Source organism: Sphingomonas sp. 28-62-11, assembly GCF_002278865.1.
Taxonomy (GTDB): Bacteria; Pseudomonadota; Alphaproteobacteria; order Sphingomonadales; family Sphingomonadaceae; genus Sphingomonas.
The window spans coordinates 1-56,418 of record NZ_NCGB01000009.1; the positions used below are offsets into that span (position 1 = coordinate 1).

Sequence of the window (56,418 nt, forward strand, 5' to 3'; positions counted from 1 at the left end):
CGTTTGCAACGCAGCAATTGAACAATCTTGGTGATCCCAAGATCGAAGGCCGCTTCACCGCAAACTATGAGTCAGCCGGTGGGTTTGGGTTGCGTTATCAGCTGCAGTATATCGGGCAGCAGTCGAACGCGGCGTTTGAAGCACAGAATAGCTTCCAGGGCCGGAACCCAACAAATGCTGACATTTTCCCGAACGCGAACAAGAACTTCTCAGAAGTAACGTATCACAACGTTCGCTTGTCGCAGAAGGTTGATACGAAGTTCGAACTGTACCTTGGCGTTGACAACCTGTTCGGCAAGCTTCCGCCGTTCGGTCTGCTCGGCAACGGTGCAGGCGACGCGATCTTCCCGAACGCTGGTCGCTTCCTCTATGCTGGTTTCCGCGTCACGCTGTGATCCGGTAGCTACCGTAAAATTGGGGCCGCTCCTTCGGGAGCGGCCCTTTTTTTGTGCCTGATCGGCAGCTCTCAGCCGACAGCGATCGGCGGGTCGGACCGCAGCGCTGCCCCGCAAAGAAGCGTAAGACTTACGATGCCGCAGGAGTGCTGCAACAACAGGTTCACTATGAAACTGGGAATACGGGCCAATCGTTGTTGGCCCGTGCTGCGTCTATCCGGCGTTCGGTGACCACAATCGATCAAGCCGAGCACCAAGCCCGGTCAGCAGCTCATATTGCGACATTCCCGAAACCGTTGCTGCGATCGGCAGTGCATAATCGAGTGAGACCCAGTCCCCTTCCGCCAGAAACGGCGCATCATTTACGGCAATCGCAACAAGATCCATCGAGACTCGGCCGAGTACGGGTAGCGCGACCTTGTCGAACCGCGCACACCCCACGCCCGAAAAACCCCGAAAATAGCCATCGGCATAGCCAATATTGATGATCGCTACCTCGGTATCCACCTGTGCCGTGTATGTAGCGTTATACCCAATCGTCGCCCCCGCGCGCACGCGACGGCGCTGCAACACCTGCGCTTCGGGCGTCACGACCTGACGCAAATCAGCCAGTTCGGGACGCGGCACGCCGCCGTATAGCGCCAGACCAGGTCGCGTGAGATCGAACGCATAATCGGCACCCAACGCAATGCCCGCCGAGTTTGCGAGGCTGAAACGACGCGCAGCAACTCGCCCCGTCAACACTCCAAAAGCCTCGAGCTGTGCCGCATTCATCGGCACATCCTCATCGGCGCAGGCCAAATGGCTCATCACCGTGTCGATCTCGATCCCGTCAAGCGCGCCGGACAGCGCCTCCTCTGCAGACAGGCCAAGCCGGTTCATCCCGGTATCGATCATCACGTCACATCGCCCGCCGCCCATTGCCCGCCAGCGCGCAACCTGCACCAGCGTGTTGAGGACGGGCCGACCGATCCCTGCCTGCGCCACGGCCATATCCTCGGCACGCAATCCGTGGAGCACCGACACGGGCAGACCGAGCGGGGCCAGCGCCTCTGCCTCTGCCCAGGTTGCAACAAAGAAATCGCGGCACCCCGCGGCAGCAAGCCTGCTGGCCACGGCCCCTGCGCCCAGCCCATAGCCATCGGCCTTCACCGCCGCGCCGCACGCGGCACGGCCGCTCATCGCAGCAAGCATTCGCCAGTTATCGGTCAGGGCAGTGCCATCAAGGCGCAAACGGAGCGGGGCTACAGTCATGCCATGCGGCGTTACTAGTGGCGGGGCTCCAGTGCCAGCCCTGTTGATCAGGTCAGCTGGCCGTCGATTTGGCGAGATCGACCTTCTCATCCCGCAACCAGACCAGCGTTACGATCAGCGCCATCGCAACCACCGCCAAGGTGTACCACAGGCCGCCATAGGGATTGCCCGATCGGGCAACGATATACTGGCTGATAAACGGCAAAAATCCGCCAAAATAGCCCGTGCCGATATGATAGGGGATCGACATGGAACTGTACCGGATCCGCGGCGGAAACATTTCCGCCAGCAGCGCCGCTACCGGGCCGTAGGTAACGCCCGATAGCGCACTCAGCAGGATGATCGCGGCGAGAATGATCGCGATATTGCCCGGTGTGGGAACCACCTTGCCCAGATTATACCCGTTGGCGATCAGCGCTGCATCGATCGTTTCAGGACGATCATTGGCGACCGTGACGCCGCCCACCGTCACCACCGTTACCGGCGCGACGACCGTGGTATATTCGACGCCCTTTTTTGACAGATGATCGAGCACACGAGCGCATTCATCGGCCTGTTCCTTATCGAATGGGCTGTACCGGCACTGCGGACCTGACACGACAACCGGCGCACGGCGCGCCGCTTCGGCAAGACCGGGGTTGGCGGCACTGCCCATCACCCAGAAGATCGGGAACAGCATCACCAACGTCAGCGCATAACCAATCACGATCGGCAACTTCCGCCCGATCCGATCAGACAGCCAGCCGAACAGGATGAACCAGAACAGCCCGGCGGCCGCCCCTGCCCCAACAATAAGCTGCGCAGTTGTTTCCTCCACGCGCATCGTCGTCTGCAGAAACGATAATACGGTAAACATCGCCGTGTACCAGATGACCGTCAGGCCGGCTGCGATGCCGAACAACGCGACGAACAGCCGACGCAGATTGCCGGGATAGGTGAAGCTTTCAATAAATGGATTGGCTGCGGTCTCGCCCGCGGCTTTCATCTGCTTGAAGACCGGGCTTTCGGAGAGTTTCAGGCGCATCCACAGCGACACCGCGAGCAGCAACAGCGAAAACAGGAATGGCAACCGCCAGGCCCAGGCCTCCCAGGCTTCGGCCGTCACCGCTGCCTTGGCGGCAAGCACCACGGCGATCGACAGAATGAATCCACCCGCGACGCTGGCCTGAATGAAGCTGGTATAATAGCCGCTGCGGCCAGCCGGGGCGTGTTCCGCAACATAGATCGCCGCACCGCCATATTCGCCGCCGAGTGCCAGTCCCTGCAGAATCCGCAGGAAGATGATGATCGCGGGCGCTGCCAGCCCGATCGCCTCGGTCGACGGCACCAGCCCGACCCCGGCAGTTGCGACCCCCATCAGCGTGATGGTCACCAGGAAGGTATATTTCCGCCCCAGCCGATCCCCCAAAAAGCCGAACAGCACCGCACCAAGCGGGCGAAAACCGAACCCGACCGCGAAGCCAGCCCAGGCCAGCAGCGTCTGGACGGTTTCGTTGCCTGCGGGAAAGAAGGTGCGGCCAATGATGCCGCTGGCGGCGAGCGTGCCGTAGATGAAGAAATCATACCATTCGAAGATCGTACCGAGCGACGATGCGGTGATGACGAGCTGGATGTCCTTGCGGCTCGGCGCGGGTGCCTCTGCTCCCGTCTCGGCCTGTGTTGCTCCAATCGTCGCCATACCGTGCTTCCCCCCCGAAATCGAAGCGCTACTGCGCATTTTGCTGCGTTCGTAATGCCAAACTTGATATCTTGCACGTCCCCCGCTTCGGACATAGCATCATCAATTGGTAATATACCAAATGGGGGGCAAAATGGGGGTTCGGATAAGGAAATTGGCAGCCATTGCCAGCATGGCCGCGTTTGCGTTTACCGCAACGGCTGCATCGGCGGAAAAAGTCAAAAAATCCGGCGTGTTGAAAGGTGAAATAGTTTTTTACAAGCTCGTCGACTATGATGGTCAGAGTTATGCCATCAATCAGGAAACGCCGATTGTATCGTTGCAGTGGAATATCGGCAGCATCGGGATTCATGAAGGCGATAAATGGGAAATCTGCGCGAGATCACGTTTTCGCGATCCTTGCATGATCCTGACCGAAAGCGTGCCTAAGGCCGAAGATATCGGCATCATGGGCGGCATTGGCTCTGCGCGACAAATCAAATAGCTGCAGGCGGGCGCAACGTCTGGCTTAGCGCTTATCCTGCGCCGCCAGCATCCGGATGATGCCGGAAAAATCCAGGCCGCCCTGGCCCTGATCGGCGAAGCGCTGATAAAGTTCAGCAGCGCGCTCGCCCATTGGGGTTGACGCGTCGGCGCCCTGCGCGGCCTGGCGGGCCAGCTTCAGGTCCTTCAGCATCAGCGCGACGGCAAAGCCGCCTTGATAGTCATGATCGGCCGGGGTTTGCGGGCCGACACCCGGTACCGGGCAATAGCTCGTCATCGACCAGTTCTGGCCCGACGACACGCTGGAAATATCGAAGAATTTCTGGGCGCTCAGTCCCAGTTTTTCGGCGAGTAGAAATGCCTCGCATGTGGCAATCATCGATGCGCCGAGCAGCATGTTGTTGCAGATCTTGGCGGCCTGCCCCGCGCCGTTGCCACCTGCATGGATCACCGCCTTGCCCATGGCTGACAGGATCACCTCAGCGCGTTCGAACCCGATCTCGCTGCCGCCGACCATGAAGGTCAGACTGCCTGCATTGGCCGCCGCGATCCCGCCCGAAACCGGCGCATCGACCGCGACCAGACCCTTGGCATGCGCAGCCTCTGCTACGCGTTTGGCGGTCGCGACATCGATCGTCGAACAATCGATCAACAGCGTGTTGGGCGCGGCGGCCGGAAACACCTCATCAGTGCAGACCATTTCGACATGACTGCCAGCGGGCAGCATCGTCACGACCACTTCGGCGCCATCGACGGCTGCGGCAGCGCTTGCCACGGGCAGGCAACCCGCCGCCTTGGCGCGATCAAGCGCATCGGGTGACAGATCGAACGCGCGAACATCATGGCCGGCCTTCGCCAGGTTCGCGGCCATGCCGCCGCCCATATTGCCCAGGCCGATAAATGCAATGCTCGTCATGCTACTTCCCCGTCCAGACACCGGCGCGCTTTTCAACAAAGGCTGCCATGCCTTCCTTTTGGTCTTCCGTCCCGAACAGTCCATGAAACAGCCGGCGTTCGAAAAGGATGCCCTGCGTCAGCCCGGTCTCGAACGCAGTGTTGACCATTTCCTTGTTCGCCTTGACGGCAAGCGGGGCCATTGCCGCAATCGTCGTGGCGGTTTTCATAGCTTCGTCGATCAGCTCGGCAGCAGGGACGACCCGGCTCACCAGCCCGGCGCGCTCGGCCTCTGCGGCATCCATCATCCGGCCAGTCAGGCACATCTCCATCGCCTTGGCCTTGCCAACCGCGCGGGCAAGCCGCTGCGAACCGCCCATGCCCGGAGAGACGGCTAGCTTGATCTCCGGCTGGCCGAACTTGGCGGTATCGGCGGCCAGGATGAAGTCGCACATCATCGCGACCTCGCACCCGCCGCCGAGCGCATAGCCCGCAACGGCAGCGATGATCGGCTTGCGCGTGGCGGTGACGCGGTCATAGCCAGCGAAATGATTGGTGCCGAACATCTCGGCAAACCCCATTGCCTGCATTTCCTTGATGTCCGCACCCGCAGCAAAGGCTTTTTCGGATCCAGTCAGGACCGCGCACCCCTGCGACGGATCGACATCGAACGCCTCCAGCGCGGCGATCAGCTCGGCCAACACCTGGCTGTTGAGGGCGTTCAACGCCTGTGGGCGGTTGAGCGTGATGAGCGTAACGGCGCCGCGCAGTTCGACAAGGAGTGTTTCGTAGGTGGTCATGTCTTTCTCTCTTTCGTCACCCCGGGCTTGACCCGGGGTCCCGCTTCTTCCTGCCGCCCAAGGCAGCGGGACCCCGGCTCAGGGCCGGGGTGACGCGGGATGTTGGTTAGTGGGGCATCCACGCCTCATCTTCAGGCAGCGGCGCAAAAATCTGGTCGATAACGTGGTCGGTCACCCCTTCCGGCGTATCGGGATTCCAGCGCGGCGCATTATCCTTGTCGATGATCACCGCACGCACGCCTTCGAGAAAATCATGGCGCTGCACCACACGGCAGCCGACCGCATATTCCTGCCGCATTTCATCGGCGAAATCATGCATCAGCGCGCCTTCGTGGAGCAGGCGGAGCGAGACCTTCATCGTCTGCGGGGATTTGGTGCGCAGCAGCTTCAACTGCGCTTGAGCCCAATCGCCCCGATCGGCTTCAAGCGCCGCGAACACGTCTTCGAGAACATCCGACGCGAACAGGCGATCGATCTCCCCCTGATGCGCGATGATCTTTGCGTCGGGCGGGGTCACAGCGAGATCCCCGAGAATAGCATCGATCGATCGGGGATCGGCAATAATCCGCGCCTTCGCCTCGTCGAGCGACGCGCTCGGCAAATAATGTGTTGCCAATCCAAGCGCGAAACACTCCGCCCCGTCGAGCCGGTGCCCGGTGAGCGCCAGAAACTGCCCCATCCGCCCCGGCAGCCGTGAGAGATACCAGCCACCGCCAACATCGGGAAACAGCCCGATGCCGGTCTCGGGCATCGCCAGCCGGGTATTCTCGGTGGCGATGCGGTAGCGGCAGGGCAGCGATATGCCCACGCCGCCACCCATCGTGATCCCGTCCATAAACACCACCACCGGCTTCACATAGGTGAACAGCTTGTGGTTCATCCGGTATTCGGTGTGGAAGAACGCACGCGCTTCCACCCCGTCCTTCGCGCCGCTTTCCGCGAGCATGCGGATATCGCCGCCCGCGCAAAAGCCTCGGCCTTCGGCGTGATCGATAAGCACCGCCTCGACGCCGATATCGACCCGCCACGCCTCAAGCGACTCTAGCATCGCCGCACACATCGCGGTGTTAAGCGCATGGATCGCGCCGGGCCGGTTCAAGCGGATGCGGGCGATGTTGCCTTCGCGCTGGGTGAGGACGTCAGTGCTCATGTGCCTCCTTGTACCCCCGCGAAGGTGGGGGTCCAGACCGGGCTCCCGCCTTCGCGGGAACCCAAATTGCCTATTGCCGGGTCAGTTCCCGCCCCACGATCATCCGCATCACCTGATTGGTGCCCTCCAGGATCGAATGCACGCGCAAATCGCGCCAGAAGCGTTCGATCGGATAGTCCATCAGATAGCCATAGCCGCCATGCAGCTGCAACGCGCGATCGACCACTGCTGAGCCCGTATCGGTCGCGAGCCGCTTCGCCATCGCCGCGAACTTGGTCTTGTCGGGGGCATTCGCCGTTACCTTCGCGGCGGCCATGTAGAGCAGCGCACGTGCCGCCTCCAGATCGGTCGCCATGTCGGCGAGCATGAACTGGGTGTTCTGAAAATCGCTGATCGCGGTGCCGAACTGCTTGCGATCGCGGGTATAGCCAATCGCCTCGTCAAGGCAGCGCTGCGCCCCGCCAAGCGAGCAGGCACCGATGTTCAGCCGCCCGCCGTCGAGCCCCATCATCGCGATGCGGAACCCCTCCCCTTCACCGCCCACGCGGTTGGCGACGGGCACGCGGACTTCCTCCAGGATCACTTGTCGCGTCGGCTGCGAATGCCAGCCGAGCTTGCGCTCATTCGCGCCGAACGACACGCCGGGCATGTCCTTTTCGATGACAAGGCAGGAAATGCCCTTCGGCCCGTCCTCGCCGGTGCGGACCATCGTGACGTAGACGTCGTTCTCGCCAGCGCCCGAGATGAACTGCTTTGTGCCGGTGACGACATAATGATCACCATCCCGCACCGCGCGGGTCCTCAGCGCGGCTGCGTCGGAGCCGCTGCCGGGCTCGGTCAGGCAATAGCTGGCGATCGTTTCCATCGACACCAGATCGGGCAGATACTTGGCCTTAACCTCGGCCGATCCGAACCGGTCGATCATCCACGCGGCCATATTATGGATGCTGATGAACGCGCTGGTCGATGGGCAGCCATAGGCCATCGCCTCCATAATCAGCGCCGCTTCCAGCCGCCCCAGATTGATGCCGCCCGATTCCTCGCTGACATAGATCGCCGCAAAGCCGAGCTCGGCCGCTTCCTTGATCGTGTCGCGCGGGAAGATATGTTTTTCGTCCCATTCGCCGGCAAAGGGCGTGATGCGATCGGCGGTGAATTTGCGCGCCAGATCCTGAATCTCGCGCTGATCGTCGGTTAGGTCGAATTGCGGGGCAAGGTCGAATTGGGTCATGCGACGCCCTTAGGCGAATTCGTACACGCTTTGAAGCCGCCGTTTCGGTAAATGCAGCGTCAGCAGCGCGTATATTGCACCCGAGCAGGTGGCGACACATCAGTGCGCAGCAAACGGGTGCCCGCGACTTCCAGCGTATAGGTGGTGCGCACCATCGATGCCTGCCCGAAACCCGTCAATCGCAGATCAAGCGTGATGCTGGTCGGCGTTTTCGCAACGATCCGTTCGATCGGCCCACCCGCGGCATAGTAATCGACCCGCCCCTTTTCGATCTTCAGCGTGCCGCGCCGGTCATCATTGCTCAGATCGCAATCGGCAGGGGTGCGGCCCCAGCTTCCTTCGAAGGGGAGCATGGCCATCGCAGCCGCGCTCGGCGCTGGAGTAGCCTTGCTTGGCGGTACCGATTTGCCGTTGGGCGCCAGTTGCACGCTGTTCGGATCGAAATCGGGCTTCTGGTCCCCACAGCCGCCCAGCATCACGCACAAACCGATAACCACCAACAACGAACGATCCATTTCAGCACTCCACATCGCCAGCCCGCAACGCGCAGGCGGCTTCCATCGGTGCTTCAACGCACGGCCACGTGATCCGGGTGCCAAGCTAGTGCCAAAGCGGCGATGGACGCTGGGCGGATCGGATTGCATAAGCCCGATCATGACCCGCCTGCTCCTCCTCGACAGCGCGATGCGCCTGCTGACGATCGGGCAGCTGTTGCTGATTGCCGTCGTCATTGGCCGCGGCCATGCGCCACGCCCGATCCGGGCCGCGACTGTCGCGCTGCTGGCGTGCATCTGCGCCTATCTGATCCTCGCGACACCGGTACGGCTGCCAGAGCGGGGGCCGGTATGGGCGCTGATCCAGCTCGCCGCGCAGGCAACGCCGATGATGCTGTGGGTGTTTGCGCATCTGCTTTTCGAACGCCCGCTCAACCGGCTGGCGGTGATCGCGGGTCTGGTCACGCTGATCGGGTGCTGGATCGGTTTCGGTATTGCCGGTCCGGTGGACAATACGCTTGGCCTTGGGCTCGGTATCGTGCAGCGCGGCACATCACTGGCAATGGCGGCACATGCGATCGTGATCGCGGTCAGCGAGCGCGGTGATGACCTGATCGAGAAACGGCGGCGGCTCCGCGTTGGCTTCGTCATTGTCGTGGGCACGCTGGCCCTGATGGTGCTGGTGATCGAGATGATCTTCGGGTTCCGCCATACCGGCGTTGTCGTTACTCTGCCTCAGGCTTTCGCCATTCTCGTTGCAACGACGGCGATGGGCGCCGCGCTGTTGCAAAGCGATGCCGATATTCTGTTCGAACCTCAGGCTGCGGACGATCATCCGCCCGCCCCTGCACTGACGCCGTCAGAAAGCGTGCTGAAGCAAAAGCTCGACGCGGCGATGGCCCAAGGCATCTACCGCGAATCGGGCATGAGCATCGGGGTGCTCGCCGATCGGCTCGGCACGCCCGAACACCGGCTGCGCGCGCTGATCAACCAGCGGCTCGGCTATCGCAACTTCTCCGCCTTCCTTAACCACCACCGGATTGCCGAGGCAAAGCGCGTGCTCGCTGATCCGGCACGCGTCGATCTGCCCATCCTGACGATCGCGATGGACCTTGGTTATGGCAGCCTTGCCCCGTTCAACCGGGCGTTCCGGGACGCAGAGGGGCAACCGCCCAGCGATTTCCGACGAACGATGTTTACTGAAAAAAGCTGATCGATTCCGAAATCGATTGCAGATTTTCGAGTTCGCAGCGACCAACGACACGGCTGCGCACCATAGCGAACCGATCGTTATCCGAGGAGGCACCCGTGGATCAGTTCCTGTCGACCGAGTTTCTGCTAGTCATCGTCAATGACATTCGCTGGGCCGTGCAGATCGAGTTTACCCGTTATCTGATCGCGGCGGCCGGGGCGACAATCGTCTATGCCTTGTTGAGCCGATGGATCGAGCACCGCCGCATCCAGCGCAACAGGGCCACGCTCGCCGATCGCTGGCGTGAGTTTCGCCGGTCTTTCGAAACGATTCTCGTCTTCTCCCTTGTCAACCTGCTGTCCTTTGCGATGTTTCATGCCGGCTGGCTGCCGGTCGCGAGAGGCACGCCAGTGCTGAGCATCATGATCGTCCAGGTGATCGTCATGGTGATCATGCACGATGCCTGGTTCTACTGGATGCACCGCGCGTTGCACCTGAAGGCACTGTTCCGCCGCGCGCATGCCACCCACCATGTCAGCCGCACGCCGACCAGCTGGGCAGCCTATAGCTTCGCGCCGATCGAGGCGGTGTTCGAGAGCATCTATGTGCCGATCATGTTTCTCATCGTCGCCAATATCGTGCCGATGCAGCCCTGGGCGATCTTCATCTTTCTGGGCCACCAGATCGCGCGCAACGTGATCGGCCATTCGGGCTATGAGCTCGCTTGGAGCGGGTTCACCCGGTCGCCCTGGACCGGCTGGCTCACCACGACGACACATCACGATTTACACCATACCGAGGGTCGCTATAATTTCGGGCTGTACTTCACCTTCTGGGACCGAGTGATGGGCACCGAGAACCCGAAATATCATGAGCGCTTCGAGGCGGTGGTCGGGCGGCGGGCGGCTGTGCCGGAAGCGGTGGCGGCGGTTTAAAATCAACACGTCGTTCAACCGATAGCGTCAAGACACTTGAACCGGTACAGGCGGGGCCATGCTCCGCCTGACCGAAGTTTCCCTACCGCTCCACCACCCCGATGAGGCCATCCCCGCCGCGATCTGCAAGCGGCTTAGGATCACCCCACGCGAGCTGATCAAATACGTTATCGCGCGCCGCGCGCATGATGCGCGGAACAAAGCCGATATCCAGCTCGTCTATTCGATCGACGTGAATGTGAAGGGCGAGAATACCGTGCTCGCCCGCTGCCGCAAGGACAAGCGCGTCCAGCGGACCCCCGATACGCGCTACCACATGGTTTCGACCGCGCCTGCCGGTGCCCCGCGCCCGATCGTGATCGGCACGGGCCCGTGCGGCTTGTTCGCCGCACTGATCCTGGCGCAGATGGGCTATCGCCCGATCATCCTCGATCGCGGCAAGGTGGTGCGCGAACGCACCAAGGATACCTGGGGGCTTTGGCGACGCGGCGTGCTGAACCCTGAGTCGAATGCGCAATTCGGTGAGGGCGGCGCGGGCACATTTTCGGACGGCAAGCTTTACAGCCGCATCAAGGACACCCGCCACCTCGACCGCAAGGTACTGACCGAGTTTGTGAAGGCCGGCGCTCCGGCCGAAATCCTGACCGAAGCCCACCCGCATATCGGCACTTTCCGGCTGGTGACGATGGTGGAGAGCATTCGCGAGACGATCGAGGGTCTGGGCGGCGAATATCGCTTCGGCACCCGGGTCGACGGCATCGACATCGCGACCGATTCAACTGGCGAGCGTCATGTGCGCGGGCTGCACCTGCAAGACGGCAGCTATCTGGCCGCCGAGCGCGTGGTGCTCGCGATCGGGCACAGCGCGCGGGATACCTTCGCGATGCTGCATGCGGCGGGCGTGTTCGTGGAGGCAAAACCCTTTTCGATCGGGGTACGGATCGAGCACCCGCAAAGCTGGATCGACAAGTCGCGTTTCGGCATTCACGCCGGGCATCCGGTGCTCGGCGCCGCAGAATATCACATCTCGCACCACTGTTCGAATGGGCGGACCGTCTACAGCTTTTGTATGTGCCCGGGCGGCACGGTGGTCGCCGCGACGTCCGAAGAAGGCCGCGTCGCGACGAACGGCATGAGCCAGTATTCGCGCAACGAACGCAACGCCAATTCGGGTTTCGTCGTCGCGATCGATCCTGAGCGCGACTACCCTGGCGATCCGCTCGCGGGGCTAGATTTCCAGCGCCACTGGGAATCGCGCGCCTATGTTGCTGGCGGATCAAGCTACAAGGCGCCCGCGCAGTTGCTCGGCGATTTCCTGGCGGGCAAGCCATCCGAGAAACTCGCCTCGGTAACCCCTTCCTACCGCCCCGGCGTACACATGACCGATCTGGCCGAATGCTTACCCGATTTCGCCATCACCGCGATGCGCGAGGCGATCCCCGTGTTTGGGCGGCAAATCCCCGGTTACGATCACCCCGATGTCGTGCTGACGGGAGTCGAGACGCGGACGTCATCCCCAGTGCGATTTACCCGGGGCGATGATTTCCAGAGCCTCAACACCAGGGGCCTGTTCCCGGCGGGTGAAGGCGCTGGCTATGCGGGCGGCATCCTGTCGGCGGCAGTCGACGGCATCAAGGTGGCGGAGGCAGTGGCGATCAGCCTGGGGCACGCAGGATGACCGGCACATCGCCCGGCACCCAAGGCTTTGTGCGCAGCATCGCCTGATCGAACAACGCCGATATTGTGTGGCTGGTGAGCCACGTCTGCAGGCGCGGCAAAGGTTGCGCGGCAAACCAAGCCGGGTCCACCGCCGCGAATTGACGCACGAATGGCATGATCGCGATGTCCGCCAGCGTCCGTGCGTCGCCGCACAGGTTCGCGTGCGTTACTAATCGCGCCTCCAGATCAAGCAGGATCGCAATCCCGGCATCGCGATGCTCGATTGTATCGGTGTCGTGGCGATCGGGATATTTGTAGCGATCGAGGTGATGCTTGAACGCGCCGTCATTGGTGGCGATCAGCGCCGCATCATCCCCCACCAGCCAATTCTCAGGGTCGTTCTGCGCCAGTGCCCACCGCATAATGTCGATGCTTTCGTCGATCACCCCACCTGTCGGCAGGACCAGCACCGGCACGGCCGCCTTGGGCGATGCGGCGATCATCTCGGCGGGCTTGCTGCTCAGTGCCACCTCGCGCAGCTCGACCGCTACGCCGCTCACCAGCAAGGCCATCCGCGCGCGCATTGCATAGGGACAGCGCCGAAAACTGTAGAGGACGGGCAGCGCACTCACCGATCATGCAACCGGGCCAGCGCGATCCCCGCAAGGTTCTGCGTACGCTTGATCAATCGGACTCGGACTGACGTTCCGGCCGGGATGCTCGCCATAAACCGCGCATGATGGGCAATCGCATCGCCCCGGCACTTCACCCTGCCGCTCGCCTGCCCGACCACCGTCGCTGAATCGCCGAGCAGTGCAACGTCCTTCACACCTAGCAGCCCGGCCACTTCCACCGCGTAGATCAGCGCCAGCCACTCGGCATCGAAGCTGCTGCCCTGCCCGATATCCTGCCGGACATAGGCCCGCCCCTGCGCCACCGCCGCGATTTCCATCGCGCCCGGATTGGGCCTGCACCCGCCATCGAAAAATATCTTCACCCTTCGGCCAACGCGCTCAGCATACTAGGGGTGAGCACCTGCGGCAGGATTTCCGGCTCGCTCGCGCCGGGCTTGTAGTAAAGGTACAGCGGCACGCCCGCGCGGTTATGCTGTTCGATGAAGCGACCAAGCTTTGCGTCGCCATCGGTCCAGTCGCCCACCATCACCGCCACGTCATGCTTCGCAAACGCGGCCTTTACCTGATCGGTGTCGATCGCGAGACGTTCATTTACCTTACACGTCAGGCACCAATCGGCAGTGAAATAGGCGAACACCGGCTGCCCCTTGGCACGCGCCTCGGCGAGTTTCTCTTCCGAAAAGGCCAGCTTGTTTTCGGCAACCAGCGCGGCGGTGGCGGCTGCGCCTTTGGGCACGGCGCGCACGACATAGCCCGTTCCCGCCGTTACGCCGATAAGCGCCACAAGGCTGAGCCAATGCGCTGACAGCCCCGCATGCTGGCGCTTGCCGACCACGAACAGCACGATCGCCACGCCCAGCGCGCCGATTAGCCCGAGCGCGATCCCGTCATTGCCCGCCTCGCCGCCCAGCACCCAGGCGAGCCAGATTGCCGTCAGCCCCATTGGGACGGCGAGGACCTGGCGGAAGGTTTCCATCCATGCCCCGGGGCGCGGCAGTGCCTTGCGCAGTGCCGGAATGAACCCAATCGCCAGAAACGGCAGCGCCAGCCCGATCCCGAGCCCGGCAAACACCGCCATTGCAGCAGGCGCGGGCAGCACCAGCGCCGCGCCGAGCGCTGCGCCCATGAACGGGCCGGTGCACGGCGTCGCGATGATCGCGGCGAGCGCGCCAGTGGCGAATGCGCCGCCCGCACCGCTGGAGGAATTAACGAAGCTCGGCGTCGGGATTTCGAACAGCCCGGCGAGGTTCAGCGTCAGCGCGACGACGAGCAACAGCAACACGACGATCGTCGCCGGGTTCTGCAGCTGGAATGCCCAGCCGACCGCCGCGCCGCCCGCACGCAACGCCAGGATCGTCGCGCCTAGCCCCATGATCACGGCGAGTACGCCAGCGGTATAGGCCAGCGCCTCACGCCGGGCAGCGCCCTCATCGACCGAACCCTTGGCCAGGCTGAGCGCCTTCAAGCTAAGGATCGGAAAGACGCAGGGCATGATGTTGAGGATCAGCCCACCGAGCATCGCGCCGCCAAGCGCGATCAGAGTCGCCACCAGCACGCCCGACGATGCGGGATCGACCGTCGTCGCGCCGCCAGCCGCCGCCGCGACCGTCCCCGCCGTCGCGCTGACCAACAGCCCGCGCGCCTCGCCGATCCGCAACACACCGTTGATGGGCTCGCTGCCGGGCTTAGTATTGGCGGTTTCGATCACCAACCGATCACCGTCGCGCATCACCTTTTGCGGGGCTGCATAATCGATCACGCCGGCCGACACCGGGAAGAAATAGGCTCTGTCGAGTGGCCCATCGGCCGGATAGGGCACCCCGATCCGCACCGTCTTGCCGACGATCTGGTACTGTGCATCCATGCCGATCGATTTCGGGATCGCCTTGCGAAATTCATCGAACTGCGCTCGGGCCGCTGGGGTGATTGTGCCGTCGCCGACCACCAGATCGACTGCCAGATCTGCTGCTTCGGGCACGCAAATCTCTTCGGTGCAGACCAGGTAATTGCTGCGCACCCTGATCGGCAGGGCCGTTCCGGGGGCGAGCCCCGCAGGAATCTGCAGCGTCACCAGCAACGTGTAATGCTGCTCGAACACATAGTTCATCAGCCCGGCGATGATCAGCGTCGTCGGCACCGGATACAGCGGCGTTCCCGCGCGGACGCCAGCGGGCAACGTCCAGTCGAACTTGGCCGGAAAGCCCGCATCGCCAGGGTTCTGCCAATAGCCGTGCCAGCCGGGCTGCGGCGTGACATCCACCGCCAGCGTAACGGTGCTGCCCGCCGAGGGGTTCGTGCTTTCAGCGATCAGGCGCGTCGCGAGGTGCGGGCCCTTCGAATAGGGGTCGGGTGCTTGCGCCATCGCCGTGCCCGCTCCTGCGAGCCACAGCAGCAATGTCACGATAAAGAAACCCAACGCGCGCATTCGGCAATCCTTGTTTTCAGGCCCGGTCCCGGCGCATAGCCGAAAAGCCGGATGCAATGCACCCGATCGGGGAGAGACGTGATGAAAAGAGTTGCCACTGTATTCGCTGGCGCGCTCGCTTTGGTTACAGCCAATGCCGCAGCGCAGGACAGCACGGCACCCACCAGCGCACCCACCGCATCGGCAACGCTGCCTGCCCCAAAGACACCACCCAAGCTGATCATCGCGATCGCGGTCGATCAGTTCTCGGCCGATCTGTTCGCCGAATATCGCAGCCACTTTGCCGGCGGGTTCAAGCGGCTGCTGAAAGGCGCGGTGTTTCCGTCGGGCTATCAAAGCCATGCCGCCACGGAAACCTGCCCTGGCCACGCCACGATCCTGACCGGCGTGCGCGCCGGCCGGGCGGGCATCATCGCCAATAACTGGGTCGATCTGAAGACCGGGCGCGCCGACAAGAGTGTGTACTGCGCCGAGGATGAAAGCGTGCCCGGCAGCACCTCTGCCGCCTATACCGTGTCCGACAAGCATCTGCTGGTGCCGACGCTGGGTGAGCGGATGAAGGCAGCGAACCCCGCGACGCGGGTGGTGTCAGTCGCGGGCAAGGATCGCGCGGCCGTGATGATGGGCGGGCACCAGGTCGATGAACTCTGGTGGTGGGATGGCAAGAAATTCGCCAGCTATGCCAATCGCCCCACCCCTGCGGTCGTCCAGCAGACCAACGATGCGATCAATGCAAGGATCGCTGAGGCGCAACCGCCGCTCGATCTTTCGCCCTTCTGCGAAACGCGCAATCGCGCCGTCGGCATCGGTGGCGGCAAGAGCGTGGGCACTGGCCGGTTCGATCGCAAAGCAGGCGACACTCGTGCCTTCCGCGCCTCGCCCGAATCGGATGAAGCCCTGTTCGCGATGGCCGCAGGGCTGATCCGTGACATGAAGCTGGGCGGTGGTGCGGCGACCGACCTGATTGCGATCGGCGCGTCGGCGACCGATTATGTCGGCCATAGCTATGGCACCGAAGGCAGCGAGATGTGCCTGCAGCTGACCAGGCTCGACGAAACGATGGGCACATTTTTCGCGGTGCTCGATTCGATGGCGATCGATTATGAGGTCGTACTGACCGCAGATCACGGCGGGCATGACCTGCCCGAGCGCAATGCCGAAAACGCCGTGCCCGGTGCGGCGCGGATCGACCCGGCACTGAACCCCAAGGCGATCGGCGATGCCGTGGCGGCCAAGCTCAAGCTGACCGGACAGCTACTCTACGGCGATCCGGTCGGCGATGTCTGGATCGATCCCAAGCTGCCCAAGGCTACATTCGATGCCGTGCAGGCCGAGGCGCTGAAACTGTACCGCGCGCACCCACAGGTTGCCGCCGCGTTCAGCCGGGCAGAGATCATCACCGCTGCCCCCGCCACCGGCCCCGCGGAGACATGGTCACTGGTGCAGCGCGCCAAGGCGAGCTTCCACCCGGCACGGTCAGGCGACATCGTCGTTGCGCTCAAACCCCGGATCACCCCGATCGCGAACCCGCTCGGCGGCTATGTCGCTACGCACGGCTCGTTATGGGATTATGACCGCCGGGTGCCCATCCTGTTCTGGCGCAAGGGCATGACCAGCTTCGAACAGCCACTGGCGGTGGAAACGGTCGATATCGCGCCGACGCTGGCGGCGACGATCGGGCTGAAACTCGGCACTCCGGAGGTGGACGGCCGCTGCCTCGATTTGGATGCGGGTGTTGGGGATAGCTGCCGGTAGAGCGGGATAACATCAACTTAGGCCAATCCTTACTCCGTTCGCCCTGAGCGAAGTCGAAGCCTGTCCTGAGCGCCTGCCTTGGCAGGCAGTTGAAGGGGGCAAGCGCAACGCGTGGGCTTCGACTTCGCTCAGCCCGAACGGGGGTGAGGCTCAATGAACAAAGAGTAATCCCGTCAAAGGCATCAACGCCGCTCGAAAGCCCGCACGCCTGCTCCCAGCGTATTCGCGCCCAGGGCAAGCTGCTCATGGCTGATATCGGCAACGAACGCGGGGCTCTTGGTTTGTCCTGGGGCGAGGCTCGCAGTGTTGCCTTCCACGCGTAGCCCGGCGGAGCGATACTTCCGTGCCTCGGCCGCGATCACGATGAAGCCGGTCCAGTTCTCCTTTTGCGGGCCTTGGACAAAGGTATTGCCCGCGATCAGCCCAGTGCCACCTTCCGGCAGTTCGATCATGTAATTGGTCTTGGTACCCCGGCTATCGTCGAAGCTGTTATCGGTAATCGACACGCGCGGTACGCGTAGCTTGACGTAATGCCCGCCCCGCCCGCGCTCGAAGCGTGACCGGGTGATCGTCACCACGCCCGTCGTCGCCAGATAGATGCTGTGCGCACAATCGGGCGTCTCGTCGCACTGGCCAAGCCCGGCAAAGGTCGATCGGTCGATGCCGATCGCTCGCGGTGCCTCCTGGGCACCAAGGATGCCTTCCTGGCTGTCGAGGAACATCGAATTGCGCACCGTCAGGTCACCCAGTTCGATACGGATGCCAGCGCCATTGCCATCGGGCACGCGGATGTTGCGAAACACGATGCCGTCGACCACCGACCCTTCACCGCGGAGCACCAATACCGCCTTGCCCTCGCACGCGACGCCATCGAAAATCACGCTGCCCGGCTGCACCGCCTTGAAGGTGATCCGCCCCGCCTGCTGAATCGCACATTGGCGATAGGTGCCCGGCGCGATCAGGATCGTCGCATCCTGCCCACGAATCGACATCAACGCATCGTCAAGCTGTGCGAACCCCTGCCCCGTCTCCTGCACCACAAACGGTGTGCTGGATTGCTGCGCGGCGGCTGGCGCGGCCAGCGCCAAAGCGATTAACGGCAGGGCAAAACGCATTGGCGACACTCCACGACAGGCGATAGGAATGCCGCTCTTCGTCGCTGCCGTGAAGGGTAATTGAGGGTTAACCGATCAATCGAGGTTCGGCCGCAGCCACCGCTCCGCTATCGCCAACTCCACCCCCCGCCGCGCCGCGTAATCCTCCAGCTGATCGCGACCCACCCGGGCGACACCGAAATACTCCGCCTGCGGGTGCCCGAAATAGAAGCCGCTGACCGCCGCCGTCGGCAGCATCGCGAAGCTTTCGGTCAGCGACACGCCAGTCGCGTGATGCGCGTCGAGCAGCTTGAACAGGGTCGGCTTCAGGCTGTGATCCGGACAGGCCGGATAGCCGGGCGCAGGGCGAATCCCGCGATATTGCTCGCGGATCAGCGCTTCGTTGGTCAGCTGTTCGTCGGGCGCATAGCCCCAAAGGTTCATCCGGACATGCTGGTGCAACGCTTCCGCAAAGGCCTCTGCCAACCGATCGGCCAATGCCTTTAGCAGGATGTCCGAATAGTCATCGATCGCTGCCTTGAAGCGCGCGAGATGCGGCTCGATGCCGTGAATGCTGACCGCAAAGCCGCCGATCCAGTCACCATCATGGCTGACGAAATCGGCGAGGCACATGTTCGCGCGCCCCTCCCGCTTGGAGATTTGCTGGCGCAGAAACGGCAGCCGGACGTGATCCTCATTATCGAGGTGCAAGATCACATCGTCGCCCTCGCGGCGGCACGGCCACAGCCCAGCGACACCGCGCGCGACCAGCCACTTCTCGGCAATGATCTTGTCGAGCATCGCATTGGCATCGGCGAACAGACTGGTCGCGCTTTCGCCGACGACCTCATCGGTCAGGATCGCCGGGTAGTTGCCGGCGAGTTCCCAGGCCCGGAAAAAGGGCGTCCAGTCGATCAGGTCGCGGAGCTGCGCCAGATCCCAGTCGCGGAATACATGCACGCCGGGCTTTTTGGGGTGCGGTGGTTTCAGCGCCATGTCTGCTTCGAACGCATTGTCGCGCGCGGTCTGCAGCGACACGAGCTCGCTTTGCCCCTTGTTGGCGCGGGCGAAGCGGACGGCTTCGTACTCGGCTGCGGTCTTTTCGACGAACTCGTCGCGGATCGTGTCGCTGACGAGCGTCGACGCAACGCCCACCGCACGGCTGGCATCGAGCACATGGATGACCGGCCCGTCATAGGCGGGCGCGATGCGAAGCGCAGTGTGAACCTTTGAGGTGGTCGCGCCACCGATCAGCAGCGGCATCGTCATGCCCGCCCGCTTCATCTCCTCGGCGACCGTCACCATTTCGTCGAGCGACGGGGTGATCAGCCCCGACAGGCCGATCATGTCGGCGTCGTTCTCGTTCGCCGCTTTCAGGATATCGGACCAGGGCACCATCACGCCCATGTCGACCACGTCGAAGCCGTTGCACTGGAGCACCACGCCGACGATGTTCTTGCCGATATCATGCACATCGCCCTTCACGGTCGCCATGATGATCTTGCCTTTGCCGCGCGCGCCGGGCTCCTTCGCCGCCTCGATGAAGGGCAGCAGATGCGCGACGGCCTTTTTCATCACGCGGGCGCTCTTTACCACCTGCGGCAGGAACATCTTGCCCGAGCCGAACAGGTCGCCGACGACGTTCATCCCGTCCATCAACGGCCCCTCGATCACTTCGATCGGGCGGGCGAACCCCTGCCGCGCTTCCTCGGTATCCTCGACGACATAGAGATCGATGCCCTTGACCAAGGCATGCTCCAGCCGCTTGTTGACCGGCCAGCCGCGCCATTCCTCGGCCGCTTTTTCCGCCACCGCATCAGTGCCGCGAAAGCTTTCGGCGAGCGTGATGAGGTTGTCGGTAGCGTCATCCCGCCGATCCCAGATGACATCCTCGCATGCTTCACGCAGTGCGGGGTTGATGTCGTCATAGATATCGAGCTGGCCGGCATTGACGATCGCCATGTCGAGCCCGGCGGGGATGGCGTGGTAAAGGAACACCGAGTGCATCGCCCGGCGGACCGGCTCGTTGCCCCGGAAGCTGAACGACAGGTTCGACAGCCCGCCCGAGATATGGACGTGCGGGCAACGCGCCTTGATCTCGCGGCAGGCCTCAATGAAGTCGATCGCATAGCGGCGATGCTCGTCGATGCCCGTTGCGACCGCAAAGATATTGGGATCGAAGATGATGTCCTCGGGCGGGAAGCCGATGCCGGTCAGCAGCTTATAGGCACGCTCACAAATCTCGACCTTGCGTTCCTTCGTGTCGGCCTGCCCGACCTCGTCGAACGCCATGACGACGACGGCAGCGCCATAGGCCATTACCTTGCGCGCCTGCTCCAGGAACTGGGCCTCGCCTTCCTTCATACTGATCGAATTGACGATCGGCTTGCCGGAAACACATTTCAGCCCCGCCTCGATCACCGACCATTTCGACGAATCGATCATGAAGGGAATGCGCGCGATATCGGGCTCGGCGGCGATTAGCTTCAGGAAGGTCGTCATGGCGTGGTGGGCGTCGAGCAACCCCTCGTCCATGTTGACGTCGAGCACCTGCGCACCGTTCTCGACCTGCTGGCGCGCGACCTCGACGGCGCGCGGATAATCGCCCGCCATGATCAGCTTCTTGAACGCCGCAGAGCCAGTGACGTTGGTGCGTTCGCCGATATTGACGAAATTGGTGGAGGCGGGAGTGGTCATATTAGCTTTCCTAAGATCCTCCCCGGCACGGGGAGGGGGACCGCTCGGCTTCTTTAGCCGAGGGGTGGAGGGGGCTCGCCAGTAACGCAACCGCTGTGTTGCCGGCCCGCCCCCTCCGTCGCGCTTCGCGCGCCACCTCCCCGTGTCGGGGAGGATTAATTCAAGCCGCCATCGTCATCGGCTCCAGCCCGGCGAGCCGGGTCACCACCGGCGGCACCGGCACGGCGCGGGCTGGCAGGCCCGCCACGGCCTTCGCCATCGCCGCGATATGGGCAGGTGTCGATCCGCAGCAGCCGCCCAGGATGTTGACCTGCCCGGCCTCTGCCCATTCCTTCACCAGCGCGGCGGTTTCCTCGGGCAGTTCGTCATATTCGCCCAGTTCATTGGGCAGCCCGGCATTGGGATAGATCATGATCAGCGTATCGGCGATGCCGCTCAGCGTCTTCACATGCGGACGAAGCTGTTGCGCGCCGAACGAACAGTTCAGCCCGATCGTCAACGGCTTTGCATGCCGTACCGCGTGCCAGAACGCCTCGACGGTGTGACCGGAAAGGTTGCGCCCCGAAAGGTCAGTGAGCGTCATCGACAGCATGATTGGGATGTCGCGGCCAAGCACCTCGCCCGCTTCGATCACCGCCATGATCCCGGCCTTGGCGTTCAGCGTATCGAAGACCGTTTCGATCAGGATGAAGTCCACGCCGCCTTCTACCAGCGCGAGCACCTGTTCAAGATAGACGTCCTTCAGATAATCGAAGTCGATCTCCCGAAATCCAGGGTCGTTGACGTCGGGACTGAGCGACAGCGTCTTGTTGGTCGGCCCGATCGCGCCTGCCACGAACCGCGGGCGGCCATCCTTCGCGGCATATTCGTCCGCACAGCGCCGGGCGATCTGGGCCGAAGCGACGTTGATGTCACGCACCAGATGTTCCGCCGCATAATCGGCCTGGCTGATCAGGTTCGCGCTGAAGGTGTTGGTGGAAACGATATCGGATCCGGCCTCCAGATATTCGCGCGTGATCTTTTCCGGCACCTCGGGCTTGGTGAGCGCGAGGATGTCGTTATTGCCCTTCTGGTCCTTAGTCAGCTTCAGGTCGCCCGCATAATCGGCTTCGACGAGCTTCCAGTTCTGGATTTCGGTGCCGAACGCGCCATCAGTCAGCAGGATGCGCTGCGCGGCCTGGGACAGGAGTGATTCACGTGGCGTCATCATCATCTTCCTTCGTCACCCCGGACTTGTTCCGGGGGCCAACGAGCCTTTGAAGCCACCGGGCGCGGCTCTTGTCGCCCGGTGGACCCCGGAACAAGTCCGGGGTGACGGGATGTTATGCCGCGGCGTTAACCGCCACCAGCGGCGCTGCTTTCGCCCGCAACCCAAGCAAGTGGCAGATCGCAAAGCTTAGTTCGGCCCGATTGAGTGTGTAAAAATGCAGATCACGCACCCCGCCTGCATAGAGCTTGCGGCAAAGCTCCGCCGCGAGCGTCGCGGCGATGAGCTGGCGGCTGGTAGGGTGATCGTCGAGCCCCTCGAACAACCGTCCGAGCCAGGCCGGCACATCGGTGCCGCACATCGCCGACATCTTCAGGATGCTGGCGAAATTGGTAACGGGCATGATGCCAGGCACCATTTCGGCATCGATCCCTGCCACTGAAACGCGGTCGCGAAAGCGGAAAAACGTCTCGGGTTCGAAGAAGAACTGGGTGATCCCGCGCGTCGCGCCCGCATCGAGTTTGCGCTTCAAATTGTCGAGGTCGTCGGCCTCGTCGCGCGAATCGGGATGGCATTCGGGGTACGCCGCCACCGAAATTTCGAACGGGTGCAGCCGTTTCAACCCCGCCACCAGATCGGCCGCATTGGTATACCCTTCCGGATGGGGCACAAAGCCGCTGGACCCCGGCGCATCGCCGCGCAGCGCCACGATATGCCGCACGCCGGCCTGCCAATAGGCATCGGCTATTGCGTCGATCTCGTCACGGCTTGCCTCGACACAAGTCAGATGCGCGGCGGCAGGCATCGGCGTTTCGCGCTGGATACGCGCGACGGTAGCGTGCGTGCGTTCCCGCGTCGTACCGCCCGCACCATAAGTGACGGAAACGAAACGCGGGCCGAACGGCGCAAGCGTCTTCACCGTTTCCCAAAGCGCCTCTTCCATCTTCTCCGTCTTGGGCGGGAAGAATTCGAACGACACATTCGCATCGCCAGCCAAGTCGGCGAACAATGGCGCATCGAGCGCGCGCCGCGCCTCTTCGAGTTGATTGATCGTGATCGTCATGCTGCCTTCACCTGCCTGATCGCATCACCCGTTTTGCGGGCAAGCCATAGTTTCACCGTCAGTTCGCCGCCCTCCAGCGTCTCGATCCGCGCGGGTGCCAACCCGGCTCCCTCCAACCAGCCGGTCACTTGATCGTCCGAAAAGCCTAGGCGCGTGTGGGCATCGCGGGCGCGCAATTCCTCGCGGTCGTGCGGCGCGAAATCGGCGATCAGCAAGCGGCCGCCGCCTTTCAGCACGCGGGCGGCCTCAGCGATTGCCGCCCCCGGCTGTTGCGCGAAATGCAGCACATGGTGCAGGATCGCCGCATCGGCCTGGCCATCGCCCATTGGCAGCGCATAAAGATCGGCTTGGCGCAGTTCCGCCCGGTCCAGCCCGCGCTCGGCAAGCTTGGCGCGTGCCAGCCGCAACATTTCCGAGCTGCGATCGATACCGAGGGCGTGATCGGCTTGCGGGCCAAACAGCTCAAGCATTCGCCCTGTGCCGGTGCCGATATCGATCAACTGGCCGATCCGCGCATCGCCAAGCACATGCTTCATCGCTGCTTCGACATCGCTTTCGGCGATATGGAGCGATCGAATTGCATCCCACTGCCCGGCATTGGCCTCAAACCAGGCATTGGCAGCGGCAGCCCGGTCTGCCCGAACCGCGGCGAGCCGTGCAGCATCGGCTACCGCCCAATGATCAGATTCGCGCGCGCCCCAGGCATTCAGCGCGGCCAATACCGGCTTTACCAGCGCGGCATCGCCCAATGCCAGAAACACCCAGCTTCCTTCCTTGCGTCGCTCGGCCAGCCCGGCATCACACAGGATCTTCACATGGCGCGATACGCGCGGCTGGCTTTGCCCGAGCACCTGCGCCAGTTCACCAACCGACAATTCCATCGACTGCAGCAGCGCCATGATGCGTAGCCGGCTGGCATCAGCAAGGGCACGAAAGATATCGAGGGCAAGTGTCATTGCGATAATCATATAAAGATATCTTTATATGTCGTCAATGATACTGTTACTGTTAGCGCGATCATTGCACCGCCACGGACCCTCGTTTAGCGTTTGTGCATTGGCGCATCCCATCCCCAAAATCTGAGAAGGACCGGACATGAAAACCCTGACCACGATCGCCCTGATGGCCGCCGCAACAATCGGCCTAGCCGCTTGCTCTCCCACTGCGCAGAATGAAACCGCCGAGGCTGCCGAGGCGATCACCGCCGATGCAAACGCCACAATGGGCGAAGCGATCAACGATACGGAAGCCGCTGCTGATCAGGCTTTTGGCGCTGCCGAAAACGCGATTGATCGGGCCGGACAGAAAATCGGCAATGTGGCCGACGCGGCCGGCAACGAGATCGAGGAATAGTCCGATGAAGCACGCGGTGCTGCTGCTTGCATTGATGCTTGCCGCGTGCGGCACCCCCGCCACTGATGCCAGCGGTGCTTCACCCAGTGAAGCGCAGGCTTTAAACGAGGCCGCGGCAATGCTCGACAATGATAGTGTCTCGGCCAATGCATTGGTCGATAACACCAGCGATCAGGAAGCCGAATGACCAACCATCGCCGCCTTGGCGCCACCGATGTTTCCATCGCGCCGCTGGTACTGGGCGGCAATGTGTTCGGCTGGACGGCAGACAAGGCGACCAGCTTTGCCGTCCTCGACGCATTCGTTGCTGGTGGCGGCACGATGATCGACACCGCCGATGTCTATTCGGCCTGGGCACCGGGGCACAAAGGCGGTGAGTCCGAAACCGTGATCGGCGAATGGCTGAAGGTCAGCGGTAAAGGCGGAGCGGTGCAAATCGCCACCAAGGTAGGCATGCTGCCCGGTGAAGGCGGCGCAAAACTGGCCCCTGCGCGGATCGCGGCTGCCTGTGATGCTTCGCTCCAACGGCTCGGCATCGACACGATCGACCTCTATTTCGCGCATCAGGATGACGAAGATGTGCCGCAAGAGGCGGCGCTTGAAGCATTCGGCAAGCTCGTCAATGCCGGCAAGGTTCGCGTTGTAGGTGCTTCGAACTTTTCAGCCGCACGGTTGAAATCAGCGCTTGATTTGGCAACGGCGCACCACCTGCCACATTATCACGCGCTCCAGCCCGAATATAACCTGGTCAGCCGCCACAAATTCGAGGGCGAACTCCAGGATTTGTGCGTCACCCACAATATCGGCGTGGTGCCTTACTATGGTCTGGCATCGGGTTTCCTGACCGGCAAATACCGCAGCGCAGATGATCTGGGCAAAAGCGTTCGTGGTGGTCGGATGCAAGCACTGATCGATACCAAGATGGGCGTGCTCGCGGCGATGGATGCCATCGCCGCGGAAACCGGGGCCACGCTGGCGCAGATCGCGCTGGCATGGCTTGCTGCGCAGCCCGGCATCACCGCGCCGATCGCCAGTGCGACCAGCGTCGCGCAGATGGAAGAATTGACGGGCGCGATGACCCTATCGCTAACGCCTGATCAGCTTGATCGGCTGACCCTGGCGGGCGCCTGAACGGCAACCCGCCAGTCAATCGATTTAGCCGACAAAGGCGCGTTCGAGCACGAAAGTGCCGGGGCCTGACATCGCCCCCTCGGTAAAGCCAAGGCCTTCGAGGATCGACGCTGTTTCCTTAATCATCGCCATCGATCCGCACAGCATCACCCGATCGGTTTCCGGATCGAGCTTGTAGCTGCCGTCGCGGATGCGATCAGTAATCCGGCGGCTATCGTGATCCGGCCCTGCGGGTTCGCGCGTTGCCGCCCAATCGTAATGGAACTTGGTGGCCGCTTCTTCGGCCACCAGCGGATCATCGGCCAGCTTGCTCGACAGCATTTCGAAATAGGCCAGATCGTTCTTGTTGCGCACGGTGTGCTGCACGGTGACGCGATCAAACCGATCATACACATCAGGGTCACGCGCGAGCGCCAGCCATGGGGCAAGCCCCGTACCGGTGCCAATCATGTGCAGATTCTTGCCCGGCAGGAGCGCATCGAGCACCAGGCTGCCGACGGACTTCGCCGCCAGCACGATATCGTCACCTTCCTTGATGTGCTGCAACCGCGATGTCAGCGGACCATCCTGCACGATAATGCTCAGAAACTCGAGCTCTTCGGCATAATAAGGCGATGCCATCGAGTATGCGCGCAACAGCGGCTTACCATCGACCATCAGGCCGAGCATCACGAACTGACCACTCAGAAACCGAAAACTGGCGGGTCGCGTGATAGCGAACGAGAACAAGCTCTCATTCCACTGCCGCACCCACAAAACCTTTTCCACGCTATGATTCATGCCGTCCTCAGTCCGGAGCTTAGGTTGGCGGGCCTTACAGCTATCCGGGAACGCAAAGTCCAGCATTTGTTACTATGCGGCGCAAAAGCTCCGCCATCGCTGGCTACGGTCAATCGCCTGCAAAGCTGATCGGCGACAGGCGACGCTCATTCTCGTTGACGATCAAGGTCCGCCCCGCAGGCGGCGATGATCGTTGCGGGCAATCGGGCCGGAAACAGGCGCGGCAACCCAAACCGATCGGTGTTGCGTCGCCTGCCAGATCGACGCCGCGTGCAATGGCCAGCGAGCCTGCCAGCGCCGCTTCCACGCCCAATCCGACCGCGAATTCAGCGCCGATCGTGCCATAGCGATGCCCCTGCGGCGTGACAGTGCGCGCCATTGTCAACCAGCGGTCACCGCTTTGCAGCTCGACCAGCTGGACCGTCAGTGATCCGGGACGTTCAAAGGCGTGGTGCAACCGCCAGAGCGGGCAGCGCCCCTCGGCCTCAGCAAGCGCTGCATTGCTCGCCCCCGAAAATCGCTTCGATGCTTGTCCCGCCCGGTCGATCCGTACCATGAAGAACGGCAGCCCCCGCGCGCCCACGCGCTGCAATGTCGTCAGCCGGTGCGCGACTTGCTCAAACCCCGCGCCGAACCGGCGTTGCAACAGTTCGATATCATAGCCCGTAGCCTCACACGCACGCAGAAAGCGGGCATAGGGCATCATCACCGCGGCCGCGAAATAGCTGGCAAGGTGGCGGCGATGGAGCCGTTCGGCCGCGCGATCGGTAAACCCAGCCCCTGCCACAAGCGCGTCGATTTCCGCGCGCGCTTCGATCTGCGCCAGCTGAAACGTTGCCGCAAAAGCGCGCGATGCCGGATCGAGCAATTCGGACAGCTGAAGCTGCCGCGCGTGGAGATCGAGCCGCCGCAGCATGTCCGGCATCACCTCAACCGGCAGGACGCGAATGGAAAGCTGATGCTTTACCCGGAGCCGATCCGCCACGGCCCCGTACAGATCCCCTGCCCCCAGCCGCATCTCATCCGCCAATTGCTCGGCCGCGGCATCGAGATCGGGAAAATGGTTGCGCCAGCGTTCGATCTCACGACGCACTTGCGCAACGGGATCACCACCATCGGCAGAAACTTCTCCGTCCGAACCGAGCCGATCGAAGACGCGGGCAAAGGCTTCGGCACCGCCTGGCGCACCTGCCAGCCATTCCTCCAGCTCACTGCGGTCGATATCGAGGTCAGCGAACATCGGGTCGGCCAGCCGCCGCCGCATCGCCGCTTCGCCGCCGCCGGGCTCGGCAGCGGCGAGTGTGCGCGGATCAAAATCGAACCGGTCGAGCAGCTTGACGAGGAGCGCCGCAGACAAGGGCCGCTGGTTGCGCTCGACCAAGTTCAGATAGCTTGGCGAAATGGCAAGATCCTGCGCCATTGCCGATTGGGTAAGCGCTGCCTGTCGCCGGAGGCGGCGGACGGCGTGACCGGCGAAAATCTTGCGCTCGGCCATGCCAGCTGTCCCCCATAAACGCTGCCAAAATGAGAAGTCAGCGTGTCAAGGATTTACAACGACAGCGTGCCGGTCGCAACCCTGCGGCTTACCCGGCAGGAACCAGTTCGATCACATCGATAATCGATTCAAATTGGGGGTAAGGCAGCACGATGCGCCAGCGCTTGTCTCCAACACGGTCAACAAAACCGGCAAGATCGCGGCCACCATCGCGCCCATACTCCATCGGTCGCGATTCATCACCAAGCTGCAACGTGCCCAGAAAAATGCCGCGGCTCGTTGAGTCGTCGTAGATCGTGCCCATCGCCCGCTGCGCGCCGCTATTCTTGTAAAAACGCGACACGCCTGCCTGGCGATCAACCTGGCAATCGAAATCGCCATAACGCGTGAAATCCGCCATCGCCACGCCTTTCGCGCCCAGCTTGAACACCCGGCATCGGTATGTACCCGGCGGCGGGAGGGCGCCGGGTAAGGCGCGATCAGCGTCAAACAAAGCACCTTGCGCTGCCAATTGCGCCGCGTTCTGGCGTCGTGCCTGATCGACGCCCGTCGTCCACGCGTCGCGCCAGTTGCGCAGCCGTTCGCGATCGACCTTGGTTGCCACCATCCGCCAGTTCAGCACCTCTGATACAGCTGATGGCGTGTTTGGCGCCGTCACAGCATCGCGCCCACCGCATCCCGCCAGCGGCAAAGCGAGGCCAATGACCAGCGCTGCCCTGCGCAAAGCCTTGTGCCTGCCTGGCGTTGCTGCGGCATGGCTCATGCCGCTGTCCAGCCGCCATCGATTGACAGATTGGCCCCGGTAATCCCCTTGGCCTCGTCACGGCACAGATACAGCGCCAAAGCCGCGACCTGCTCGGATGTGACGAATTCCTTGGTGGGCTGCGCATTGAGCAGCACATCATTGATCACCTGTTCGCGGGTCAGCCCGCGCGTCGCCATCGTGTCGGGTATCTGTTTTTCGACCAGCGGCGTCCAGACATAGCCGGGGCTGATCGCGTTGACGGTAATACCATGCGTCGCAACTTCCAGCGCGATCGTCTTGGTCAGCCCTGCAATGCCGTGCTTGGCCATCACATAGGCCGATTTGTTCGGGCTCGCGACGAGCGAATGCGCTGATGCAGTTGAGATGATCCGGCCCCAGCCAGCCGCCTTCATGTGCGGCACGGCCGCGCGGATCAGATACCAAGCCGAAGTCAAATTGATCTTGATGATGGCTTCGAACTTGTCGGCCGGAAAATCCTCAATCGGGCTGACATGCTGGATGCCGGCATTGTTGACGATGATATCCGGCCCGCCGAGCTCGGCGTGGCACCGCGCGACCATTTCGGCAATCGCATCGGGATCAGTCATGTCCGCGTCGTCATACAGCGCGGTCGCACCACTGGTTGCAGCCAGCGCTGCGCGTTCCTTTTCAATCTCTCCCGCGTCGCCAAAGCCGTTGATCATCACGCTGGCGCCCTCGGCGGCAAAAGCCTTGGCATAGGCCAGCCCGATGCCAGAGGTGGAACCCGTCACAATCGCGCTTTTGCCCTTCAGGAACATCAATTCGTCTCCGCTTATCAGTCGAGCTCAGGCCCAGAACGCTTCAGCCCTTGTTTCGGGCACAAATCGAATGCAGCACTTTTGCCGGTCAGGATATTTTCGGTCACCAGCTGCGCATTGCTCATCGCCAGATCGATCGAGGCCAGACCAGCCTCCCAATGTTCGCGCATGGTGCGCGCCGAAAATTCGAAATCGCGCGATCCGCCTTCCCAGGCATTGGCCTTGTAGATCAGCTGAACCAGATTGACGGGCTGTTCGGCTGACAGCGCCACGAGTGCCTGCACATCGGCATCATCGTTCATCGCGGCAGGCAATTTGGCCAGCAAACGGCGGATCTTCTCGCGTTCCTGGCGAAGCTTCATCACCTGATCGGACACTTGGCGGGTGCGGCTGGAAAACCGGATTTCCTTTTCGCGCGCCATCACGTCCATAATGGTGCGCGGTGCCTCCGTAGCGGCTGAGAACAGATCGACCTGGAACACCAACATCCCATGTTCCTGATGATCGAGCACATGGCTGAGCGGGGTATTGGAAACCAGCCCGCCATCCCACCACAGGCTGCCATCAATCTCGATCGGCGGCAGACCCGGCGGCAATGCGCCCGATGCCATGATGTGGCGCGCATCAAGCCGTTCGATCGCACTGTCGAAATAGCGGAAGTTCCCGCTGATCACATCGACCGCGCCGACCGACAGTCGAACCGGACCATCATTCACCAGATCCCAGTCGATCAGCGAATCGAGCGTCTCCTTCAGCGGCGCGCTGTCGTAATAGCTGAGCGCCCCCGCGCTGCCCGGCGCGGCGAAATTGGGCGGCAACAAGTGCGGCGTGAAAAATCCCGGAACGCCCGTCGCCAGCACCATCCCCGCCGACCATTCATGAACAAATTCGCGGACCATATCATTGGGAAAAATCGGAAAACTCGGCAGGCTGCTCGTCATCCTGTCCCAAAAGGCCTTCAGCTTTTCGACCCGCTGTTCCGGCGGATTGCCCGCGACGATCGCGGCGTTGATGGCGCCGATCGAAATGCCTGCCACCCAGTCAATCCCGATACCTGAGCCCTGCAGACCTTCGATCACCCCTGCCTGATAGCTTCCGAGCGCCCCGCCGCCCTGCAGCACCAGCGCCACGGTTTCGGGCAACGGCATATTCCCGGCGTGCCGCATCTGATTGATTGTATCTGATTGTTGATCTGCCATGGCCTGAATGATTGGCCTGCCTTGCCTGTTCGATCAACGACAGTTTGATGAAAACGCGGCAATTACGGAGGGAGGAGCGCCCACCGGCACCGGGCGCCGGGACCTTAACGACACTGCCCATCGGCATGTGAAGTTGCGGAAGTTGCGGGTCTGGCGCACTTTGTTGCGGATGTGGTCGGCGGCATGCAACGTCGCTGATGATCGACGATTTCAAAGAGCAGTGGTCACTTTACCATATGGCGGCGATGTAGGAAAATTTCGGCTGAATTTAGCACAGGCGCAATCGATTGCCCCTCGCCCAACCGTCACCCCGGGCTCGACCCGGGGTCCCGCTGCCTTTCCCCGCCAACGAGAAGCGGGACCCCGGATCAAGTCCGGGGTGACGTGGAGGGATTGGCAGTTTTCGCCCCCGACCCGGCGGTTTAGCACTAGGAAACGATGCTTGAAACCGGACGTCGCGCCAAATGGCTGCCGCCCTTTAGGCGTACAGTTAAGGCCAGAGGTCGCCCTTCTGGCCTAACCCTCGCCCGGTTAGCTGAGCATGGGCATCATCGTTCCACTTTTTGTTTCCAGAAAACAGATTGATAGAAATTGCGGTGTGCGGCCAATCCCGGTCGCGTAACGCGTTCATATCAAGGGCCACGACTGACGCACGAAACTCCCTAAGCCGCTCTTGCCTATCTAGCCCCGGCAGGTCGGCCAACCTCTTGCAGTTATAGAGCCACAGCCGCTCTAAGCTCGCCCCCGTCAAATCCAGTCGGACCAGTTGCAACTGATCTTCCACGCGCAGAGCTGACAACATCGGAAAACGGGAAAGGTCACCTAGCGTGCTCAACGCGCGTACCCGCAGGATTTGCAACGTCTCAAGTGTAGTGCTGGACATATCATCAATGTCCGCGCGCCCTCCCAAAATGAGCGTCAATTCCTTCAACGACAAGATGTCAGACACAAAGTCTAATCGATGGCTTTTCGCATAAGCGCCTAAGCTCAGCTTTCGCAAATGCGGCAAGTTCGCGATGGCCTTTATGCCCTTCGAGTGACCATTGATAAACAGTTCCCTCAGCGATCCGCATCCTGCCAACGGATTGAGGTCGAAGTTTCGCTTTCGGGTCTCAATCAGTATCAGCCTTTCCAGCCGCCCAAGCTCGATCGTTTTGAGAAACTCGGGCCGATCAAATTCGAAAACCCCAAAACTAAGGCGCTTCAGATTATGAAGTCGGCCTACTTCGTCTTCGTTTACAATTCTGGTAAGGCAATCGAGAGCAAGATCACGAACATCTGGAAGATGACGAAGAAACGTGGCGTCGAAATGGCTTCCATAATGTCCATAAAAACGCACTTGAAGGAGTTCTTTCGTTAACGCGCACACCTCATTCAACGAAGACAAAATCTTCGGAGTATACGCGCCTGCTCGACTGAACTGGACAACCAATGGCCCCGTCTTGGAGCAGGCATCAGCGAGTTTAATGGGGGATATTGCGATCGGATCGTTTACCCTTCCGCTGTCCACTTTCAACATACACGCCCCTTTATGCGGTCACCTACGTGCTCGTCGCTCGTTCCCGCATTACAGGCTGCAACGTAAGCGTTCCATACAGGATCGCCATGAAGCTGCCGGGCCGTAATCCACCCAACAGCGGACCTTACGGGCTACGAAAATCTGCCCCCTCACCCACCAGACAAATCGTCCATGACACCCCACCATCCGGCACGATAACCAGAGCCCGCGACGCATCCGGCTTGCAACCAGTGGCCGCATTACGCATTCAGGGGGCTGCGATCACCAATAGAGGCTGTGGCCATGCGGCTTGACGATTTTGATCCCAATATTGACGTTGGCGACCAGCGCGGGCGGGGCGGCGGCATGGGTTTTGGCGGCGGTGGCGGTGGCGGGATGCTGCTGGGGTTGTTGCCGTTCGTGTTCAGCCGATTCGGCTGCGGCGGGGTCGCCGTGCTGTTGGCGGTGGTGTTCTTCATGGGTGGCGGCCTGCCCTTGCTGTCGGGGATTGGCCCGGCGCCCGTCAGCGAGGTGGGGCAAACCCCCGCCCGCACCGGCGCAGGCGGCCGCACCAGCGCCCAGCAAGCCTGTACCGTCGACGCGGCGAGCAAGGCAGCGTGCGATGCCTTCACCTCCGCCAATAACAGCTGGAAGGCGCTGTTCGCGCAGGCCGGCCAGCCTTACAAATCACCGAAGCTGCAATTTTATGGCGGCCAGGGCCAATCGGGCTGTGGTGCGGCCCAATCGGCAATGGGGCCGTTTTACTGCCCGAGCGACAATGGCATCTATCTCGACACCAGCTTTTTTCAGGAGTTGGAGACCAAGCTTGGCGCAAAGGGTGATTTCGCCGCCAATTATGTGATGGCGCATGAGTTCGGGCACCACATCCAGACGTTGCTCGGCACGTCCGATCAGGTCCGTCGCGCGCAGGCCCGCGCCAGCCGGACCGAAGGCAATGCATTGTCGGTTCGGCTGGAACTGCAGGCGGATTGCTTTGCAGGCGTTTGGGGGGCGGCCAATCGCAATCGGCTGGAACCCGGCGACATCGAAGAGGGGCTAACGGCGGCTCAGGCAATCGGCGACGATACATTGCAACGTCAAGCGCAGGGCCAGGTGGTGCCTGACAGCTTTACCCATGGCAGCTCTGCCGATCGGATGCGGTGGCTGAAGCGCGGGCTCGATACCGGCGATCCGGCGCAGTGCGATACGTTCAGCGGGGTCAACTGAAGCCGTTCCGATAGACAGTTGTTCCGACCGTTCGGCGTGAGCGAAGTCGAAGGCCTGCGCAGGGTGCTTCGACTTCGCTCAGCACGAACGGTATGTTTGTGTGACGATGGCTTAGATTGCCGCCATCGCCTGCCCGCCCGATCAGACGCGAACGAGCATCTTGCCCTTGTTGCCGCCCGAAAACAGGCCAAGGAACGCATCAGGCATGCTCGCCAGGCCGTCATGGATCGTTTCTTCGCGCGTTAGCTGGCCCGCGGCCAACATGCCGCCCATATCGGCATAGAACTCAGCCGCGCGCGCCATATAGTCGCTGACGATGAAGCCCTGAATGCGGATGCGCGCACCGATGATGCGCGCGGCATAGCGGAGCTGGGTGGCGGCCCCGCTGTTATACACATCGATCATCCCGCAAATCGCAAACCGCGCGCGTTCGTTCGCGACGGCCAGCGCCGCATCGAGATGATCGCCGCCGACATTGTCGAAATAGACATCGATGCCGTTGGGAGCCGCAGCCATCAGCTTTTTCACCAAGCTGCCATCTTCCTTGTAATCGATGACATGGTCTGCCCCGAGTGACGCGACCCAGGCGCATTTGTCAGCGCCCCCGGCCGAAGCGATGACCGTCATGCCCTTGGCCTTGGCGATCTGCACCAATGTCGACCCGACCGCGCCCGCGGCTGCCGACACGAATACGACATCACCGGCCTTCGCGCTCGCCACTTCGAGCAGCCCGAAATACGCGGTCATCCCGGGCATGCCGAGCTGGCCCAGAAACGCCTGAGGATCAACGCCGAGCGGGGGGAGCTTTTGCACCTGCGATGCGGGCAGCACGGCCTCTTCACGCCACCCGGCCATGTGGAGCACCATATCGCCAACCGCAAAGCCATCGGCAGCACTTTCGACGATCTCACCGACCGCGCCGCCCTGCATTGCCTCGCCCAGCGCAAATGGCGGGGTATAGCTTTTCACATCGTTCATCCGACCGCGCATATAGGGATCAACCGAGAGCCAGCGATTGGCGATCCGCACCATTCCGGCCTCGACCGGCGGCGTGGCGATGTCGACCAGCGCGAAGTTATCGTGCGTCGGGGTGCCACTGGGGCGTGATTTCAGCGTCCATGCATGGGCCATATTGCTCTCCTGCGTTTTGGTTTTCGAAACTTCGGTATGCGCAAAGCCGGAGAAAATGCAACCGGCAGCGGTGGACAGGATGTGAGCGCAGCCCGCTCGCGCGCACGATGTTGCATCGCGTCAGTGCTGTCGGTATTCAGAGCGCCCGCTGGCCACCCAGCGGAACCGGGCGGGGCCGTAGCTCAGATGGGAGAGCGCTGCAATCGCACTGCAGAGGTCAGGGGTTCGATTCCCCTCGGCTCCACCAGCCCTTTCGGCTTACAATCAGATAGTTAGCATGTTTTTTGGCGAGCACTCTTCGCAAGCAAAGGCGCTATCGCTTTGTCTTTTCAAATAGATCGATGAGTTCGCTGAATTTCTGTCGTTGTTCAGTGACATCACCTGACGCGATCGCCTCTGCCACGCAGCATGCGGCATGGTCTTTCAGGATTTCGCTTTCGGCCTTCGCCAACGCCGCCCGTACTGCCTGCACTTGATGCAGAATGTCGATGCAGTAGCGCTCATCGGTCACCATTTGCGCGATGCCGCGAACCTGCCCTTCGATCCGTTTCAGCCGGTTGAGGGTATCAGTCTTGTGTTTGCCCATGCCCCGCAGTCCCCGCTTGAATACCTATGGGGGGTATAGTATCGGCAATGGAAAGGATACGCAATGCCATGACGCACGACCTTTCCCGGCGATCAATTCTCAGCGGCCTCGGGCTCGGCGCATCGGTGCTTGCGGCGCCCGCCTGGGCAAGAGGCCAAAGCGTTCATGGTAAGCATGCGGGCGGCCATGGTGGTGGCAAGACGCTGATCCCCGCGGGCTTCGACGAGGTATCGGGCGAGGTTATCAATCTCACCATCGGCAACGGGCATCGCATCGTTGAGGGGCGACGCGGGCCCGGTGTGGCAGTCAACGGCAGTGTACCGGGGCCGTTGATCCGGCTGAAGGAGGGGCAGAATGTTCGCCTCAACGTCACCAATGGCCTGAGCGTGGACAGTTCGGTTCACTGGCACGGGCTGTTGTTGCCGTTCCAATATGACGGCGTACCGGGGATCAGCTTTCCCGGCATTCGCCCAGGCGAGACCTTCGTCTATTATTTCCCGATCCGGCAATCGGGCACTTATTGGTATCACAGCCATTCGGGCCTTCAGGAGCAATCCGGGCATTACGGACCGATGATCATCGAGCCGCGCGGCGGCGATCCGATCAAGGTAGACCGCGACTATATCCTGCTCGTGAGTGATTTCACGACGCTCGACCCGCATTTCATCATGAACCGGCTGCGCACCGGCGGCGGCTATTTCAACTACCGCCAGAACACGCTTACCGACGACTATCCGATGTCAGCCGAGGAACGGCGGATGTGGGGCAAGATGCGGATGATGCCGACCGACATCGCCGACATCGGTGCGCCGACCTACACGTTCCTGGCCAATGGGCGCGGGCCGACCGAGGGCATGGAGTATCTGTTTCGATCCGGTGAACGGGTGCGGCTTCGGATCATCAACGGATCGGCGCAGACCTTCTTCAACGTCCGAATTCCGGGCTTGCCCATGAGCGTTGTCGCGACCGATGGTCAGCCGGTTCGGCCGGTGGAGGTTGACGAATTGCAGATCGGCACCGCCGAAACCTATGATGTGATTATCGAGCCCGGCGCGGCGGCAGCGTACAGTATCGTTGCGGAATCAATGGAGCGGTCAGGCATGGCACTGGCGACGCTCGCGAGCACGCCGGGCGCGCGTGCCGCCGTGCCGCCACTGCGAGCGGCGCCCGTTCTCACGATGGGTGACATGGGGATGAACCATGGCAGCGGCGGGATGGACCATGGCAGCATGGATCATGCTGCGATGGGCCATACCGCGACAGGTGATGGCGCTGCGCCAAAGGCCAAGCCGGATGTCGCCATGAGCATGGACGGCATGAAGATGCGTGACACTTCGCTGTTGCCGCCCGATGTGGCGATCGGCCCCGGCATCGACATGGTGTCGATGGCGCCGGTCGACAAAATGGGCGATCCCGGCCTTGGTTTGCGTGACGTACCGCACCGTGTGCTGAATTATCGCATGCTGGTGGCCCGTGATGCCCATGCCGAGGCCAAGGAGCCCACGCGACTGCTCGAGCTGCACCTGACCGGCAATATGGAACGCTATATGTGGTCGTTCGATGGGCGGATGTATTCGGCGATCAGCGATGTGCCGATCCGGTTTGCCTGGAACGAACGGGTCCGCGTCAAGCTGATCAACAACACCATGATGGCGCACCCCATTCACTTGCATGGCATGTATTTTGAGATGGTCAATGGCCAGCCGGCCGCGCTGCAACCGCGCAAGAACACCATGATCGTTCAGCCCGGCGCCAGCGCGCAGTTCGATCTGACCGCGAACGAGCCCGGCGACTGGGCGTTCCACTGTCACCTGCTGTATCACATGCATGGCGGCATGATGCAGACCGTGACCGTCATGGGTCCCGGAGCGGCGACGTGACGCGGATCGCGATTGCTGTGCTGGCGGCCGCGTTAGTGGCGACGCCCGCGATGGCACAGGACCACAGTGCCCATCAGGGCCCCGCTCAGGCGCCCCCTGTGCCCCGCCTTGCTCCCCCATCGACTTCCAAGCCCGCGCCTGATCCCCACGCCGGGCACGCGATGCCCAGTGCCGAACCAACGACTGCGTCTCAGACCGAACCAACAGAGCCCACGGACCAAAGTGAGAAAGCATCTGACAACCCCGAAGCGCCTTCGCCAGGGCCCGAACTGGAAACGCCGGCGCCCCCCGAAGCCGGCAGCGGTCCGCCGCGGGCGGCCGACGCGATCTGGGGTGCCAATGCCATGCGCGGTTCCCGCCGTGAACTCCAACAGATGCACGGCGATTACCCATTGTCGTGGTTCCAAGCCGATCGCGTAGAAATACAGGCAAGGGATGGCGCGGATGCTTATCTCTGGGACCTGCAAGGCTATTATGGCGGCCCCACCAGCCGATTCTGGTATAAGAGTGAAGGCGAAGGGCAGTTCGGCCAGCGCGTCGACAATGCCGAATTCCAGGCACTCTATTCGCGCGCGGTTGCCGCATTTTTCGATGTGCAGGCCGGCGTCCGTCAGGATTTCGCCGGGCCGGACACGACTTATGCCGTGCTCGGGATCCAGGGCCTCGCGCCTTATATGTTCGAGCTGGATGCAGCTTTATTCGTATCGCATCGTGGCGACCTGACCGCGCGCATCGAGGCGGAACTCGACCAGCGGATCACCCAGCGGCTGATCGTGCAGCCGCGCGCCGAGATCAACCTGGCAGCTCAGGACGTGCCCCAGTTGGGCATTGGTGCGGGGCTCGACAGTATCGAGATAGGCGTACGTTTACGGTACGAAATCGTCCGTGAATTCGCGCCCTATATTGGTGTCGAACAAAGCTGGCGGGTCGGGCGCGGCGTTGATTTTGCCCGTGCGGCTGGCGATGCCCCCCGCGCTACTAGCCTTGTCCTTGGTGTTCGTCTCTGGTTCTGATTTCTGAAACGTTGAAGGGAGTATGTTATGCGTGTTTCTTCGATTTTGTTGGTTGCGGCAGCAGCGATTTGCGGCTCGCTGATCCCCGGTACGGCGTTGGCGCATACCAAGGTCGTTGCCTCCACCCCCGCCGAAGGTGCCACAATCAAACCGTCGCGCGTGGTCTCGCTCACCTTCAGTGAACCTCTGCCGCCGGCAACCGTCGCGGCCAGCATTGTCATGACGGCAATGCCAGGCATGACCGATCACCCGCCGATGACGATCCGTAACTTCAAATCCAGCTGGTCAAGCGACAAGCGCGTTCTGACACTCAACCTGCGCGATGCTCTACCCGTAGGTTCCTATGACGTGAAATGGCAGGCAGCGGGCGCCGACGGCCACCGGGCAACCGGGAAGGTCAGTTTCACCGTTCGATGATCGTCAAACGGCCCGAACAGCCCAGTTTAGCGGGCTTCTTCGAGCCGCCTGTTTGGCAGGCCGGTTGAGGCAGTTTGCGCTATCCCTTGCTGCTCGCGGCGGCGAAAGCGACCAGCTCGCCGCGAAACCGTGCTTCGGTTGATGGCCGCAAAAGCGGTCGGTCGGCACCGGGAGCGTGAGCCTGATGAAAGGCGCTGCCCGCCCATCTTGTATCGCACTGATAACGCAAATTGCTCCAAATCAACAGTTTCGCCTATCTGAAACCCACGCATTTGCGCCATTTCTTGAGGGAATGCTGCAATCGCGCTGCAGAGGTCAGGGGTTCGATTCCCCTCGGCTCCACCAGCCCTTTTTCATGTTCGATCAATCAGGTTGTCGGGCCTTTGCCTGCCGTGTCCCAAAAGCGCTGGACCATTTGCGAGCAAGAACATACAATGAACAAATGGCGCAACTCGACACCCGGCAAAAACTCGAAATCCTTGCGGACGCAGCAAAATATGATGCTTCCTGCTCGTCATCGGGCACCACGAAACGTTCGTCGACGGGTTCGGCCAAGGGCATCGGATCGACCGAGGGCACGGGCATTTGCCACGCCTATGCGCCTGATGGCCGCTGCATTTCACTGCTCAAGATATTGCTGACCAACAGCTGCATTTTTGACTGCCATTATTGCATCAACCGCAAGAGCTCGAACGTTCGCCGCGCGCGCTTTACAACCAAGGAGGTCGTCGATCTGACGCTGTCCTTTTATCGGCGCAATTATATCGAGGGACTGTTTTTATCGTCGGGCATTATCGGCAGCGCCAATTACACCATGGAACAGCTCGTCGAAGTGGCGCGGGCGCTGCGCGAGGATCATGATTTCCGAGGCTATATTCACCTGAAGACCATTCCCGATGCCGATCCCGCCTTGGTCGCACAGGCCGGGCTGCACGCTGATCGCGTATCGATCAACGTCGAGCTGCCGACGGCGCCGGGCCTGAAGCGGCTGGCACCCGAAAAATCCGCCATCCGGATCGAAGGCGCGATGGGCGACATGCGGCAGTCGATCGACGATGCCCGCGATGCCACGCGGCGTTACAGGCACGCACCGCGCTATGCCCCGGCGGGCCAATCGACCCAGATGATCGTGGGCGCAGACGCGGCCACTGACGGCGATATCGTGCTGCGATCAAGCGGGCTGTACGACCGGTTCAGAATGCGCCGCGTCTATTATTCGGCGTTCAGCCCAATCCCCGATGCATCGGCGATTCTGCCGTTGAAGCGCCCGCCGCTGATGCGCGAGCACCGGCTCTACCAGGCAGACTGGCTGTTGCGCTTTTACGGATTTGCGCCTGCCGAGGTGATTGATGCGACCAATGACGGCATGTTGCCGCTGGACATCGATCCCAAACTGGCCTGGGCACTGAAGTTTCGCGGATCATTTCCGGTCGACGTCAATCGAGCGCCCAGGGCAATGCTGCTGCGCGTGCCTGGGCTCGGCACCCGGGTGGTTGGAGCAATTTTGACGAGCCGTAAGCATCGTCGGCTCAGGCTTGCCGATATCGGCAAGCTGACCGTTTCGGTCGCCAAGCTGCGCCCGTTCATCGTGGCAGAGGATTGGCGGCCGGTGTCGCTTTCAGACAAGGCCGATCTTCGCCCTTTGGTAGCACCAAAGGCGGAACAGTTGGAGTTGTTCGCTGCTTGACGCGCCATGCCCAGCGTTACCCTGACCGAGCCTGACGATTTCGACGCGTGGCGCCGTGCCGCGCGGGCGCTGGTCCTCGCCGGGGTGAAGCCAGACGCGATTATCTGGCAGGTCGGCGGTGAGACTGACCTGTTCGGCAGCAAACAATCATTGCCGCCAGATGGCGCGCTGAACGTCCCGCGCGCTTTCATAGACCTTGCCCGGTCGGTGATCTGCCACGTCGATCACGAGCGGTTCGCGCTGCTTTACACGCTGCTTTTCCGGCTTCAGGCGAACCGCCATTTGATCGAGGATCGCGCTGATCCGCTGGTTCGCCGCCTTGATGAAATGGCAAAGGCGGTGCGCCGCGATGTTCACAAGATGCGCGCCTTTGTGCGCTTCCGCGAGATCGACGGGCGCTATGTGGCGTGGTTCGAACCCGATCATCACATCGTTCGGCTCAATGCCGGGTTCTTCATGCGTCGTTTCGCCAACATGGCCTGGTCAATCCTGACCCCGGAACTGTCGATCCATTGGGATGGCAAAGCCCTGACGGAAGGGCCCGGCGCGCGCAAAACAGACGCGCCGGCAGGCGACCCGGTCGAAGATGTTTGGAAGGCCTATTACGCCGCCATCTTCAATCCGGCGCGTGTCAAAGTTGGCGCAATGACGAAGGAAATGCCCAAGAAATACTGGAAGAACATGCCCGAAACCGCACTGATACCCGGCCTTGTTGCGGCGGCGCAGGCACGTGAATCAGGCATGATCGCCACCGCCCGGCATCATGCTGCGATCGGGGGAAATGCCGATGCTGCGTGGCGTGCACTGCGGGACGAAGCGGCAAGCTGCACCCGCTGCACGCTTCACCAATGCGCCACCCAAACCGTCTTCGGCGAAGGCCCGGTGGAAGCGCAGATCATGATCGTCGGCGAACAACCTGGCGATCAGGAAGATCTGGCGGGTCGGCCCTTTGTCGGCCCTGCCGGGCAGGTGCTCGATCGTGCATTGGCACAGGCCGGGATCGATCGATCGCGCGCTTATGTCACCAATGCCGTCAAACACTTCAAATTCGAACAGCGCGGCAAACGGCGTATTCACGCCAAGCCCAGCGTCGGTGAAGTTCAAGCATGCCGGTGGTGGATCGATCAGGAGCGGGCGATCATCGCACCAAAGCTGATCGTCGCGCTGGGAGCGACGGCTGCGCGTAGCGTATTTGGCGTAACGACGCCCATCGGCGCATCGCGGGGCAAGCCGATCGACCTTCCCGAGAGCAAAGAAGGCTGGATCACCGTCCACCCCAGCTATTTGCTTCGCATCGTCGATAAGGCGCAAGCGGCTGAGGAGTTTCGCCGGTTCGTCGACGATCTTGCGGCGGTTCGACAGCGGTTGCGGTGAAGCTGCCTCCGCGATCGCTATTGTCATCAGAGCAATCGCCAAGGGAACCCGCGTCTCCTTCGCCAGTTTAAGCAGCTGATTTTCCTTGGAGAGATGCACTATGCCCAGCCCGCAAGAGCTCGAACGCAAATTCTGGAACGCGCTGAAATCGGATCGGACGATGATGCTGGGGCTGGATGGTGTGGAGGATGGCCACGCACGCCCAATGACTGGACAATTTGAGGACGACCGCAGCCCGATCTGGTTCTTCACCTCAATCGATAATGGGATTGTAAAACAACTGGGCCAGGGCGAACGGGCGATCGCGACGTTCACCTCGAAAGGCCATGACCTTTTCGCCACCGTTCATGGCGCGTTGTCGCAGGACAACGACCGGATGGTCATCGACCGCCTCTGGAACCCGTTTGTTGCTGCCTGGTATGATGGCAAGGACGATCCCAAGCTCGCGCTGCTCCGGTTCGATGCGGAGGAAGCGGAAATCTGGCTCGACGGGTCGAGCTTGATCGCCGGCATCAAGATGATGCTCGGCGTCGATCCCAAGCAGGACTATGCCGATAGGGTTGCAATAGTGGCGCTAGACTAGGCCATGAACCCGCAAAATGCGTCGTTACCTACGCATGAAGTGAACGGCAAAGATTGGTGGTACGTCGACATTGCCTTGTGTAGCTCCACCGGCCAATATTGGGCTGCTAGCTGACGGGCGGCTTGCAAAAGGACGTGCGCGGTAGACCGCATTCATCGTCCGGGACGAGTTAATGCTTGGACGCATTGCATCGCCCGCGCTGCCCTCGCGAAATGTCGCCCGCTGAGTCTTTCGATCTCGGATAAGTCAAGCGATTCTGCTACAACTGGCAAGCACATGAGCGATGTATGCGAAATAGGTTGGTTTATTGGGGCGACTTTCCGCATTGCTGACGAGGCGGAGTAGCCGGTGGTGTGGCAATCAGGCTTCGTAACGGCGTATATTCTGCAGGGCGCGGTGCTTGCGACCTTTCTTTGGGGGCGGACAGAGCGTCCGGGCAACCGGATTCTTGCGCTCACACTGGCGGTGCTCCTCGGGATGATGCTGGTCTACCCGCTTGGTTGGCACGGGCGAAACGAGGTGCCGGTGTGGCTCACGTTTCTGCCGCTGAACCTGCCGCTGGCGCTGGGGCCACTGGTCTTCGAATATGCCCGAAGTACGGCGCAGCGCGCTCGTCCACGAAGCGCCTGGTTGCATTTCGCGCCGGCATTCCTGCAGTTTGCATATCTGGCCGTCCTGAGTCTGGCGCCTTTGCACGTTGCAAACACATGGAAAGAAGGGTTTCATGACCCATTGGTAAAGCCGCTGGTCGAGTTGGCGGTCCTGCTCTCCCTCGCAAGCTATGGTGTTGCCGGCCTTAAGCTTTTGAAGGCATTTCAGGCCAGATTGCTGGCACTTCGCAGCGACGCGGATCTCCATGACGCACGATGGTTGCAGCGCGTGCTGACGACCTTGATGATATCTCTGGCGGTGCTCGCGACAGTGCGATTCTACACGTCATTCGTCGGCGAGCTTGACGCAAGCTCTTATCTGCTCTGGCTGGCGTTATGGTCCGCTTGGCTGGGCATCGAGGGATGGCGGGTCGCGACCACGCAGCCGCCCGACTTGCAGCCGGGATTGCTGCCACTCGAAGAGGAGGCTACCGGGCACGACTGGGCTTTGCTTGGCCAACAATGGCAGGCCCGCACCCGAGAGTCGGGGTGGTGGCGCGAACCGAATTTGACTTTGGCCGAACTCGCGCGACGCATCGGCACGAACACGCTCTACCTCTCGAGAGCGATCAATGACGGGCTCGGGATGAACTTCAACGAGATGATCAACCGTCTGCGCAGCGAAGAAGTGGCACGGATCATCGAGGCCAGCCCCGCCACCATCAATGATCTTCTTCCGACCGCGCTCGATGCCGGTTTCAGCTCGAAGGCGACGTTCAACCGCGCATTCCGTGCTACCTTCGGCCTCAATCCAAGCGAGTATCGGCGGCGCCTCATTTCATAAATTTGGCGCGGTTTCAGCAATCTGAAGCGACGGACGTGACGCAATGTCCCTTTCTCGGCGGCGACGAAAGAGGAGAACCCATGAAGCACTTGCTGATACTTGCCGCTGCCGCAGCCCTTGCGCTGCCGGGTGGCGCAGTCGCGCAGACCATTCCTTCGAATCGAGCCCCAGCGATCGATGCGGCCGCCCGTGGCGGCATCGCCCGCGTCAGTGCCAAGGGACTGGCACTCGCCGTGATCGAAGATGGCAAGGTCGTTTATGTGCAGGCCTATGGCGACCGAAACACTGCCGGGGCGCCGCTCCAGACCGATACGATCATGTACGGCGCCTCGATCACCAAGGCGGTGTTCGCCTATACCGTACTCCGCCTGGTCGACGAGGGTCACTTCACGCTCGATACGCCGATCGCGGCGATGCTGCCAAAGCCACTGCCCGAATATGGCAATGTCGATGGTTCGGGGAACTGGGGCGATCTTGCCGGCGACGAACGCTGGCGCAAGCTGACGCCGCGGATCATTCTCACCCACAGCACCGGCTTCGCCAATTTTGCCTTTCTCGAGCTTGATCAGAAGCTCAAATTCCATTTTGAACCTGGCACGCGCTACAGCTATTCCGGCGAAGGCATTAATCTGCTGCAATTCGCGATCGAAAAGGGCCTCGGCATCGATCTGATCGCGGCAATCGACCGCCTGACCTTCAAGCCGCTGGGCATGACCCGCTCGAGTCTCGTGTGGCGCCCGGCTTGGGAAGGCAATGTCGCGCAGGGCTGGCGGATGGATGGCGTCGCCTTCGACCACAGCATGCAGCGGCGCCCGCGTGCCGCCGGATCGATGGACACCACGATCTCCGATATCGCCCGCTTCGCCGCCGCATTGGCGAACGGCACGGGATTGTCACGGCGTAGCCGTGCGGAGATGATCCGTGGGCAACTGGCTATCACCACTGCATCGCAATTCCCCACCCTCCAGCCCGATTTGCCGCCGGCACGGCGAATCAAGGGGCTTGCCGCCGGGCTCGGCGTCGAGATTTTTCGTGGTCCACAGGGCACGGGTTTCTATAAGGGCGGGCACAATGACTTCACCGGAAACATGATGCTGTGCGTTACGCGCGGCAAACGCTGTGTGGTTCTACTTGGCAACGACGTGCGGGCGGAAGCGCTATTCCCTGAGTTGGTACGCGCGGTGCTGGGCGAAACCGGGACGTCTTGGCAATGGAAATATCCTGATATGTTCTAAGCTGAAGAGGTCATAGGCCATTGGCAAATGACGACTTCCACCGATAGCCCGAACGCATGGCCGACCTTGGGATGAGCGATCGGCCGGTTCAACGACCGAGTTTACGACGCGTAGCTGCATGAGGTGAGATGACAGCAAATGGGGCGAAAGCGGAATAGCGACTTTTTAGGTCTAGGACCTTACAAAGGGATGCCGAGCAGCCGGGCGATTACGGTCTTTGGCTCGCACGAACAGGTGGTCCGCCACGTGATCAGCCATGCGCTCAAAAGCGACCGAGCCAGATTGGTCGCCCGCCATCTCCAGCACCAACGTAAAAGCAGGATCAGTCACGCGAGGCGGAGTTGCGTCCAGGGTCAGCCTCATCGTATTGCTAACAAATGATCTGTGATCCACCCATCAGGCCAAGCCATCGCCCCGCCGCTGCCGACGGGTTGGCGGCATGACTGTGCACACGCGATCGCCGTTGGAGCAGGGCTTTCTGCTGCTCATCGTCATCATTGCCTCGGTGGCTTTTGCATGGCTCGTTGGACCGTTTATTGGCGCGATTCTGTGGGGCGTGATCGCAACCATTTTGTTCGCGCCCCTGAACAAATGGCTGCTCAAGGGCATACCAAAGCGTCCGAACCTGACGGCTACGGTAACCCTGCTCGTGATCGTTGCAGTCGTGATCATTCCCGCCATGTTGCTCAGCACCGCGCTGATCAGCGAGGCATCGACCGTCTACGAGAAGTTCCAGCGCGGTGAGATCGACCTTAGCCGGATCTTTACCGAGGCCGAACACAACCTGCCACAAGTGGCGCGTGACTGGCTGTCGGTTCGTGGGCTGACGGACTTCGGCGCGGTGCAGGCCCGGATCGGCCAGGGGATCGCCAGCAGTTTCCAGACACTCGCGAGCCAGGCGCTCAATGTCGGGCAAAGCGCGCTGGGTTTCTTCTTATCCCTGGGCGTGATGCTGTACCTCACTTTTTTTCTGCTGCGTGACGGCGATGTCCTGATCGCCAAGATCGAACGGTGCCTGCCGCTCGCGCCAGAGCAGCGCAGTTTGCTGGTGACGCGTTTCGTTGCGGTCGTGCGCGCCACGATCAAAGGCAGCGTGATTGTCGCCATATTGCAGGGGCTGATCGGCGGGCTGATCTTTTGGATATTGGGGATCAGTGGTGCACTGCTGTGGGGCGTGGCAATGGGCATTTTCTCGCTGTTCCCCGCCATCGGCACTGCGCTGATTTGGGTGCCCGCATCGCTCTATCTGATCGCGACGGGCGACACGTGGCAGGGCGGCGTGCTGTTCGTGTGCGGTTTCTTCATCATCAGCAGCGTCGACAATGTCGTGCGTCCGATACTGGTAGGGCGCGAAGCGCGGATGCCTGATTATCTGGTGTTGATCTCTACGCTTGGCGGTTTTGAGCTGATGGGCTTCAATGGCTTCGTGCTGGGGCCGGTAATCGCGGCGCTGTTCATGGCCGTGTGGGAAATTTTCGCCAAGGCGCCCGTCGAAGCCGGCGGCCTGGGTGACCCGCCGGCGATGCTCCCGGTGCCGCCTGCGCCGTAACGATCGACCATAAGGCGACGGCTGTCACGATCACTTGGCAGCAACGATCTGCGACGCAAAACGCGCTTGAATTCTCATTAGGACGGTGACCGAAGGCCCCCGCCATCGCATTTCGAGGCGGGGAATTTCCCACCATAACAGCAACCTTTCGTTCCCTCGATACGATCGCTTAACCAAAGCATCCTAGGATACGCGCGTCGATCCTGCGGTTGGAGTGCGCGCGATAGTTTCCGGTCATCCTTACCAGCGCGCCTGCCTAGTCGGCATCGGCTACTTCGTTGCCGCCACATCGATGATCGTCCTGACGCGGTTCGAAGGTGGCGTAGCGGTGCTGTGGCTGGCGACCGCACTGCTGGTGGCCGAATTGATGACGCTGTCACGCGATCGCTGGATGCCGACGCTGCTCGCCTGCGGCATTGCCAGCTTTATGGCGACCGGCCTTTTCGGTTTTGGCTGGGTGGCAGCAGCGCCCTTGGTGATTGTGAATATCGGCGAGGCGGTGATTGGTGCCGCGCTGATCAGCCGGTTGGGCTACCGCAAAACCTATCTCGATTCACTTAGCGGCGTCAGCATCTTTGCGCTGGTTGGTTGCTGTCTGGCCACAGCGATATCGTCGGTACCGGCCGGGCTGGTCGTCGCTGGGCTGACGGGCATGTCGGCAACGAAAGAGGGGCTAGCCTGGTTTGCCGGACACGGGTTGGGCACGCTGGCGTTCGCGCCGATCTTCACGCTGCTGTTGAGCGGCGAGTTTTCACGCGCGATCAAGGCCGCCAATCGACGCCAGATCATCGAAGCGATCGTTCTGCTCGCCATCATGGTGGTGGCGACGCTCGCGGTATTCACCGTCAATCACATGCCGCTCTTGTTCACGCTGACCCTGCCGCTGATCATCATCGCCTTCGTGCTCGATCGCACCGGGGTGGCGACGGCGATTGTTATCTTGACGATCATCGGCGGTACCGAAACGCTGCTCGGCAACGGGCCGATGAGCCTGGCCGGAGAAACGTTGACGCGGCAGGCGCAGTTGTTCCAAGTCTATTTGGCCGTCACGGTGATGACGGTGCTGCCGGTGTCTGCCGTGCTGAAGCAGCGCAAGGTGATCTTTCGGCAATTGGCGGACAGCGAATCGGCCTACAAGCTGATTACAGAAGCGGCGACGGACATCATCCTGCGGCTCGATATGAACGGCGTGATCAGCTATGCATCACCGTCGGTTCGCGAGATTACTGGCTTTGAAGCCGCTGAACTGATCGGCCGTCGCCCGCACGACCTGATGGGGGCCGAGGACGAAGCCGCGGTCGTTGCTGCCTATCGACAGGCGATCCAGCAACCCGATCTGCCCTCATCGGCCGAATATCGCGCCTCAGTCGCCAATGGCGAAATGCGCTGGTTCGAAGCGAACATCCGCGGCGTCTTCGTCGACGGCGTGCCGACCGGCTGGGTCAGCGCGATCCGTGACATCTCGCAAAGGAAATCGCTGGAGTTCAGGCTTGCGCACGCTGCCACCACCGATTCCCTTACCGGTCTTGGCAACCGCCGCGCGTTTGACGGTCTGCTCGATCGCCGGATCGATGATCGACGCAGTGGTGCGGCGCCGAGCTGCGTCGCCATCTTCGACATCGATTTCTTCAAGCGCGTGAATGATGCGCATGGCCATGCCGTGGGCGATATGGTGCTCGAGACCTTTGCCGCCGCAGCCCTGCGCACGCTGCGCGCGGGTGACCATGTGGCGCGGCTGGGCGGCGAAGAGTTCGGACTGATCCTGAACGGCGTCGATGTGGCCCAAGCATCGCACATCTGTAACCGACTCCGAATCGCCGTGGCGCAAGACATTACCCGCGCGCCCGGCGGCATCGCCGTATCGATTACCGTCAGCGCGGGGCTCGCGCTGATCGACGGATCGAAGACGCGACTGCAGATCATGCGCCAGGCCGATGATGCGCTGTACCGGGCAAAAGCAGGTGGCCGCGACCAGCTGGCCATCGCCGCCTGATGGCGGACGTCTGATGCCAAGGCGGTAGGATAGTGCGGGGTTCTGATCTACGGTTGCGTCATGGCCCATGATCCCGTTCCCTTTACACCCGTCGATGAGGCGCAGATCGCCGAGGCAATCCCGGCGGCAACGCTCGTCCTGTTCCGCGATTCAGCGGCGGGCCCGCCCGAGCTGCTGATCGTCGAACGCGCCCGCGCGATGGTGTTTGCCGGTGGCGCCCTAGTATTCCCTGGCGGGCGGATCGACCCCGAAGATTATGCGCTCGCCAGCGTGCACGCCCCCGATGACGACTATGGCGCGGCACGGATCGCGGCCATTCGCGAAACAATTGAGGAGGCCGGGATCGCGGTTGGCCTGTCACCTATCCCCAATGCCACCCAGCTGGCCGATCTGCGGCGCGGCCTGCACGCGGGCGAACCCTTTGGCGCCTTGCTGGCCGGCCATGGATTAACGCTCGATCTGGCCGCGCTGATCGCCTTTGCGCGCTGGCGCCCCGCCCACGCGCATATGCGGATTTTCGACACGCTGTTTTTTCTGGCAGCCCTGCCCGACGACGCACCCGATCCGATCGTCGATGCAACCGAGAATAGCCGCGTTTTCTGGATGAGTGCGCAAGGGGTGATTGACGAGGCTGATGCTGGTCGTGCGGCAATCATCTTCCCCACGCGGCGCAATCTCGAGCGGCTGGCGCAGTTTGACAGCTTTACCGAAGCCGTGGCCCATGCCCGCGACCATCCGGTGACAGTGGTGACGCCCTGGGTGGAAACACGCGACGGCGAAACGCTGCTGTGTATTCCCGAGGGGCTTGGTTACCCGGTCACCACCGAAGCGATGGATGCCGCGATGCGCGGGTGAGCAACCGTTTCGACCAGATCAGCTCGGCAGCGCGGTGCTATCCACTTTTTCGACCCAATGCGGGAAGAACGACGGCTGGCGATTCGACCAGCCCGATGCGGTGGCGGCGGCCTCGCTGATCGACTGCAGCAACTGTCGGCGCATCTCGGGGTGGAGGTTCGGCAGCGCGGCGGCCGCACAAAACGCCCCCGGCAACCAAGGCCTGATCTGCGCCCCGATCAACCGTTCGTACAGGAACCGATAGCAGGCAAAGGTCGTCAGCCGACCCTGCCCCAGATCAAACGCGCTGACGGTGACGAGTGGTCCCAGAAACTGTTCGACCGATTCGAGACCGCTATCATCGGGGATCATCGCGCGGATATCAGGCAGGCGATCATAAAGGCGGGATTGCGCACGGATGCTGGCGGCCTCCACCACGTCGCGCGACCAGCGCTCCATCGCATCTTCGCGATCAAGGCCAATGTCGAGCGAACGCCGGATGTAGCGCTGGGTCGCCGCGCTGAACCCGGCGAACTCCTTCATTTCGGCCAATGCCATGGCACCGGCGGCTGGCTTCATCCTTGCACTCATCGCCTCATCCTGACCTCGCTTGCCTCGATCGATTCGAAACATGCGCCAACATGGTTAACAGCATCCTTAACAATGCCGCAGAATGATATTTGACATAATGTTCGGCAAGATCATTTTGCAACGCAGTATCGCACCGACGCAAATGGCAGGAGCGCCGCCGTCATTTACAACGAAGCGCCGCCTCTACATTCTCATCAAAGCCCGATGACGGCGCGGGCTGGGTGTTGCTGCCGGGTGGCGTTTGCGACGGCGGATCGGAGGCGTCCATCGATTCGTCGAGCGCTCGATCAAGCTTGGCCTGGGGCGATGCCGGATCACGAGCAAGCCGCTCGACAATCGATTCGTCCTGGCCAGCCTGCTGGCGCGGATCGGTCGCAACGGCCCGGACGGCGTCGCTTTCGGGTTTAGTTTTGGCATGTTCTGGCGTGTCGGTCACAATCGCTCTCCCAATTCGTTGTAATCCGTCAACGAACCGGGAGCGGGCCTGTTCCTAAATCAGGCGCACCTGCACCTGCTGATCGTTCATCACCGTGCGCCCAAAAACCGTCATGAAGGCGATATCAGTGGCATCGCGGCCGACGGCCACACGGGCAAGATCATCGCAGCCCGCCATCCCCGTCGGGTCCATCAGGTGCCAGCCATCGGCCAGCCAGACTTCGCATACCGCATGAAAATCCTGCGGCTCGACATTGGGGGCATAGGCAGAAACACAGCGCGCCGGAATGCCCCCTGCCCGCGCCAGCGCGCACATCAGATGGGCATAATCCCGACAAACGCCGCGGCGATCGGCAAACGTCATCATCGCCGTCGTCACGCCGCTGCTCGTGCCGCCTTCGTAGCGCAGATTGTGGTGCACCCAATCGCGTATCGCGACCGCCATCGCGCCACCTTCAAGCCCGCGGAATTCGGCATGGACAAAGCCTTCGAACCGGTCTGACTCGCAGTAACGGCTGGGGAGCAGGTACGAAATGATTTCCCCGGGCAACGCACGCGGCGGGGCAGCGGCGAGCGTCGAGATGTCGACCGTTGGCCGGTCGATCGATACCACGGCATGATATTCCGCGCGGAAACTGCCGGTGCCCCGCGCCAGACAGCGCTGGCCGATCCCGTCTTCGCCGATCACCGCGACGAGCGGCGTATCGGTCCAGACCTTGAGGTCCTGCAGCTCGAGCTTCTGATCCGGCAACGCTGCGACCTCGATCTGCAGCAAAACATCCGCTGCGTCCTCAATCCAGTAATCCAGCATGACGTCTATCGCGAGGCGCATTCAATTTCCCGGGGAGCTGGAGGCTGGAGAGATCGTGAGAACAAACAAAAGGCCCGGCGAGTTTCCCCGCCGGGCCGATGTTCAGGGGTTGTCCTGGTGCCTAGTCGCGGCTGCTGCCGAACAGACGCAGGATAAACAGGAACATGTTGATGAAGTCGAGGTACAGCGTCAGCGCCGACATGATGACCGTGCGGCCTTCATACTCGGTGCCGGCAACGGCGGCATACATGCTCTTCACCTTCTGCGTATCGTAAGCCGTGAGGCCTGCGAACAGCAGCACGCCGACCATGCTGATCACCAGCGAGAGCGGGCCCGACTGGAGGAACAGGTTGACGAGGCTGGCGACGATCAGGCCGACCAGACCCATGATCAGGAAGGTGCCGAATGCCGACAGATCCTTCTTCGTCGTGTAGCCCCACAGGCTGAGGCCTGCGAAACCGGCGGCGGTCGCGAAGAACGCACCCGCAATCGAGGTACCGGTGTACTGGAGGAAGATCGTCGAGAGCGACAGGCCCATCGCGACGGCAAAGCCCCAGAACATTGCCTGCAGCGTGCCCATCGACATGCGGCCCTGGCCAAAGCTCATCGCGAAGACGAAGCCGAGCGGGGCGAGCATGAAGACATATTTCAGCAGGCCGGCGCCGCCAAATACCTGCGCCGCCATGCCGCTGGCGGCGAAGCCGAGCGCGACGATGCCGGTGAGCAGAATGCCCGACGTCATGTAATTATAGACCGACAGCATATAGGACCGCAGCCCAGCGTCATACGCAGCGCCGCGGACGCCAGCGCCGCTTGCGAAAGCCGCAGCGTTCGGCCGGGGATCAGACCAGTTAGCCATTTCGAATAAACTCCTTTTCCCGGCAAAAAACCGGATAGCGAGAATATCGGCGCTCCCCGGTTCATTTTCAAGCGAAACCGGTTGTCTGGATTGTTGCTGGGCGGCATGGCGGCCCCATGATGCACCGCCTGTTCGTTGGCCTGCGCCCACCGCGCGAGATCCGCGCCGCTCTGATCGCCATCATGGGGGGCATCGCCGGCGCACGCTGGCAGACCGACGATCAGCTCCATCTGACGTTGCGGTATATCGGCGAAGTCGACCACCGCACCGCCGAGGACGTCGCGCTGGCGATGGCGCGCCTCCACGCCCCTGCGATTACTGTCGCGCTGCAAGGCGTTGGCCGGTTCGAAAAGCAGGGACGCACCGATGCGATCTGGGCCGGTGTGTCACCGGGCGAGGCGCTGGCCCGGCTGCACAAGAAGGTCGATCATGCCCTGATCGCCCTTGGGTTGCCCGCTGAGGGGCGCGCCTATCTACCGCATATCACGCTGGCGAGGCTGGCGCGCGGCCTGGCGGTCGAAGGCGAGATTGATGCGTTCATCGCTGCCCAGGCGGGGCTCGCCAGTGCGCCCTTCCCTTTCACGCACGTCACCCTGTTCGAAAGCCATTTAACGCGGGACGGCGCGCGGTACGAGCCGGTCGATCGCTGGCCCATGCACGGCTGAACCGCCATCGCGCTCCTCGACCGAACAATATCGCTTCCGCATCGGCGCATCGCTCTGCTAGCGCGGTGGAAACAGTGTTTAGTGATTAGGGGACGAACATGGCTGACGCGCAACCGGGCATTGAGCCCCAGGCACCGCGCTACGCTTGGTATGTCCTCGCCATCCTGTTCATCGTCTATGTGCTGAATTTCGTCGATCGGCAGATCATCTCGATCCTGGCGGAAGACATCAAACGCGACCTTGGCTTGCGCGATGAGGATCTGGGATTCCTTTACGGCACCGCGTTCGGCGTCTTTTATGCGCTGTTCGGCATTCCACTCGGGCGGCTGGCGGACAACTGGCATCGGGTGCGCCTGCTGACCTTTGGGCTGACATTGTGGTCGGCGATGACAGTCGTGTCGGGCTTTTCCAAAAGCGGGGCGATGCTGGCTGGCGCGCGCGTCGGCGTTGGTATTGGCGAGGCAACCGCGGCGCCATCGGCCTATTCGCTGATCTCGGACTGGTTCCCCCGGCGGCTGCGGGCCACCGCGCTCGCGATCTATTCAGCAGGGCTGTACGTCGGCGGCGGCATTTCGCTGGGCATTGGCGGGCTGATCGTGTCGAGCTGGAATAATGCCTATCCCGGCGGCGGTCCGCTGGGGTTGGTCGGCTGGCAGGCGGCGTTCATGATCGTCGGCCTACCCGGATTGCTGCTCGCGCTGGTGATCGCGACGTTGCGCGAACCCATCCGTGGCCAATCGGAGGGGCTTCCACCACCCGTACCGCATCCTGCCCCCTTCCGTGCCTTTTTCGCCGATCTCTTGACGATCGTACCCCCGTTGACCCTCATCGGCGCTGCGCAAGGCGGGCTCCGGTCGTTCATCACTAATGTAATCGGCCTGGCGATCGTCTCCGGTATTGTCGCGGGGTTGATCGCGTTGGGCGAGCCAGCGCCGCAGTGGCTCGCGGTTGGCATCGGCGTGTATGCCGTTTTTTCCTGGGCCAGCGCGCTGCGACGCCGCGATCCGCCCACCTTTGCACTCATCATCGGCAACCCGGCGTTTTTGTGCGTGGTCGTTGCTTACGGGCTGAACGCCTTTCTCAGCTACTCAGTCACCTTCTGGGCAGCACCCTATGCGATCCGCGTTCTGGGTGCAGCGCCGGGGACGGCCGGTTTCATCATCGGCGGCATGGGTGCGATGTCCGGCTTTTTGGGCGTCACTGTGGGCGGCATCATCGCTGATCGCCTTCGCCGCAATAACCCGGCTGGTCGGCTGCTCGTGGTGATCTTCGGCGCCGGCGTGCCGTGGATCGCAATCCTGACGGCGTTCACCACCACTGACATCACGCTTTTCTACATCATGCTTTTCCCTGCTCAGGCACTGGCAAGCTGCGCGCTTGGCGCGGCTGCAGCGACGACGCAAGATCTGGTGCTGCCCCGGATGCGCGGGACGGCAACGGGCACCTTCCTGATCGGCACCACGCTGATGGGGCTGGCAATGGGGCCCTATCTTGCGGGTCGAATTTCGACGCTGTCTGGAAGCCTGTCGATCGGCGTAATTACACTATTATGTACCGTGCCGATCACGGTAACGGCAGCAATTTTCGCTTATCGCCTTGTTCCCAAAGCAGAAGCGAACCGAAAAGCACGTGCACGGGACGCGGGAGAACCGATTTAATGCGATGGTCAACTGTGTCTTAACGCTTCGCGGATGACAATCGGGCAGCAAGTTGCTGGGAGCCCGTTACTTATGTTTTCTGTCGAAATCTTGATCAAGCCCAACGAAAATCGCCGCAGCCCAAGAATTGATGTCGACATTCCCGCGACGATGACGGGGAACAGTAATTGGCGATAAATCTGTCGGATCGCCGACCTGTCGTGCCACGGTGCCCGACTAGCAACCTTTACTGCATTGCCCCGCGGCACGGTGCTATGGTTACAATTGCCCGATCAGCCCGCCCGTAAAGCCGAAGTCATTTGGTCGGACGATTTCAGTGCCGCCTGCCAATTCTATCAACCGCTATCGGAAAACGCCGTTGTAGGGCTGGTCGGACGGTTCGGGTTCAAGGTCGAACCCGAACGCCCAGTCGAACATATGATTATGGTCGCCTGACTGGAAGGAGAGATCAACGCCCTAGTTGACTGAGAACACCCCGCACGCAATCCGCGCGCCGCTCTTGCCCGATGGATCGGTCATCATGTCATCGGCGGCGGCGTGGATCACCATCGCGCCGCCATCGGCATCGAGCAACCCGTCAAGCGTGCCGCCGGGGACCAGCACGCCCAGCGTGCCGCGCCCATCGGTACCGATGATGATGTTCGGCAGATCGCCTTCATGGGGGCCAGCCGGGTTAAGCGATCCGTGCTGGGTGCCCGCCGGGTTCCAGTGACCACCCGCCGTCATGAAATCCGGACCGTCGCAGCGTCCGGTGGTATGGATATGGGCGCCGTGGGTGCCTTCCGGCAGCCCGGTCGCATCGATCGTAACCCGAAGGCCCCCGGTTACTTCGCGCGCCGTCGACCTGCCGACGGGGGTTCCAGCGGCGGTCAGCAACGATGCCACTGCGATCCTGCCCGCCGGAAGCTGCGCCCCCATATCATTGGCTCCAGAGGCACAGCCGCCCATGCCGATCACTGCCAATGCCGCGCCTGCCATGATTGCGATTCGCATGCTGTTTGCTCCCTTGAATGAACTCATGTGAGCCTAACCCGTTGCCATAAAGCGCGCCAAGCCCATCGCGACGATTTTGCCCTATCAAGTCAATTTATCAGGGTTTCATGCAAGTTTTTCGACCGCATGAACCGCAACGCCGTCTACTGTCGCCCCTGTCCCGCCCTTACAACGTCCGATCTTCCAAAAAGGGAGCGAGTGATTGCCCGTCGACGATCGATTTCGTTGCGACAGCACGGTCAACGGCCACACCAATGCATTTCCGCCCGCTCTGCTTCTTGACCCTCGTTGCCCCCCTGCCCCATAGCGGCACCATGGATGCCGCCGTTGCCATTGATGATTTGTCGTTTGAAGACGCCCTGAAAGAGCTGGAGCGCATCGTCGCCCGGCTTGAGAGCGGGGACGAACAGCTCGACAGTTCGATCACTCTATACGAGCGCGGCAGCCAGCTCCGCCAGCGTTGTGCCGACCGGCTGGATGCAGCGCAGGCCCGGATCGAAGCCATTCGGCTCGATAGCGACGGGCGACCGGTCGGCACCACTCCCTTTGCGGCGGGCTGATATTATCATGGCGCAAGCCTCGTTGTCGCTGAAGGCGGCACTTTCCGAAGTTTCGACAGAAATTGATCGCCGGTTCGATCAGTTGCTGGCAATCCCCGACGATCCCCGGGCCGATCTGTATAGAGCGATGCGGCATGCCGCGATCGGCGGCGGCAAGCGGCTGCGGCCACTGTTGGTCTATGCCACGGCACAGTTGTTCGGCGTTGACCGCGAATGTGCCGGTCGCGCGGCGATCGCGATCGAATGCATCCATGTCTATTCGCTGATCCATGATGATCTGCCAGCAATGGATGATGACGATCTGCGCCGCGGCAAGCCCACCGTCCACAAGGTCTACGGCGAGGCCACAGCGATCCTGGCAGGCGATTGCCTGCACGCGCTGGCGTTCGAGGTGCTCGCCGATGTGGAAACGCATGCCGATCCGTTTGTCCGCGCCGAGCTCGTCCTTGATCTTGCCCGCGCTGCTGGTCCCACTGGCATGGCGGGCGGCCAGATGATGGACATCGAAGCCGAAAAGGCCAGCTTCGACCTGCCGACGATCACGCGGCTGCAGGCCATGAAAACCGGCGCACTGATCGCGAGTTCGGTTGAGGCCGGGGCCATCCTTGGCAAGGCACCCGCCGAAGCCCGCACCAGTCTTCGCGGCTATGCCCGCGATGTCGGCCTGGCGTTCCAGATTGCCGATGATCTGCTCGATTATGAGGGTGAAGAGGAAAAGATGGGCAAGCGCGTCGGCAAGGATCAGACCGCCGGCAAGGAAACGTTCCTGTCGCTGCTCGGTGTCGATCGTGCGCGCGAACAGGCCAGGTTGCTGGTTGAACAGGCCGTCGCCCATCTCCAGTTCTATGGTCCCGAGGCTGA

Annotated in this window: 53 protein-coding genes, 1 tRNA gene and 1 pseudogene (1 of these 55 only partly in view); 27 read left to right on the forward strand and 28 right to left on the reverse strand. The window is 61.9% G+C overall.

Translation table 11 applies throughout. From position 1 onward, the window contains the following. Positions 1-395 (forward strand): annotated as a pseudogene (locus B7Y49_RS04035) (TonB-dependent receptor); the annotation flags it as partial. Between the two features lie 213 nt (positions 396-608). On the opposite strand, the gene B7Y49_RS04040 reads toward B7Y49_RS04035, so the two are convergent. Together B7Y49_RS04040 and B7Y49_RS04045 are read right to left on the reverse strand one after the other, a co-directional pair. After that, on the reverse strand, positions 609-1,649 hold the full coding sequence (locus B7Y49_RS04040) for an alanine racemase (RefSeq protein WP_374126289.1): 1,041 nt from the start codon (positions 1,647-1,649) through the stop codon (positions 609-611). Between the two features lie 52 nt (positions 1,650-1,701). Continuing rightward, positions 1,702-3,327, reverse strand: coding sequence for an MFS transporter (locus tag B7Y49_RS04045; RefSeq protein WP_374126290.1), 1,626 nt, complete (start codon positions 3,325-3,327; stop codon positions 1,702-1,704). 154 nt (positions 3,328-3,481) lie between these two features. On the opposite strand from B7Y49_RS04045, the gene B7Y49_RS04050 reads away from it, so the two are divergent. Further along, positions 3,482-3,811 carry a hypothetical protein gene (locus B7Y49_RS04050; protein WP_374126291.1) on the forward strand — a complete coding sequence of 110 codons (330 nt, stop codon included), beginning with the start codon at positions 3,482-3,484 and terminating at the stop codon, positions 3,809-3,811. Positions 3,812-3,835: 24 nt separating this feature from the next. Here the strand turns inward: B7Y49_RS04050 and mmsB are convergent, their stop codons facing one another. The 5 genes from mmsB to B7Y49_RS04075 form a co-directional block, all read right to left on the reverse strand. Beyond that, positions 3,836-4,810 carry a 3-hydroxyisobutyrate dehydrogenase gene (gene mmsB / locus B7Y49_RS04055; protein ID WP_374126292.1) on the reverse strand — a complete coding sequence of 325 codons (975 nt, stop codon included), beginning with the start codon at positions 4,808-4,810 and terminating at the stop codon, positions 3,836-3,838. Beyond that, positions 4,728-5,504, reverse strand: a complete 777-nt coding sequence (locus B7Y49_RS04060; RefSeq protein ID WP_374126293.1) for an enoyl-CoA hydratase — start codon at positions 5,502-5,504, stop codon at positions 4,728-4,730. Before B7Y49_RS04060 ends, mmsB begins: the two co-directional genes overlap by 83 nt. A 106-nt stretch (positions 5,505-5,610) precedes the next feature. Next, positions 5,611-6,654 carry an enoyl-CoA hydratase/isomerase family protein gene (locus B7Y49_RS04065; RefSeq protein WP_374126294.1) on the reverse strand — a complete coding sequence of 348 codons (1,044 nt, stop codon included), beginning with the start codon at positions 6,652-6,654 and terminating at the stop codon, positions 5,611-5,613. A 70-nt stretch (positions 6,655-6,724) separates the two neighbouring features. Continuing rightward, a complete protein-coding gene (locus B7Y49_RS04070; RefSeq protein ID WP_374126295.1) occupies positions 6,725-7,885 on the reverse strand; it encodes an acyl-CoA dehydrogenase family protein in 1,161 nt (386 codons plus the stop codon). A 59-nt stretch (positions 7,886-7,944) separates the two neighbouring features. Next, positions 7,945-8,400, reverse strand: coding sequence for a hypothetical protein (locus B7Y49_RS04075; RefSeq protein ID WP_374126296.1), 456 nt, complete (start codon positions 8,398-8,400; stop codon positions 7,945-7,947). A 139-nt stretch (positions 8,401-8,539) separates the two neighbouring features. Between B7Y49_RS04075 and B7Y49_RS04080 the strand changes: the two genes are divergently transcribed. The 3 genes from B7Y49_RS04080 to B7Y49_RS04090 all read left to right on the forward strand — a co-directional run bounded on the left by B7Y49_RS04080 (position 8,540) and on the right by B7Y49_RS04090 (position 12,184). After that, the gene (locus B7Y49_RS04080) at positions 8,540-9,592 is read left to right on the forward strand and encodes a helix-turn-helix domain-containing protein (RefSeq protein WP_374126297.1); all 1,053 of its coding nucleotides are present in this window, start codon (positions 8,540-8,542) and stop codon (positions 9,590-9,592) included. A 95-nt stretch (positions 9,593-9,687) separates the two neighbouring features. Then, positions 9,688-10,506 carry a sterol desaturase family protein gene (locus B7Y49_RS04085; RefSeq protein ID WP_374126298.1) on the forward strand — a complete coding sequence of 273 codons (819 nt, stop codon included), beginning with the start codon at positions 9,688-9,690 and terminating at the stop codon, positions 10,504-10,506. Between the two features lie 58 nt (positions 10,507-10,564). Then, entirely contained in the window at positions 10,565-12,184 is a 1,620-nt protein-coding gene (locus tag B7Y49_RS04090) for an NAD(P)/FAD-dependent oxidoreductase (RefSeq protein ID WP_374126299.1), read from the forward strand. On the opposite strand, the gene B7Y49_RS04095 is transcribed toward B7Y49_RS04090, so the two are convergent. From B7Y49_RS04095 to B7Y49_RS04105, 3 genes are read right to left on the reverse strand one after another with little or no spacing between them, the layout of a single operon-like run. Beyond that, positions 12,162-12,797, reverse strand: coding sequence for a glutathione S-transferase (locus tag B7Y49_RS04095; protein ID WP_374126300.1), 636 nt, complete (start codon positions 12,795-12,797; stop codon positions 12,162-12,164). The two genes, B7Y49_RS04090 and B7Y49_RS04095, sit on opposite strands and share 23 nt — an antisense overlap. Further along, complete coding sequence (locus B7Y49_RS04100) at positions 12,794-13,162, reverse strand: reverse transcriptase-like protein (protein WP_374126301.1); 369 nt, start codon at positions 13,160-13,162, stop codon at positions 12,794-12,796. Before B7Y49_RS04100 ends, B7Y49_RS04095 begins: the two co-directional genes overlap by 4 nt. Next, on the reverse strand, positions 13,159-15,225 hold the full coding sequence (locus tag B7Y49_RS04105; protein ID WP_374126302.1) for a protein-disulfide reductase DsbD: 2,067 nt from the start codon (positions 15,223-15,225) through the stop codon (positions 13,159-13,161). Before B7Y49_RS04105 ends, B7Y49_RS04100 begins: the two co-directional genes overlap by 4 nt. 81 nt (positions 15,226-15,306) lie before the next feature. Here B7Y49_RS04105 and B7Y49_RS04110 point away from each other — a divergent pair, with 81 nt between their 5' ends. Further along, the gene (locus B7Y49_RS04110; protein ID WP_374126303.1) at positions 15,307-16,980 is read left to right on the forward strand and encodes an alkaline phosphatase family protein; all 1,674 of its coding nucleotides are present in this window, start codon (positions 15,307-15,309) and stop codon (positions 16,978-16,980) included. A 182-nt stretch (positions 16,981-17,162) separates the two neighbouring features. Here the strand turns inward: B7Y49_RS04110 and B7Y49_RS04115 are convergent, their stop codons facing one another. The 5 genes from B7Y49_RS04115 to B7Y49_RS04135 all read right to left on the reverse strand — a co-directional run bounded on the left by B7Y49_RS04115 (position 17,163) and on the right by B7Y49_RS04135 (position 23,997). Further along, a complete protein-coding gene (locus B7Y49_RS04115) occupies positions 17,163-18,095 on the reverse strand; it encodes a right-handed parallel beta-helix repeat-containing protein (protein ID WP_374126304.1) in 933 nt (310 codons plus the stop codon). 75 nt (positions 18,096-18,170) lie between these two features. Continuing rightward, positions 18,171-20,771, reverse strand: a complete 2,601-nt coding sequence (gene metH / locus B7Y49_RS04120) for a methionine synthase (RefSeq protein WP_374126305.1) — start codon at positions 20,769-20,771, stop codon at positions 18,171-18,173. Between the two features lie 160 nt (positions 20,772-20,931). Beyond that, positions 20,932-21,978, reverse strand: a complete 1,047-nt coding sequence (locus B7Y49_RS04125; protein ID WP_374126306.1) for a homocysteine S-methyltransferase family protein — start codon at positions 21,976-21,978, stop codon at positions 20,932-20,934. A gap of 115 nt (positions 21,979-22,093) precedes the next feature. Next, positions 22,094-23,041 carry a methylenetetrahydrofolate reductase [NAD(P)H] gene (metF, locus tag B7Y49_RS04130; RefSeq protein WP_374126307.1) on the reverse strand — a complete coding sequence of 316 codons (948 nt, stop codon included), beginning with the start codon at positions 23,039-23,041 and terminating at the stop codon, positions 22,094-22,096. Then, positions 23,038-23,997, reverse strand: a complete 960-nt coding sequence (locus tag B7Y49_RS04135) for an ArsR/SmtB family transcription factor (protein WP_374126308.1) — start codon at positions 23,995-23,997, stop codon at positions 23,038-23,040. Before B7Y49_RS04135 ends, metF begins: the two co-directional genes overlap by 4 nt. Positions 23,998-24,136: 139 nt before the next feature. On the opposite strand from B7Y49_RS04135, the gene B7Y49_RS04140 reads away from it, so the two are divergent. Genes B7Y49_RS04140 through B7Y49_RS04150 form a run of 3 tightly spaced genes read left to right on the forward strand, consistent with a single transcriptional unit; the run spans position 24,137 to position 25,525 of the window. Further along, positions 24,137-24,394 (forward strand): hypothetical protein, encoded by a 258-nt coding sequence (locus tag B7Y49_RS04140; protein ID WP_374126309.1) that lies wholly within the window; start codon positions 24,137-24,139, stop codon positions 24,392-24,394. Between the two features lie 4 nt (positions 24,395-24,398). Continuing rightward, positions 24,399-24,581: a hypothetical protein gene (locus tag B7Y49_RS04145; protein ID WP_374126310.1), complete on the forward strand. Its 183-nt coding sequence runs from the start codon at positions 24,399-24,401 to the stop codon at positions 24,579-24,581. After that, the gene (locus B7Y49_RS04150; RefSeq protein WP_374126311.1) at positions 24,578-25,525 is read left to right on the forward strand and encodes an aldo/keto reductase; all 948 of its coding nucleotides are present in this window, start codon (positions 24,578-24,580) and stop codon (positions 25,523-25,525) included. Before B7Y49_RS04145 ends, B7Y49_RS04150 begins: the two co-directional genes overlap by 4 nt. Positions 25,526-25,549: 24 nt before the next feature. On the opposite strand, the gene B7Y49_RS04155 is transcribed toward B7Y49_RS04150, so the two are convergent. The 6 genes from B7Y49_RS04155 to B7Y49_RS04180 form a co-directional block, all read right to left on the reverse strand. After that, a complete protein-coding gene (locus B7Y49_RS04155; protein WP_374126312.1) occupies positions 25,550-26,305 on the reverse strand; it encodes a ferredoxin--NADP reductase in 756 nt (251 codons plus the stop codon). 109 nt (positions 26,306-26,414) lie between these two features. After that, the gene (locus B7Y49_RS04160) at positions 26,415-27,800 is read right to left on the reverse strand and encodes a short-chain fatty acyl-CoA regulator family protein (protein ID WP_374126313.1); all 1,386 of its coding nucleotides are present in this window, start codon (positions 27,798-27,800) and stop codon (positions 26,415-26,417) included. Between the two features lie 88 nt (positions 27,801-27,888). Then, a complete protein-coding gene (locus tag B7Y49_RS04165) occupies positions 27,889-28,563 on the reverse strand; it encodes a DUF4893 domain-containing protein (protein ID WP_374126314.1) in 675 nt (224 codons plus the stop codon). Beyond that, positions 28,560-29,345 carry a 3-hydroxybutyrate dehydrogenase gene (locus B7Y49_RS04170; protein WP_374126315.1) on the reverse strand — a complete coding sequence of 262 codons (786 nt, stop codon included), beginning with the start codon at positions 29,343-29,345 and terminating at the stop codon, positions 28,560-28,562. The genes B7Y49_RS04165 and B7Y49_RS04170 overlap by 4 nt, the downstream gene beginning before the upstream one ends. Before the next feature lie 17 nt (positions 29,346-29,362). Then, a complete protein-coding gene (locus tag B7Y49_RS04175; protein ID WP_374126316.1) occupies positions 29,363-30,544 on the reverse strand; it encodes a patatin-like phospholipase family protein in 1,182 nt (393 codons plus the stop codon). Positions 30,545-31,034: 490 nt separating this feature from the next. Then, complete coding sequence (locus tag B7Y49_RS04180) at positions 31,035-32,063, reverse strand: hypothetical protein (RefSeq protein WP_374126317.1); 1,029 nt, start codon at positions 32,061-32,063, stop codon at positions 31,035-31,037. 282 nt (positions 32,064-32,345) lie between these two features. On the opposite strand from B7Y49_RS04180, the gene B7Y49_RS04185 reads away from it, so the two are divergent. Beyond that, positions 32,346-33,269, forward strand: coding sequence for a neutral zinc metallopeptidase (locus B7Y49_RS04185; protein WP_374126318.1), 924 nt, complete (start codon positions 32,346-32,348; stop codon positions 33,267-33,269). Between the two features lie 141 nt (positions 33,270-33,410). On the opposite strand, the gene B7Y49_RS04190 is transcribed toward B7Y49_RS04185, so the two are convergent. Then, complete coding sequence (locus B7Y49_RS04190; RefSeq protein ID WP_374126319.1) at positions 33,411-34,400, reverse strand: NADP-dependent oxidoreductase; 990 nt, start codon at positions 34,398-34,400, stop codon at positions 33,411-33,413. Between the two features lie 171 nt (positions 34,401-34,571). Here B7Y49_RS04190 and B7Y49_RS04195 point away from each other — a divergent pair. Continuing rightward, a tRNA-Ala gene (locus B7Y49_RS04195) sits at positions 34,572-34,647 on the forward strand. A gap of 66 nt (positions 34,648-34,713) precedes the next feature. Here B7Y49_RS04195 and B7Y49_RS04200 read toward each other — a convergent pair. Then, positions 34,714-34,986 (reverse strand): metal-sensitive transcriptional regulator, encoded by a 273-nt coding sequence (locus B7Y49_RS04200; RefSeq protein ID WP_374126320.1) that lies wholly within the window; start codon positions 34,984-34,986, stop codon positions 34,714-34,716. A 68-nt stretch (positions 34,987-35,054) separates the two neighbouring features. Between B7Y49_RS04200 and B7Y49_RS04205 the strand changes: the two genes are divergently transcribed. The 11 genes from B7Y49_RS04205 (at position 35,055) to B7Y49_RS04255 (ending at position 49,006) form a co-directional block, all read left to right on the forward strand. Beyond that, the gene (locus B7Y49_RS04205) at positions 35,055-36,866 is read left to right on the forward strand and encodes a copper resistance system multicopper oxidase (protein ID WP_374126321.1); all 1,812 of its coding nucleotides are present in this window, start codon (positions 35,055-35,057) and stop codon (positions 36,864-36,866) included. A gap of 344 nt (positions 36,867-37,210) precedes the next feature. Further along, positions 37,211-37,879, forward strand: a complete 669-nt coding sequence (locus B7Y49_RS04210; RefSeq protein ID WP_374126322.1) for a copper resistance protein B — start codon at positions 37,211-37,213, stop codon at positions 37,877-37,879. A gap of 27 nt (positions 37,880-37,906) precedes the next feature. Next, positions 37,907-38,296, forward strand: coding sequence for a copper resistance protein CopC (locus B7Y49_RS04215; protein WP_374126323.1), 390 nt, complete (start codon positions 37,907-37,909; stop codon positions 38,294-38,296). A gap of 442 nt (positions 38,297-38,738) precedes the next feature. Next, entirely contained in the window at positions 38,739-39,983 is a 1,245-nt protein-coding gene (locus tag B7Y49_RS04220; protein ID WP_374126324.1) for a putative DNA modification/repair radical SAM protein, read from the forward strand. A 6-nt stretch (positions 39,984-39,989) separates the two neighbouring features. Further along, complete coding sequence (locus tag B7Y49_RS04225; RefSeq protein ID WP_374126325.1) at positions 39,990-41,357, forward strand: uracil-DNA glycosylase family protein; 1,368 nt, start codon at positions 39,990-39,992, stop codon at positions 41,355-41,357. Positions 41,358-41,457: 100 nt separating this feature from the next. Then, positions 41,458-41,940 carry a pyridoxamine 5'-phosphate oxidase family protein gene (locus B7Y49_RS04230; RefSeq protein WP_374126326.1) on the forward strand — a complete coding sequence of 161 codons (483 nt, stop codon included), beginning with the start codon at positions 41,458-41,460 and terminating at the stop codon, positions 41,938-41,940. A 348-nt stretch (positions 41,941-42,288) separates the two neighbouring features. Further along, positions 42,289-43,374 carry a helix-turn-helix transcriptional regulator gene (locus B7Y49_RS04235; protein WP_374126327.1) on the forward strand — a complete coding sequence of 362 codons (1,086 nt, stop codon included), beginning with the start codon at positions 42,289-42,291 and terminating at the stop codon, positions 43,372-43,374. Positions 43,375-43,454: 80 nt separating this feature from the next. Next, a complete protein-coding gene (locus tag B7Y49_RS04240) occupies positions 43,455-44,609 on the forward strand; it encodes a serine hydrolase (protein ID WP_374126328.1) in 1,155 nt (384 codons plus the stop codon). A 439-nt stretch (positions 44,610-45,048) separates the two neighbouring features. After that, a complete protein-coding gene (locus tag B7Y49_RS04245; RefSeq protein ID WP_374126329.1) occupies positions 45,049-46,158 on the forward strand; it encodes an AI-2E family transporter in 1,110 nt (369 codons plus the stop codon). A 214-nt stretch (positions 46,159-46,372) separates the two neighbouring features. Next, positions 46,373-48,151, forward strand: a complete 1,779-nt coding sequence (locus B7Y49_RS04250) for a diguanylate cyclase (protein ID WP_374126330.1) — start codon at positions 46,373-46,375, stop codon at positions 48,149-48,151. Positions 48,152-48,211: 60 nt separating this feature from the next. Further along, positions 48,212-49,006 carry an NUDIX hydrolase gene (locus tag B7Y49_RS04255; protein ID WP_374126331.1) on the forward strand — a complete coding sequence of 265 codons (795 nt, stop codon included), beginning with the start codon at positions 48,212-48,214 and terminating at the stop codon, positions 49,004-49,006. Positions 49,007-49,024: 18 nt separating this feature from the next. Here B7Y49_RS04255 and B7Y49_RS04260 read toward each other — a convergent pair whose 3' ends face one another. From B7Y49_RS04260 to B7Y49_RS04275, 4 genes are all read right to left on the reverse strand, one after another. After that, on the reverse strand, positions 49,025-49,576 hold the full coding sequence (locus tag B7Y49_RS04260) for a hypothetical protein (protein ID WP_374126332.1): 552 nt from the start codon (positions 49,574-49,576) through the stop codon (positions 49,025-49,027). 160 nt (positions 49,577-49,736) lie between these two features. Beyond that, complete coding sequence (locus B7Y49_RS04265; RefSeq protein WP_374126333.1) at positions 49,737-50,012, reverse strand: hypothetical protein; 276 nt, start codon at positions 50,010-50,012, stop codon at positions 49,737-49,739. A gap of 54 nt (positions 50,013-50,066) precedes the next feature. Next, the gene (locus B7Y49_RS04270; protein WP_374126334.1) at positions 50,067-50,843 is read right to left on the reverse strand and encodes a transglutaminase family protein; all 777 of its coding nucleotides are present in this window, start codon (positions 50,841-50,843) and stop codon (positions 50,067-50,069) included. A gap of 100 nt (positions 50,844-50,943) precedes the next feature. Then, the gene (locus B7Y49_RS04275) at positions 50,944-51,681 is read right to left on the reverse strand and encodes a Bax inhibitor-1/YccA family protein (protein WP_374126335.1); all 738 of its coding nucleotides are present in this window, start codon (positions 51,679-51,681) and stop codon (positions 50,944-50,946) included. Positions 51,682-51,797: 116 nt separating this feature from the next. On the opposite strand from B7Y49_RS04275, the gene thpR reads away from it, so the two are divergent. The 3 genes from thpR to B7Y49_RS04290 all read left to right on the forward strand — a co-directional run bounded on the left by thpR (position 51,798) and on the right by B7Y49_RS04290 (position 54,439). Continuing rightward, positions 51,798-52,346, forward strand: coding sequence for an RNA 2',3'-cyclic phosphodiesterase (thpR, locus tag B7Y49_RS04280; RefSeq protein ID WP_374126336.1), 549 nt, complete (start codon positions 51,798-51,800; stop codon positions 52,344-52,346). A gap of 98 nt (positions 52,347-52,444) precedes the next feature. Then, positions 52,445-54,004: an MFS transporter gene (locus B7Y49_RS04285; RefSeq protein ID WP_374126337.1), complete on the forward strand. Its 1,560-nt coding sequence runs from the start codon at positions 52,445-52,447 to the stop codon at positions 54,002-54,004. 186 nt (positions 54,005-54,190) lie between these two features. Continuing rightward, on the forward strand, positions 54,191-54,439 hold the full coding sequence (locus tag B7Y49_RS04290) for a hypothetical protein (protein WP_374126359.1): 249 nt from the start codon (positions 54,191-54,193) through the stop codon (positions 54,437-54,439). Between the two features lie 21 nt (positions 54,440-54,460). On the opposite strand, the gene B7Y49_RS04295 is transcribed toward B7Y49_RS04290, so the two are convergent. Then, positions 54,461-54,997, reverse strand: coding sequence for a superoxide dismutase family protein (locus B7Y49_RS04295; protein WP_374126338.1), 537 nt, complete (start codon positions 54,995-54,997; stop codon positions 54,461-54,463). Between the two features lie 314 nt (positions 54,998-55,311). Here B7Y49_RS04295 and B7Y49_RS04300 point away from each other — a divergent pair, with 314 nt between their 5' ends. Next, entirely contained in the window at positions 55,312-55,557 is a 246-nt protein-coding gene (locus B7Y49_RS04300; RefSeq protein WP_374126339.1) for an exodeoxyribonuclease VII small subunit, read from the forward strand. Between the two features lie 7 nt (positions 55,558-55,564). Further along, positions 55,565-56,418 carry the 5' portion of a polyprenyl synthetase family protein gene (locus tag B7Y49_RS04305; RefSeq protein ID WP_374126340.1) on the forward strand. Its footprint extends 46 nt past the window's final position, so only the first 854 of its 900 coding nucleotides appear in the window; the start codon lies at positions 55,565-55,567; its stop codon lies off the right edge, out of view.

What these genes read in the sequence shown, in the direction of transcription:
- B7Y49_RS04275 (WP_374126335.1), bottom strand. Translation starts at nt 51,681, where the DNA reads ATGGCTAACTGGTCTGATCCCCGGCCGAACGCTGCGGCTTTCGCAAGC.
- B7Y49_RS04300 (WP_374126339.1), top strand. Translation starts at nt 55,312, where the DNA reads ATGGATGCCGCCGTTGCCATTGATGATTTGTCGTTTGAAGACGCCCTG.
- B7Y49_RS04175 (WP_374126316.1), bottom strand. Translation starts at nt 30,544, where the DNA reads ATGGCAGATCAACAATCAGATACAATCAATCAGATGCGGCACGCCGGG.
- B7Y49_RS04245 (WP_374126329.1), top strand. Translation starts at nt 45,049, where the DNA reads ATGACTGTGCACACGCGATCGCCGTTGGAGCAGGGCTTTCTGCTGCTC.
- B7Y49_RS04060 (WP_374126293.1), bottom strand. Translation starts at nt 5,504, where the DNA reads ATGACCACCTACGAAACACTCCTTGTCGAACTGCGCGGCGCCGTTACG.
- metF (WP_374126307.1), bottom strand. Translation starts at nt 23,041, where the DNA reads ATGACGATCACGATCAATCAACTCGAAGAGGCGCGGCGCGCGCTCGAT.
- B7Y49_RS04155 (WP_374126312.1), bottom strand. Translation starts at nt 26,305, where the DNA reads ATGAATCATAGCGTGGAAAAGGTTTTGTGGGTGCGGCAGTGGAATGAG.
- B7Y49_RS04270 (WP_374126334.1), bottom strand. Translation starts at nt 50,843, where the DNA reads ATGCGCCTCGCGATAGACGTCATGCTGGATTACTGGATTGAGGACGCA.
- B7Y49_RS04040 (WP_374126289.1), bottom strand. Translation starts at nt 1,649, where the DNA reads ATGACTGTAGCCCCGCTCCGTTTGCGCCTTGATGGCACTGCCCTGACC.
- B7Y49_RS04105 (WP_374126302.1), bottom strand. Translation starts at nt 15,225, where the DNA reads ATGCGCGCGTTGGGTTTCTTTATCGTGACATTGCTGCTGTGGCTCGCA.
- B7Y49_RS04165 (WP_374126314.1), bottom strand. Translation starts at nt 28,563, where the DNA reads ATGAGCCATGCCGCAGCAACGCCAGGCAGGCACAAGGCTTTGCGCAGG.
- B7Y49_RS04205 (WP_374126321.1), top strand. Translation starts at nt 35,055, where the DNA reads ATGACGCACGACCTTTCCCGGCGATCAATTCTCAGCGGCCTCGGGCTC.
- B7Y49_RS04065 (WP_374126294.1), bottom strand. Translation starts at nt 6,654, where the DNA reads ATGAGCACTGACGTCCTCACCCAGCGCGAAGGCAACATCGCCCGCATC.
- B7Y49_RS04295 (WP_374126338.1), bottom strand. Translation starts at nt 54,997, where the DNA reads ATGCGAATCGCAATCATGGCAGGCGCGGCATTGGCAGTGATCGGCATG.
- mmsB (WP_374126292.1), bottom strand. Translation starts at nt 4,810, where the DNA reads ATGGACTGTTCGGGACGGAAGACCAAAAGGAAGGCATGGCAGCCTTTG.
- B7Y49_RS04210 (WP_374126322.1), top strand. Translation starts at nt 37,211, where the DNA reads ATGCGCGGTTCCCGCCGTGAACTCCAACAGATGCACGGCGATTACCCA.
- thpR (WP_374126336.1), top strand. Translation starts at nt 51,798, where the DNA reads ATGATGCACCGCCTGTTCGTTGGCCTGCGCCCACCGCGCGAGATCCGC.
- B7Y49_RS04145 (WP_374126310.1), top strand. Translation starts at nt 24,399, where the DNA reads ATGAAGCACGCGGTGCTGCTGCTTGCATTGATGCTTGCCGCGTGCGGC.
- B7Y49_RS04125 (WP_374126306.1), bottom strand. Translation starts at nt 21,978, where the DNA reads ATGACGCCACGTGAATCACTCCTGTCCCAGGCCGCGCAGCGCATCCTG.
- B7Y49_RS04075 (WP_374126296.1), bottom strand. Translation starts at nt 8,400, where the DNA reads ATGGATCGTTCGTTGTTGGTGGTTATCGGTTTGTGCGTGATGCTGGGC.
- B7Y49_RS04160 (WP_374126313.1), bottom strand. Translation starts at nt 27,800, where the DNA reads ATGGCCGAGCGCAAGATTTTCGCCGGTCACGCCGTCCGCCGCCTCCGG.
- B7Y49_RS04200 (WP_374126320.1), bottom strand. Translation starts at nt 34,986, where the DNA reads ATGGGCAAACACAAGACTGATACCCTCAACCGGCTGAAACGGATCGAA.
- B7Y49_RS04240 (WP_374126328.1), top strand. Translation starts at nt 43,455, where the DNA reads ATGAAGCACTTGCTGATACTTGCCGCTGCCGCAGCCCTTGCGCTGCCG.
- B7Y49_RS04220 (WP_374126324.1), top strand. Translation starts at nt 38,739, where the DNA reads ATGGCGCAACTCGACACCCGGCAAAAACTCGAAATCCTTGCGGACGCA.
- B7Y49_RS04180 (WP_374126317.1), bottom strand. Translation starts at nt 32,063, where the DNA reads ATGTTGAAAGTGGACAGCGGAAGGGTAAACGATCCGATCGCAATATCC.
- B7Y49_RS04260 (WP_374126332.1), bottom strand. Translation starts at nt 49,576, where the DNA reads ATGAGTGCAAGGATGAAGCCAGCCGCCGGTGCCATGGCATTGGCCGAA.
- B7Y49_RS04135 (WP_374126308.1), bottom strand. Translation starts at nt 23,997, where the DNA reads ATGACACTTGCCCTCGATATCTTTCGTGCCCTTGCTGATGCCAGCCGG.
- B7Y49_RS04185 (WP_374126318.1), top strand. Translation starts at nt 32,346, where the DNA reads ATGCGGCTTGACGATTTTGATCCCAATATTGACGTTGGCGACCAGCGC.
- B7Y49_RS04045 (WP_374126290.1), bottom strand. Translation starts at nt 3,327, where the DNA reads ATGGCGACGATTGGAGCAACACAGGCCGAGACGGGAGCAGAGGCACCC.
- B7Y49_RS04225 (WP_374126325.1), top strand. Translation starts at nt 39,990, where the DNA reads ATGCCCAGCGTTACCCTGACCGAGCCTGACGATTTCGACGCGTGGCGC.
- B7Y49_RS04080 (WP_374126297.1), top strand. Translation starts at nt 8,540, where the DNA reads ATGACCCGCCTGCTCCTCCTCGACAGCGCGATGCGCCTGCTGACGATC.
- B7Y49_RS04230 (WP_374126326.1), top strand. Translation starts at nt 41,458, where the DNA reads ATGCCCAGCCCGCAAGAGCTCGAACGCAAATTCTGGAACGCGCTGAAA.
- B7Y49_RS04215 (WP_374126323.1), top strand. Translation starts at nt 37,907, where the DNA reads ATGCGTGTTTCTTCGATTTTGTTGGTTGCGGCAGCAGCGATTTGCGGC.
- B7Y49_RS04070 (WP_374126295.1), bottom strand. Translation starts at nt 7,885, where the DNA reads ATGACCCAATTCGACCTTGCCCCGCAATTCGACCTAACCGACGATCAG.
- B7Y49_RS04140 (WP_374126309.1), top strand. Translation starts at nt 24,137, where the DNA reads ATGAAAACCCTGACCACGATCGCCCTGATGGCCGCCGCAACAATCGGC.
- B7Y49_RS04255 (WP_374126331.1), top strand. Translation starts at nt 48,212, where the DNA reads ATGGCCCATGATCCCGTTCCCTTTACACCCGTCGATGAGGCGCAGATC.
- metH (WP_374126305.1), bottom strand. Translation starts at nt 20,771, where the DNA reads ATGACCACTCCCGCCTCCACCAATTTCGTCAATATCGGCGAACGCACC.
- B7Y49_RS04110 (WP_374126303.1), top strand. Translation starts at nt 15,307, where the DNA reads ATGAAAAGAGTTGCCACTGTATTCGCTGGCGCGCTCGCTTTGGTTACA.
- B7Y49_RS04285 (WP_374126337.1), top strand. Translation starts at nt 52,445, where the DNA reads ATGGCTGACGCGCAACCGGGCATTGAGCCCCAGGCACCGCGCTACGCT.
- B7Y49_RS04150 (WP_374126311.1), top strand. Translation starts at nt 24,578, where the DNA reads ATGACCAACCATCGCCGCCTTGGCGCCACCGATGTTTCCATCGCGCCG.
- B7Y49_RS04170 (WP_374126315.1), bottom strand. Translation starts at nt 29,345, where the DNA reads ATGTTCCTGAAGGGCAAAAGCGCGATTGTGACGGGTTCCACCTCTGGC.
- B7Y49_RS04115 (WP_374126304.1), bottom strand. Translation starts at nt 18,095, where the DNA reads ATGCGTTTTGCCCTGCCGTTAATCGCTTTGGCGCTGGCCGCGCCAGCC.
- B7Y49_RS04090 (WP_374126299.1), top strand. Translation starts at nt 10,565, where the DNA reads ATGCTCCGCCTGACCGAAGTTTCCCTACCGCTCCACCACCCCGATGAG.
- B7Y49_RS04190 (WP_374126319.1), bottom strand. Translation starts at nt 34,400, where the DNA reads ATGGCCCATGCATGGACGCTGAAATCACGCCCCAGTGGCACCCCGACG.